The sequence below is a fragment of the Pseudoduganella buxea genome, from assembly GCF_009720835.1.
GTDB lineage: Bacteria > Pseudomonadota > Gammaproteobacteria > Burkholderiales > Burkholderiaceae_D > Rugamonas > Rugamonas buxea.
In genome coordinates this window covers 1-55,267 of sequence record NZ_WNKZ01000033.1, presented here as the reverse complement: position 1 = coordinate 55,267, position 55,267 = coordinate 1, and the positions used below count along the sequence as shown (strand labels likewise).

At 67.0% G+C, this 55,267-nt stretch carries 55 protein-coding genes (1 of these 55 cut by a window edge); 24 read left to right on the top strand and 31 right to left on the bottom strand.

Annotated features, from left to right (window positions below; translation table 11 throughout):
- The 3 genes from GM672_RS13205 to rpsO all read right to left on the bottom strand — a co-directional run.
- Positions 1-212 carry the start of an AAA family ATPase gene (locus GM672_RS13205; RefSeq protein WP_155470993.1) on the bottom strand. Its footprint begins 1,375 nt before the window's first position, so the window shows 212 of its 1,587 coding nt (coding positions 1-212); its start codon is at positions 210-212; the stop codon falls past the left edge of the window.
- Between the two features lie 194 nt (positions 213-406).
- On the bottom strand, positions 407-2,521 hold the full coding sequence (gene pnp / locus GM672_RS13200) for a polyribonucleotide nucleotidyltransferase (protein ID WP_155470992.1): 2,115 nt from the start codon (positions 2,519-2,521) through the stop codon (positions 407-409).
- Between the two features lie 244 nt (positions 2,522-2,765).
- Positions 2,766-3,035, bottom strand: a complete 270-nt coding sequence (gene rpsO / locus GM672_RS13195; protein ID WP_155470991.1) for a 30S ribosomal protein S15 — start codon at positions 3,033-3,035, stop codon at positions 2,766-2,768.
- Positions 3,036-3,224: 189 nt separating this feature from the next.
- On the opposite strand from rpsO, the gene GM672_RS13190 reads away from it, so the two are divergent.
- Positions 3,225-3,704 carry a hypothetical protein gene (locus GM672_RS13190; protein ID WP_155470990.1) on the top strand — a complete coding sequence of 160 codons (480 nt, stop codon included), beginning with the start codon at positions 3,225-3,227 and terminating at the stop codon, positions 3,702-3,704.
- A gap of 65 nt (positions 3,705-3,769) precedes the next feature.
- On the opposite strand, the gene GM672_RS13185 is transcribed toward GM672_RS13190, so the two are convergent.
- From GM672_RS13185 to GM672_RS13175, 3 genes are all read right to left on the bottom strand, one after another.
- Positions 3,770-5,326 (bottom strand): 2-isopropylmalate synthase, encoded by a 1,557-nt coding sequence (locus tag GM672_RS13185; protein WP_155470989.1) that lies wholly within the window; start codon positions 5,324-5,326, stop codon positions 3,770-3,772.
- Between the two features lie 34 nt (positions 5,327-5,360).
- Positions 5,361-6,224, bottom strand: a complete 864-nt coding sequence (gene pssA, locus GM672_RS13180) for a CDP-diacylglycerol--serine O-phosphatidyltransferase (RefSeq protein ID WP_155470988.1) — start codon at positions 6,222-6,224, stop codon at positions 5,361-5,363.
- A gap of 162 nt (positions 6,225-6,386) precedes the next feature.
- Positions 6,387-7,136 carry an SIMPL domain-containing protein gene (locus tag GM672_RS13175; protein WP_155470987.1) on the bottom strand — a complete coding sequence of 250 codons (750 nt, stop codon included), beginning with the start codon at positions 7,134-7,136 and terminating at the stop codon, positions 6,387-6,389.
- Positions 7,137-7,303: 167 nt separating this feature from the next.
- On the opposite strand from GM672_RS13175, the gene GM672_RS13170 reads away from it, so the two are divergent.
- The gene (locus GM672_RS13170) at positions 7,304-8,959 is read left to right on the top strand and encodes an alkaline phosphatase family protein (RefSeq protein ID WP_155470986.1); all 1,656 of its coding nucleotides are present in this window, start codon (positions 7,304-7,306) and stop codon (positions 8,957-8,959) included.
- A 15-nt stretch (positions 8,960-8,974) separates the two neighbouring features.
- Here GM672_RS13170 and GM672_RS13165 read toward each other — a convergent pair whose 3' ends face one another.
- Positions 8,975-11,173 (bottom strand): hybrid sensor histidine kinase/response regulator, encoded by a 2,199-nt coding sequence (locus GM672_RS13165; RefSeq protein WP_155470985.1) that lies wholly within the window; start codon positions 11,171-11,173, stop codon positions 8,975-8,977.
- Between the two features lie 177 nt (positions 11,174-11,350).
- On the opposite strand from GM672_RS13165, the gene GM672_RS13160 reads away from it, so the two are divergent.
- Genes GM672_RS13160 through GM672_RS13150 form a run of 3 tightly spaced genes read left to right on the top strand, consistent with a single transcriptional unit; the run spans position 11,351 to position 13,762 of the window.
- The gene (locus GM672_RS13160; protein WP_155470984.1) at positions 11,351-11,833 is read left to right on the top strand and encodes a nuclear transport factor 2 family protein; all 483 of its coding nucleotides are present in this window, start codon (positions 11,351-11,353) and stop codon (positions 11,831-11,833) included.
- Between the two features lie 31 nt (positions 11,834-11,864).
- Positions 11,865-12,986, top strand: a complete 1,122-nt coding sequence (locus GM672_RS13155) for a sensor histidine kinase (protein WP_229427654.1) — start codon at positions 11,865-11,867, stop codon at positions 12,984-12,986.
- Positions 12,983-13,762, top strand: coding sequence for a LytR/AlgR family response regulator transcription factor (locus tag GM672_RS13150; protein ID WP_155470983.1), 780 nt, complete (start codon positions 12,983-12,985; stop codon positions 13,760-13,762). Before GM672_RS13155 ends, GM672_RS13150 begins: the two co-directional genes overlap by 4 nt.
- 75 nt (positions 13,763-13,837) lie before the next feature.
- Here GM672_RS13150 and ilvC read toward each other — a convergent pair whose 3' ends face one another.
- The 3 genes from ilvC to GM672_RS13135 all read right to left on the bottom strand — a co-directional run bounded on the left by ilvC (position 13,838) and on the right by GM672_RS13135 (position 17,133).
- Positions 13,838-14,854 (bottom strand): ketol-acid reductoisomerase, encoded by a 1,017-nt coding sequence (gene ilvC, locus GM672_RS13145; RefSeq protein ID WP_155470982.1) that lies wholly within the window; start codon positions 14,852-14,854, stop codon positions 13,838-13,840.
- Positions 14,855-14,918: 64 nt separating this feature from the next.
- On the bottom strand, positions 14,919-15,410 hold the full coding sequence (gene ilvN / locus GM672_RS13140) for an acetolactate synthase small subunit (RefSeq protein WP_155470981.1): 492 nt from the start codon (positions 15,408-15,410) through the stop codon (positions 14,919-14,921).
- Position 15,411: 1 nt separating this feature from the next.
- Positions 15,412-17,133 (bottom strand): acetolactate synthase 3 catalytic subunit, encoded by a 1,722-nt coding sequence (locus GM672_RS13135; protein WP_155470980.1) that lies wholly within the window; start codon positions 17,131-17,133, stop codon positions 15,412-15,414.
- 498 nt (positions 17,134-17,631) lie between these two features.
- Between GM672_RS13135 and GM672_RS13130 the strand changes: the two genes are divergently transcribed.
- Genes GM672_RS13130 through GM672_RS13115 form a run of 4 tightly spaced genes read left to right on the top strand, consistent with a single transcriptional unit; the run spans position 17,632 to position 19,928 of the window.
- Positions 17,632-18,201 (top strand): RNA polymerase sigma factor, encoded by a 570-nt coding sequence (locus tag GM672_RS13130; RefSeq protein WP_155470979.1) that lies wholly within the window; start codon positions 17,632-17,634, stop codon positions 18,199-18,201.
- Positions 18,198-18,608, top strand: a complete 411-nt coding sequence (locus tag GM672_RS13125) for a DUF3619 family protein (RefSeq protein ID WP_155470978.1) — start codon at positions 18,198-18,200, stop codon at positions 18,606-18,608. Before GM672_RS13130 ends, GM672_RS13125 begins: the two co-directional genes overlap by 4 nt.
- A gap of 59 nt (positions 18,609-18,667) precedes the next feature.
- Positions 18,668-19,393: a DUF3106 domain-containing protein gene (locus tag GM672_RS13120; RefSeq protein WP_371867064.1), complete on the top strand. Its 726-nt coding sequence runs from the start codon at positions 18,668-18,670 to the stop codon at positions 19,391-19,393.
- Positions 19,380-19,928 carry an RDD family protein gene (locus GM672_RS13115; RefSeq protein ID WP_155470976.1) on the top strand — a complete coding sequence of 183 codons (549 nt, stop codon included), beginning with the start codon at positions 19,380-19,382 and terminating at the stop codon, positions 19,926-19,928. Before GM672_RS13120 ends, GM672_RS13115 begins: the two co-directional genes overlap by 14 nt.
- Before the next feature lie 28 nt (positions 19,929-19,956).
- Here GM672_RS13115 and GM672_RS13110 read toward each other — a convergent pair whose 3' ends face one another.
- Complete coding sequence (locus GM672_RS13110) at positions 19,957-20,400, bottom strand: winged helix-turn-helix transcriptional regulator (RefSeq protein ID WP_155470975.1); 444 nt, start codon at positions 20,398-20,400, stop codon at positions 19,957-19,959.
- A 101-nt stretch (positions 20,401-20,501) separates the two neighbouring features.
- On the opposite strand from GM672_RS13110, the gene GM672_RS13105 reads away from it, so the two are divergent.
- Positions 20,502-21,713, top strand: a complete 1,212-nt coding sequence (locus tag GM672_RS13105) for an MFS transporter (protein ID WP_229417714.1) — start codon at positions 20,502-20,504, stop codon at positions 21,711-21,713.
- A 43-nt stretch (positions 21,714-21,756) separates the two neighbouring features.
- Positions 21,757-22,068, top strand: a complete 312-nt coding sequence (locus GM672_RS13100; protein ID WP_229417713.1) for an HNH endonuclease signature motif containing protein — start codon at positions 21,757-21,759, stop codon at positions 22,066-22,068.
- Positions 22,069-22,074: 6 nt separating this feature from the next.
- Here the strand turns inward: GM672_RS13100 and GM672_RS13095 are convergent, their stop codons facing one another.
- From GM672_RS13095 to GM672_RS13040, 12 genes are all read right to left on the bottom strand, one after another.
- Positions 22,075-22,755: an RNA pseudouridine synthase gene (locus GM672_RS13095; RefSeq protein ID WP_155470974.1), complete on the bottom strand. Its 681-nt coding sequence runs from the start codon at positions 22,753-22,755 to the stop codon at positions 22,075-22,077.
- A gap of 2 nt (positions 22,756-22,757) precedes the next feature.
- Positions 22,758-23,771, bottom strand: a complete 1,014-nt coding sequence (gene ltaE / locus GM672_RS13090) for a low-specificity L-threonine aldolase (RefSeq protein WP_260098571.1) — start codon at positions 23,769-23,771, stop codon at positions 22,758-22,760.
- Positions 23,768-24,670, bottom strand: coding sequence for a class I SAM-dependent methyltransferase (locus GM672_RS13085; protein ID WP_155470973.1), 903 nt, complete (start codon positions 24,668-24,670; stop codon positions 23,768-23,770). Before GM672_RS13085 ends, ltaE begins: the two co-directional genes overlap by 4 nt.
- Entirely contained in the window at positions 24,657-24,851 is a 195-nt protein-coding gene (iscX, locus tag GM672_RS13080) for a Fe-S cluster assembly protein IscX (protein ID WP_155470972.1), read from the bottom strand. The genes GM672_RS13085 and iscX overlap by 14 nt, the downstream gene beginning before the upstream one ends.
- 15 nt (positions 24,852-24,866) lie before the next feature.
- Positions 24,867-25,208: an ISC system 2Fe-2S type ferredoxin gene (fdx, locus tag GM672_RS13075; RefSeq protein ID WP_170300051.1), complete on the bottom strand. Its 342-nt coding sequence runs from the start codon at positions 25,206-25,208 to the stop codon at positions 24,867-24,869.
- Between the two features lie 40 nt (positions 25,209-25,248).
- The gene (hscA, locus tag GM672_RS13070) at positions 25,249-27,129 is read right to left on the bottom strand and encodes a Fe-S protein assembly chaperone HscA (protein WP_155470971.1); all 1,881 of its coding nucleotides are present in this window, start codon (positions 27,127-27,129) and stop codon (positions 25,249-25,251) included.
- A 65-nt stretch (positions 27,130-27,194) separates the two neighbouring features.
- Positions 27,195-27,710: a Fe-S protein assembly co-chaperone HscB gene (hscB, locus tag GM672_RS13065; protein ID WP_170300050.1), complete on the bottom strand. Its 516-nt coding sequence runs from the start codon at positions 27,708-27,710 to the stop codon at positions 27,195-27,197.
- 22 nt (positions 27,711-27,732) lie between these two features.
- Positions 27,733-28,056: an iron-sulfur cluster assembly protein IscA gene (gene iscA / locus GM672_RS13060; protein ID WP_155470969.1), complete on the bottom strand. Its 324-nt coding sequence runs from the start codon at positions 28,054-28,056 to the stop codon at positions 27,733-27,735.
- A 48-nt stretch (positions 28,057-28,104) separates the two neighbouring features.
- Complete coding sequence (gene iscU, locus GM672_RS13055) at positions 28,105-28,488, bottom strand: Fe-S cluster assembly scaffold IscU (RefSeq protein ID WP_155470968.1); 384 nt, start codon at positions 28,486-28,488, stop codon at positions 28,105-28,107.
- A gap of 71 nt (positions 28,489-28,559) precedes the next feature.
- Positions 28,560-29,825 carry an IscS subfamily cysteine desulfurase gene (locus GM672_RS13050; RefSeq protein ID WP_155470967.1) on the bottom strand — a complete coding sequence of 422 codons (1,266 nt, stop codon included), beginning with the start codon at positions 29,823-29,825 and terminating at the stop codon, positions 28,560-28,562.
- A 17-nt stretch (positions 29,826-29,842) separates the two neighbouring features.
- Positions 29,843-30,319 carry a Fe-S cluster assembly transcriptional regulator IscR gene (gene iscR, locus GM672_RS13045; protein WP_155470966.1) on the bottom strand — a complete coding sequence of 159 codons (477 nt, stop codon included), beginning with the start codon at positions 30,317-30,319 and terminating at the stop codon, positions 29,843-29,845.
- A gap of 300 nt (positions 30,320-30,619) precedes the next feature.
- A complete protein-coding gene (locus tag GM672_RS13040) occupies positions 30,620-31,033 on the bottom strand; it encodes a hypothetical protein (protein WP_155470965.1) in 414 nt (137 codons plus the stop codon).
- 353 nt (positions 31,034-31,386) lie between these two features.
- Here GM672_RS13040 and GM672_RS13035 point away from each other — a divergent pair, with 353 nt between their 5' ends.
- Entirely contained in the window at positions 31,387-33,051 is a 1,665-nt protein-coding gene (locus GM672_RS13035; protein WP_229427655.1) for a GGDEF domain-containing protein, read from the top strand.
- 9 nt (positions 33,052-33,060) lie between these two features.
- Here the strand turns inward: GM672_RS13035 and maiA are convergent, their stop codons facing one another.
- Entirely contained in the window at positions 33,061-33,705 is a 645-nt protein-coding gene (gene maiA / locus GM672_RS13030; RefSeq protein ID WP_155470964.1) for a maleylacetoacetate isomerase, read from the bottom strand.
- A gap of 101 nt (positions 33,706-33,806) precedes the next feature.
- A complete protein-coding gene (locus tag GM672_RS13025) occupies positions 33,807-34,829 on the bottom strand; it encodes a fumarylacetoacetate hydrolase family protein (protein ID WP_155470963.1) in 1,023 nt (340 codons plus the stop codon).
- Positions 34,830-34,923: 94 nt separating this feature from the next.
- On the opposite strand from GM672_RS13025, the gene GM672_RS13020 reads away from it, so the two are divergent.
- Together GM672_RS13020 and GM672_RS13015 are read left to right on the top strand one after the other, a co-directional pair.
- Positions 34,924-35,829 carry a LysR family transcriptional regulator gene (locus GM672_RS13020; protein ID WP_155470962.1) on the top strand — a complete coding sequence of 302 codons (906 nt, stop codon included), beginning with the start codon at positions 34,924-34,926 and terminating at the stop codon, positions 35,827-35,829.
- Positions 35,830-36,009: 180 nt separating this feature from the next.
- Complete coding sequence (locus GM672_RS13015) at positions 36,010-37,290, top strand: maltoporin (protein ID WP_229417712.1); 1,281 nt, start codon at positions 36,010-36,012, stop codon at positions 37,288-37,290.
- Positions 37,291-37,314: 24 nt separating this feature from the next.
- Here GM672_RS13015 and GM672_RS13010 read toward each other — a convergent pair whose 3' ends face one another.
- A complete protein-coding gene (locus tag GM672_RS13010; RefSeq protein ID WP_155470961.1) occupies positions 37,315-38,562 on the bottom strand; it encodes an ROK family transcriptional regulator in 1,248 nt (415 codons plus the stop codon).
- Between the two features lie 248 nt (positions 38,563-38,810).
- On the opposite strand from GM672_RS13010, the gene GM672_RS13005 reads away from it, so the two are divergent.
- The 7 genes from GM672_RS13005 to GM672_RS12975 all read left to right on the top strand — a co-directional run bounded on the left by GM672_RS13005 (position 38,811) and on the right by GM672_RS12975 (position 44,746).
- Entirely contained in the window at positions 38,811-39,803 is a 993-nt protein-coding gene (locus GM672_RS13005; RefSeq protein WP_155470960.1) for a sugar ABC transporter substrate-binding protein, read from the top strand.
- 50 nt (positions 39,804-39,853) lie between these two features.
- Positions 39,854-40,873, top strand: a complete 1,020-nt coding sequence (locus GM672_RS13000; protein WP_155470959.1) for an ABC transporter permease — start codon at positions 39,854-39,856, stop codon at positions 40,871-40,873.
- Positions 40,874-40,876: 3 nt separating this feature from the next.
- On the top strand, positions 40,877-41,671 hold the full coding sequence (locus GM672_RS12995; protein WP_155470958.1) for an ATP-binding cassette domain-containing protein: 795 nt from the start codon (positions 40,877-40,879) through the stop codon (positions 41,669-41,671).
- Positions 41,664-42,119: an RbsD/FucU family protein gene (locus GM672_RS12990; RefSeq protein WP_155470957.1), complete on the top strand. Its 456-nt coding sequence runs from the start codon at positions 41,664-41,666 to the stop codon at positions 42,117-42,119. Before GM672_RS12995 ends, GM672_RS12990 begins: the two co-directional genes overlap by 8 nt.
- An 86-nt stretch (positions 42,120-42,205) precedes the next feature.
- Complete coding sequence (locus GM672_RS12985) at positions 42,206-43,261, top strand: PfkB family carbohydrate kinase (protein WP_155470956.1); 1,056 nt, start codon at positions 42,206-42,208, stop codon at positions 43,259-43,261.
- A 132-nt stretch (positions 43,262-43,393) separates the two neighbouring features.
- Complete coding sequence (locus GM672_RS12980; RefSeq protein ID WP_155470955.1) at positions 43,394-43,981, top strand: gamma-glutamylcyclotransferase; 588 nt, start codon at positions 43,394-43,396, stop codon at positions 43,979-43,981.
- Between the two features lie 15 nt (positions 43,982-43,996).
- Positions 43,997-44,746 carry a hypothetical protein gene (locus GM672_RS12975; protein ID WP_155470954.1) on the top strand — a complete coding sequence of 250 codons (750 nt, stop codon included), beginning with the start codon at positions 43,997-43,999 and terminating at the stop codon, positions 44,744-44,746.
- Positions 44,747-44,760: 14 nt separating this feature from the next.
- Here the strand turns inward: GM672_RS12975 and GM672_RS12970 are convergent, their stop codons facing one another.
- Positions 44,761-45,921, bottom strand: coding sequence for a PA0069 family radical SAM protein (locus GM672_RS12970; protein WP_155470995.1), 1,161 nt, complete (start codon positions 45,919-45,921; stop codon positions 44,761-44,763).
- A gap of 270 nt (positions 45,922-46,191) precedes the next feature.
- Here GM672_RS12970 and GM672_RS12965 point away from each other — a divergent pair, with 270 nt between their 5' ends.
- Genes GM672_RS12965 through GM672_RS12955 form a run of 3 tightly spaced genes read left to right on the top strand, consistent with a single transcriptional unit; the run spans position 46,192 to position 51,474 of the window.
- A complete protein-coding gene (locus GM672_RS12965) occupies positions 46,192-46,767 on the top strand; it encodes a DUF2760 domain-containing protein (protein ID WP_155470953.1) in 576 nt (191 codons plus the stop codon).
- A 14-nt stretch (positions 46,768-46,781) separates the two neighbouring features.
- Positions 46,782-48,623, top strand: a complete 1,842-nt coding sequence (locus GM672_RS12960; protein ID WP_155470952.1) for an Hsp70 family protein — start codon at positions 46,782-46,784, stop codon at positions 48,621-48,623.
- A 7-nt stretch (positions 48,624-48,630) separates the two neighbouring features.
- Complete coding sequence (locus GM672_RS12955; RefSeq protein ID WP_155470951.1) at positions 48,631-51,474, top strand: Hsp70 family protein; 2,844 nt, start codon at positions 48,631-48,633, stop codon at positions 51,472-51,474.
- Between the two features lie 73 nt (positions 51,475-51,547).
- Here GM672_RS12955 and GM672_RS12950 read toward each other — a convergent pair whose 3' ends face one another.
- The 4 genes from GM672_RS12950 to GM672_RS28345 all read right to left on the bottom strand — a co-directional run.
- Positions 51,548-52,216 (bottom strand): tRNA-uridine aminocarboxypropyltransferase, encoded by a 669-nt coding sequence (locus GM672_RS12950; protein WP_155470950.1) that lies wholly within the window; start codon positions 52,214-52,216, stop codon positions 51,548-51,550.
- 43 nt (positions 52,217-52,259) lie between these two features.
- Positions 52,260-53,876, bottom strand: a complete 1,617-nt coding sequence (locus tag GM672_RS12945) for a methyl-accepting chemotaxis protein (protein ID WP_211517360.1) — start codon at positions 53,874-53,876, stop codon at positions 52,260-52,262.
- A 74-nt stretch (positions 53,877-53,950) separates the two neighbouring features.
- On the bottom strand, positions 53,951-55,036 hold the full coding sequence (gene tssA, locus GM672_RS12940) for a type VI secretion system protein TssA (protein ID WP_155470949.1): 1,086 nt from the start codon (positions 55,034-55,036) through the stop codon (positions 53,951-53,953).
- A 10-nt stretch (positions 55,037-55,046) separates the two neighbouring features.
- On the bottom strand, positions 55,047-55,267 hold a 221-nt coding region (locus GM672_RS28345; protein WP_170300049.1), incomplete at its 5' end, for a P-loop NTPase family protein.

Here is a 55,267-nt window from a genome sequence, read left to right as displayed (position 1 = left end):
TGGGGGCTGACGATGGCGTTGTTGACGATCCAGAAGTAGGCCTGGCGCAGCTTCTCGTCCAGCGCGGGCGGCGCATCCGGTGCCGCCGCGGCGCCCGCGGCCGGGCCCCGATACAGGTCGGCCACGTCGAACTGGCGCGGCCTGCTTGCCGTCGGCGCAGGACGGGGATTGGTGGGCGCCTGCGACAGGTGCTTGAATAGATTGAAGACCATGCGGGTTGAAGACCATGGCGGGCCGGCGTGGTTGAGGGAAGCAGCAGTATATGCCACCCGGCGCGCACTCTCATCACCCTGTGGGATCCTCCTGGCACGCCGCCATGTGACGGACGTAAAAAAACCGCCAGGCTTGCGCGCTGGCGGTTGGCAGTGCCGGGATCGGGGTCCCGGAACTGAAAGCTCAGGATACCTTAGGCAGCCGGTGCGGCTTCGTCGGCGGCCTTCATCGACAGCTTCAGGCGGCCGCGGTCGTCGGTCTCCAGGACCTTCACGCGCACTTGCTGGCCTTCCTTCAGGTAGTCGGCGACGGCGTTGACACGCTCGTTGGCGATCTGCGAGATGTGCAGCAGGCCGTCCTTGCCTGGCATGACCTGGACGATGGCGCCGAAGTCCAGCAGCTTCAGCACGGTGCCGTCGTAGGTCTTGCCCACTTCGACCGATGCGGTCAGCTCTTCGATGCGGCGCTTGGCTTCCTGGCCGGCTGCGGCATCGACGGAGGCGATGGTGACGACGCCTTCGTCGCTGATGTCGATCTGCGTGCCGGTTTCCTCGGTCAGCGCGCGGATGACGGCGCCGCCCTTGCCGATCACGTCACGGATCTTCTCGGGGTTGATCTTGATGGTGATCAGGCGCGGTGCGAAGTCGGACAGCTCCGTCTTCACGTGCGGCATGGCCTTCTGCATTTCACCCAGGATGTGCTCGCGGCCTTCCTTGGCTTGCGCCAGTGCCACCTGCATGATTTCCTTCGTGATGCCCTGGATCTTGATGTCCATCTGCAGCGCCGTGATGCCGTTGGCGGTGCCGGCGACCTTGAAGTCCATGTCGCCCAGGTGGTCTTCGTCACCCAGGATGTCGGACAGCACGGCGAACTTGCCGCCTTCCTTGATCAGGCCCATGGCGATACCGGCCACGTGCGCCTTCATCGGCACGCCGGCATCCATCAGCGCCAGGCAGCCGCCGCAGACGGAAGCCATCGACGAGGAACCGTTCGACTCGGTGATCTCGGACACCAGGCGCACGGAGTAGCTGAACTCTTCCGGCGACGGCAGGGCGGCGACCAGCGCGCGCTTGGCCAGGCGGCCGTGGCCCACTTCGCGGCGCTTCGGCGTACCGACGCGGCCCGTTTCGCCCGTGGCGAACGGTGGCATGTTGTAGTGCAGCATGAAGTCGTCCGTGTATTCGCCCATCAGCGCGTCGATCTTCTGCGAATCGCGGGCCGTGCCCAGGGTCGCGACGACCAGTGCCTGGGTTTCGCCACGGGTGAACAGGGCCGAACCGTGGGTACGCGGCAGCACGGAGGTGCGGATCGCGATCGGACGCACGGTGCGGGTGTCGCGGCCGTCGATGCGCGGTTCGCCGTTCAGGATCTGCGAGCGCACGACCTTGGCTTCCATGTCGAACAGGATATTGCCGACGTCGACGGAGTCCGGTGCCTCGGTGCCTTCGGCTTGCGCCTGGGCGGCCAGGTCGGCGATGACTTCGCCCTGCATCGAACGCAGTGCCTGCTGGCGGGCCTGCTTGTTCTTGGTCTGGTAGGCTTCGTTGATCTTCGCTTCGGCGAACTGGGCGACCTTGGCGATCAGCGCTTCGTTCTTGGCTGGCGGGGTCCATTCGATTTCAGGCTTGCCGCCTTCTTCGACCAGCGCGTGGATGGCATCGATGACGGCCTTCATCTGCTCGTGGCCGTAGACGACGCCGCCCAGCATGATTTCTTCCGACAGCTGCTTGGCTTCCGATTCCACCATCAGCACGGCCGTTTCGGTACCGGCGACGACCAGGTCCATCAGCGACGTCTTCAGCTGGGTCGTGGTCGGATTCAGGATGTACTGGCCATTGGCGTAACCCACGCGGGCTGCGCCGATCGGGCCGTTGAACGGCACGCCGGCCACGCACAGGGCGGCGGAGGCACCGATCATCGAGGCGATGTCCGGGTCGATCTCAGGGTTGACCGACAGGACGTGAATGATTACCTGAACTTCGTTCATGTAACCTTCCGGGAACAGCGGGCGGATCGGACGGTCGATCAGGCGCGACGTCAGCGTTTCCTTTTCCGATGGACGGCCTTCGCGCTTGAAGAAGCCACCGGGGATCTTGCCGGCGGCATAGGTCTTCTCGATGTAATCGACGGTCAGCGGGAAGAAATCCTGGCCCGGCTTGGCATCCTTGCGGGCCACCACGGTGGCCAGCACGACGGTGTCGTCAACCGACACCAGCACCGCACCGGAGGCCTGGCGAGCGATCTCGCCGGTTTCCAGGGTCACGGTATGCTGGCCGTACTGGAAGGTTTTCGTAACTTTGTTAAACATGGGTAATCCCTTTCTATTTGCCGACAGATTTTCAGGGGCTGTCGTTCACCTCACCACGGGCCGGCCGCAAAACGGCCAGCCTTATTGCTCCATCTCCTTGCCAAGACAGCGAAACATACTTCCTGTTGGCAATTTTTTAACGGTCCAGAATGACAAAATGCCCGCGTCAGCGAACTGGCGCAGGCATTTGGTCGGAACCGTGTGCTGCAAGTATTACTTTACGCTATTACGCGAACAGCGCGAATTACTTACGCAGGCCCAGCTTGGCGATCAGGTCGCGGTAACGGGTTGCGTCCTTGCTCTTCAGGTAGGACAGCAGGCTCTTACGACGGTTGACCATCATGATCAGGCCGCGGCGGGAGTGGTGATCCTTGCTGTGGGCCTTGAAGTGGCCGTTCAGTTCGTTGATGCGTGCGGTCAGCAGGGCCACTTGCACTTCTGGCGAACCGGTATCGTTCTGACCACGTGCGTTGTCAGCGATGATGGCGGATTTGTTGATGTTTTCTACAGTCATGATAAACCTTTCACATGCGATGCGCGGAGTGAGACGAAGCTGGCAAGCGGCACCGGATTCGCGACCCTGTACATCGTGAACTACATTAATAAAAATACCGGCCAAACAGGCCAGACCCGGGAGTATAGCGGAAAACGCCGGGGCCATGCCGCTTCTGGCTACAATAATTCCATTTACAAGGGAGGATTCATGCGACAACTGATCGTTTCGGCAATGCTTTCCACCCTGTTGGCAGGCTGCGCTGCGTTCGGGCCGCCACCCGCGCCGGGCGAACCGATGAGCGCAGTCCAGGCCAGGCTGGGCCGGCCGTCGGCCGTCTTCCAGGCCGGCCCCGACACCGTCCACGAATACGGCGCCGGCTACTTCGGCCAGTACACGTGGATGGCCCGCTACGGCCGGGACGGGCGCCTGCTCAGCTACGAACAGGTGCTGACGGACGCCAAGTTCGCCACCGTCAAGCTGGGCCAGGACAACAAGCAGACCATCCTGCACACCTTCGGCCACCCGGCCGAGACGATGATGCTGCCGCGCCGGGGCCTGGAAGTATGGAGCTACCGCTACCGCCAGTCGGGCGTGTGGGACGCGATGATGCACGTGCATTTCTCCGCCGACGGCATCGTGCGCGAAATGATGAGCGGACCGGACATGCTGCGCGAAAAGCGCGATTGAGCAAAAGTTGCTTCAAAAATGGGGACAGACCCCATTTTTCGGGCAACTTTTCACGGTCACCAGCGCTAGGCCCGCTCCGTCTGCGGATTGACCCGCTCCTTCGAATGCAGCTTGTTCAGCCCGGCCAGGTAGGCCTTGGCCGAGGCGACGACGATGTCCGGGTCGGCGCCGACGCCGTTGACGATGCGCCCCGCCTGCGACAGCCGCATCGTCACTTCGCCCTGGGATTGCGTGCCCGTGCTGATGGCATTGATCGAGAACAGCACCAGCTCGGCGCCGCTGTTGGCCTGGCTTTCGATGGCGTTGACGATGGCGTCCACCGGGCCGTCGCCCGTGCCTTCGCAGGCCACTTCCCTGCCCTCCATCGTGAACACGACGCGCGCGTGCGGCGGCTCGCCTGTCTCGCTGCGCTGGGCCAGCGACACCAGGCGGTAATGCTCGCCCTCCTCGCGTTCCTCGCCGGAGACGAGGGCCATGATGTCCTCGTCGAAGATCTCGGCCTTGCGGTCGGCCAGTTCCTTGAAGCGGGCAAAGGCCGTGTTGACCTCCCCTTCCGATTCCAGCTCGATGCCCAGCTCCTGCAGGCGCGCCTTGAAGGCGTTGCGGCCCGAGAGCTTGCCCAGTACGATCTTGTTGGCGGTCCAGCCGACGTCCTCGGCGCGCATGATCTCGTAGGTCTCGCGCGCCTTCAGGATGCCGTCCTGGTGGATGCCCGATGCATGGGCGAAGGCATTGGCACCCACCACCGCCTTGTTCGGCTGGACGGGAAAGCCCGTGATCTGCGAGACCATTTTCGAGGCCGGCACGATCTGCGTCGTGTCGATGCCGCAGGTCAGGTTGAAGTAGGCCGCGCGCGTGCGCAGCGCCATCACCACTTCCTCCAGCGCCGTATTGCCGGCCCGTTCGCCCAGGCCGTTGATGGTGCACTCGATCTGGCGCGCACCGCCAATCGTCACGCCGGCCAGCGAATTGGCCACGGCCAGCCCAAGGTCGTTATGGCAGTGGACCGACCAGATGGCCTTGTCCGAATTTGGGATGCGCTCGCGCAGGCGGCGGATGGTTTCGCCGAACAGCTCCGGCACGGCATAGCCCACCGTGTCGGGGAAGTTGATGGTATTGGCGCCTTCGGCGATCACGGTTTCCAGCACGCGGCAAAGAAAATCCTCCTCGGAGCGGCTGCCGTCCTCCGGCGAGAATTCGATGTCGTCCGTGTGCTGGCGGGCGAAGCGCACGGCCAGGCGGGCCTGTTCCAGCACCTGCTCCGGCGCCATGCGCAGCTTCATCTGCATGTGCAGGGGCGAGGTCGCGATGAAGGTGTGGATGCGCTTGCGTTCTGCCGGGGCCAGCGCCTCGGCGGCCCGGGCGATATCGCGGTCGTTGGCGCGCGACAGCGAACAGACGGTGGATTCGCGCACGGCGGCGGCAATGGCGCGGATGGCCTCGAAGTCGCCCGGCGAAGCGGCCGCGAAGCCGGCCTCGATGACATCGACGCGCAGCCGTTCGAGCTGGCGGGCGATGCGGATCTTTTCTTCCTTCGTCATCGACGCGCCGGGCGACTGCTCGCCGTCGCGCAGGGTCGTGTCGAAGATGATCAGTCGTTCGCTGGCGCGGGGGATATCCATGAATTTCTCCTTGAATGCCCGCGCGAAGCGGGGCTTAGCGGCGTTCGCTTTCGTCGACCGGTTCGTCGTCCGTCTGCACGATCGACACGGGCTTTCCCTTGGCCAGCCTGACGAAGAACACCAGGTAGCCGGACAGGCCGTACAGCACGAAGATGGGGAACAGCACCTTGGGCGGGTCGATCGAGATCAGCGCGAAGAACAGCGCGATGGCGAACACGGCGATGAAGGGCACGGACTTGCGGAAGTTGACGTCCTTGAAGCTGTAGAACGGCACGTTGGTGACCATCGTCAGGCCGGCGAACAGGGCGATCGTAAACGAGATCCACGACATGTAGGTGCCCTTCATCTCCAGGTCCACCATCATCAGCACGAAGCCGGCCATCAGCGCGGCGGCCGACGGGCTGGGCATGCCCTGGAAGTAGCGCTTGTCGACCACCTCGATATTGGTATTGAAGCGCGCCAGGCGCAGCGCGGCGCCGGCGCAGTAGACGAAGGCGGCAATCCAGCCCAGCTTGCCCAAACCGCGCAGCGACCATTCATAGATGACCAGGGCCGGCGCGGCGCCGAAGGACACCATGTCCGACAGGCTGTCGTACTGGGCGCCGAATTCGCTCTGGGTGTTCGTCAGGCGGGCTACCCGGCCATCCAGGCCATCGAGCAGCATGGCCACGAAGATGGCCCATGCGGCATGCTCGAAACGCTGGTTCATGGCCATCACGATGGCATAGAAACCGCAGAACAGGGCCCCCGTCGTGAAGGCATTGGGCAGCAGGTAGATGCCGCGCGAGCGGGGCCGGTTGGCGTCGCCGGCCTTGCGGGCGAACCTGCTGAACGGCGTCCTGCGCGGCGCCTTCGGGGTTGCGCCATTCTTGGGCCTGCGACGGGGAAATTTAGCCATGTGAATCCGTGGTGGTTGCGGCGTTATTGCTGCGTTATTGTTCTGGACCGGCGGCAGTGCCGCCGCTCCGGTTGTCCCCTATTATAGAGGAGCACGCAGCCGGTCGTCGCATCCGAGCGCCCATCGGGGCGCCCGGCGGTTCACAATGGGTTCGCTACCGGTTTACTTGAAACGCACCTTGCCGACCAGGCGCATTTCCAGCGTCGTTTCGCCCGGCTCGAAGCTCGGTTCGGCCACTTCGGCGCTGTCCTTCATCATGGCGCGCATGGCCATCGGCGCCGGCATCGCTTCACGGTTGCCGCCGGCGTAATTGCCCGAGCCTTCGAAGTCGACCGTATCGAGCACGGCGTCGCTCGCGGGGCGGCCCATCGCGGCGGCCACCGAGGCAATGCGTTCGTTCAACGCCTTGTAGGTGGCGGCGATGCGCTGGTCGTCCAGCTTGCGCGTGGTGGCCGGGGTCAGGCCGAAATTGATGGCATTCAGGGTCAGCACCTTCTGTGCCGCAGCCACCGTCTTGGGCAGCGCAGCCAGGTTGGTGGTCTTCACCTCGACATACTGGCCCACGCGCCATGCGGTCGGCTGGCGTGGCTTGTTCTGCGCCATCGGCTGGACCGGACGGTCTTCCGGATACACGGGATAGGTGTAGTAGCCCATCGTCTTCAGGCTGGCCTGCGGGTCTTCGCGCTTGAGGATATCCAGCCCCTGTTTCATCTTCTGGTTCACGCGCGAGGCGGCGGCGGCCTTGTCCTTGTCCTGCTCCTCGATCGCCAGGGTCGCGGTGGCCTGGTCGTTCGGCGCCTTCACTTCGCCAAAGGCGGGAATGATGACGGTGGTGCCCGAGGTGGACTGGGCGATGGCGGACGCGCTGCCCAGCACGAGGGCGGCGGCCAGCACGGTTTTCAGGACGGTCATCTGGAATACTCCTTCTCTGCTTGTTCGATGACGTGCACTGTAACCGAATTCACACGCCCCAACCGTCACAGATGGTGAGTGTTTGTAACAATCATGTCATCATGCTGACACCTGGGCGCGCCATCATGGGCGCCCTGTTTTGCCCATCAACCCGTTACCAGACACGCATGCGAACCACGACAACCCTGGCAGTCACCTGCACCCTCGCCACCCTCCTGACGGCCGCCACGGCGGCCACCAAGACGCCAAGCGCTCCCGCTGCACCGGCACAACCGAAACTGGTCGTCGTCATGGCCGTGGACGGCCTGCCCCAGGAGCAGCTGCTGCGCTACCGCGACCAGTTCGGCGACGGCGGTTTCCGCCGCCTGCTGAGCCAGGGCGCCATGTTCAGCGATGCCCACCAGGCCCACGGCACCACCGTCACGGCCATCGGCCACAGCGCCATCCTGACGGGCGCCTACCCTTACCAGCACGGCATCGTCGGCAACAACTGGATCGACCGCGCCACGGGCGAATCGGTCTACTGCACCGAGGACCGCCGCCACAAGTACCTGGGCGAGGAGACGAAGCCGGACGACGGCACGTCGCCGGCGCGCCTGCGCGTGGACACGCTGGGGGACCAGCTGCGCTACGCCACCGGCAACCGCGCCAAGGTGCTGGCCGTCTCGGGCAAGGACCGGGGCGCCATACTGCTGGCCGGGAAGACAGGCACGGCGTACATGTACATGGAAGGCAGCGGCAATTTCGCCAGCAGCAGCTACTACATGGCCCAGCACCCGGCCTGGGTCCAGCGCTACCAGGCGGCCAGGCCGCAGGACCGTTACTACGGCAAGACGTGGCGCCCCATGCTGGCCGACAGCGACTACGCGATGGACGCGGGCGAAAAGGCCTTTGCCGTCTCCTACTACAGCGAAAGCGGCCAGCCCGACGCAGCCTACTACCAGCGCCTGAAGGGCGGCCCATTCGTGGACGAATTGACCCTGGAATTCGCCCGCGCCGCCATCGAAGGCGAAAGCCTGGGCGCCAATCCGGCCGGCGTGCCGGACCTGCTGGGCGTGAGCCTGTCGGCCCATGACTACGTGAACCACGCGAACGGGCCGGAAAGCCGCCAGTCGCACGACCACCTGCAACGGCTCGACCGCATGCTGGCCGGCTTCTTCACCTACCTGGACAAGCGCGTCGGCGCGGACAACTACCTGGTCGTACTGACGGCCGACCATGGCTTCGCCAACAGCGCCGAGTTCTCGCAGCAGCAACGCATGGACGCGGGCCGCGTCGACGGCAGAAAGCTGATGGACGGGCTGCGCGCCCATCTGGACGGCGCCTTCGGCGCCGGCAAGGTGACGTTCAAGGCTTCGCTGCCGAATGTCTACCTGGACCAGGCGGCGCTGGACAAGGCCGGCATCAAGCGCTTCGACGTCGAGCAGGCCGCCAGCCGCTGGCTGCTGGCGCAGACGGGCATCGCCGAGGTCTACACGCGCACCCGCTACGAGGAAGCCGGCGCCACCGGCACGCGCCTGGACCTGTTGATGCGCCGCGCCTGGCACCGCGCCGAGTCGGGCGACCTGGTGGTGGTGCCGCGCCCCTACTGGGCCTTCGGCTCCGGCAGCAGCGGCGCCACCCATGGCTCGCCGTATGCCTACGACACCAACGTGCCGCTGCTGATGATGGGCAAGCGCTGGATCGTGCCGGGCCGCTACACGCGCAATGCCGAAGTGGTCGACATCGCGCCGACGCTGGCAACCGTGCTGCAACTGCGTCCGCCGGCCGCCAGCGAAGGCCGTGTGCTGACCGAGGCGCTGGTGGGCGGCGCGGCGCGCTGAAGGTCCGCCTTCTTCCTACACCTCTTCCAGCGCCTTGAACAGCTGGGCGATATCGTAGGGCTTGGCCAGCAGCCGCACGCCGGGCAGGTCGACCCGGCGTTCCGTATGGCCCGTGGCCAGCACCACGCGCACGTCGGGATAGCGCTCGGCCACGATGCGGGCCAGCCCGACGCCGTCCACCAGGCCGGGCATGACGATATCGGACACCACGTGGCGCACGGGGCAGCCGGCGGCCAGCTTGGCCAGCGCCTCGTCGCCGCTGGTGGCCGACGTCACCTCGAAACCGGCCACCGTCAGCGCTTCCACCATCGTCGCCAGCACCAGCGGGTCGTCGTCGACGAACAGCACGGGACCGGTGGCCGCGCCCGTGATGGCGGCCGGCGCGGCGAAGGCACCCTCGCCGCTGCCTTCGGCGCCAAGTGCGCGCGGCAGCCAGATCGTCACCAATGTGCCGGCACCGGGCTCGCTGGCCAGCACCAGGGTGCCGCCCGACTGCCTGGCAAAGGCATAGGCCTGCGGCAGGCCCAGGCCCGTGCCCTTGTCGACCGGCTTGGTGGTGAAGAACGGCTCCAGCGCCCTGGCCAGCGTTTCGGCGCTCATGCCGGTGCCGCTGTCGCGCAGCTCGATCCGCACGTACTCACCCGGCGACAGGCCCTGCGGCGCCCGTTCCACCGTTTCGTTATGCATGCCCAGGTACAGGCTGCCGCCATCGGGCATGGCGTCGCGCGCATTGATGACGATGTTCAGCAGCGCCAGCTCCATCTGCAGCGGGTCGACCATGACGGGCCACAACCCTTCGGCGATATCGAGTTCGAGGCGTACGCTGCCCGGGCAGGCGCTGTGCAGCATCGGCAGCATGTTCTGTACGACCGCATCGGGCTGCGCCAGGGCCAGCCGCGCATCCTGCACCGTGCCGAAGGAGCGCATCTGCCCCGTTAGCTTCGTGGCGCGGGCGATCGCCTTCTGGCACGTGGCGGCCAGCGCCTGCACGCGGGCGCGGTCGGTCGTCAGCGGAATCAACTGCAGCGCGCCGGACAGGGTCTGCAGGATATTGTTGAAATCGTGGGCGATACCGGCTGTCAGGCGGCCCAGCGCTTCGAGCTTCTGGCCCTGCAGCAGCGCACGCTGGGCCCGTTCCGCCGCCGCCACCGCCTCGGCCACGCGGCACTCCAGCAGCGCCGTGTTGTCGCGGATGCGCTTGCTGGCGTCGGCCAGGGCGGCGCTGACGGCATCCGCTTCCATCGTGCCCGACGTGAAGGCGGTGACGGGTTCGTCGCGGCCCAGGCTTTCGGCGGCGCGGCGCAGCTGTTCGATGGGTTGCGCCGTGCGCCGGGCGAAGATGCGCGCCGCCGCCAGCGCCACGCCCAGCGCCACCAGGATCAGGGCGCCCAGGCCCGTGGCGGCCGCGATGGCGGGGCGGCGCATCTCGGCCGAAGGCACGCTCAGCACGACGGTCCAGCCGGACATGGGCGCGCGGCTGTAGAACGCCACCGTCGGCGTGCCGTCCAGCGTGACGCCGTAATGCACGCCGGACGGACCCGCCGCCATCTTCGCGCGCAGGCTGGGGCTGACCTGGCGGCCGATGTACCTGGCACCATCGCGGCTGCGCGCGATCACGGTGCCCCGGCTGTCGAGCAGGGACATCAGCCACGTCGGCGGCACACCCTGCTGCGCCAGCAGCGGTGCCAGGCGCTCCACCGCCATGCCCATCGACAGGTAATAGCGGGGCTGCCCGGCCACGGGTGCGGGAATCTGCAGCGCCACGTCATGGCGCTTGCCGACGGGCGAGAAGAACAGGTCCGAGACGACGGTGGCATCCGGTCCGGCAGCGGCGCGGCGCGCGACAAGGTTCGACTTGCCCACCGGCGGCGTGCTGCCGTAAGGCTGGCGGGTATTGAGCAGCTGCCTGCCGGCCAGGTCCGTGATGACGATCGTCGAATCGGCCGGCGGGGCCAGGCTGCGCGCATGGCCATGGAAGGCCCGGAAGTCGCCCTGCTGCATGGCCGGCGATGTGGCCAGCGCACGCAGCATGGCTTCCTTGGCCAGCAGCTCCCGGTCGGCCAGCAGCGCCAGCGCGTGCACCGCTTCGCTCATGCCAGCCACTTCGGCCGCGCGCTGCTCCTTGTAGACATACCACACGGCGCACGAGGCGATGACGAACGCGGGCAACAGGATCGACAGGATCAGCAACAGCAGGCGGCTTCTTATGCGCATAAATTCACCCGTCGTTCGCACGGGCCGGCGTGTTAATCCGGGTTCGGAATCGATTCGAGGGCGAGAACCGCTTGCAGGGCACCGGTTCATCGCGCGGCGATACCGCTTCGCCGCAACGCCGCCCCGATCGGGCGGTGCTGCCGCTACATTAGCATTTTTGCCACCAAGGAGCACGCCATGACCCGATTCCTCGCACTGTGCCTGCTGCTGGCAGCATGCATGCAACCTGCCGCCGCTGCCGCCGCTGCCACCGCCGCGTCGGACGATCCTCAGGCGGTGGCGCAGATCAACCGCATCGTGCAGGACTTCCAGGCCGCCATCGTGGCGCGCGACGGCAAGGCACTGGAAGCCATGTTCCTTGCCCACGACAACAGCTGGCTGACGGTGGCCAGTGCCGCCATCAAGGTCCCGGCGGGCAAGTCGCGGCTGCGCGCGTCGACCTACAAGGAGTTTGCCGACTTCGTCGCCAACAGCAAGCTGCCCGTGGAAGAGCGCTTCTACAATGTGCGCGTGCACAGCAACGGCAGCGTGGGCATGGTGTACTTCGATTTCGACTTCCTTGTCGACGGCAAGGTCACCAACAAGGGCAGCGAGTCGTGGCACCTGGTGCTGACCGAAGAGGGGTGGAAAATCAGCTCGATGGTATATTCGGCCGGCTGACCCGGCACCGGCAAGCGGTAGAATCGGACTCGTGACAACCGACACCCACCACCATGCACTGACTGCCCGGCTGGCGCAGCTGCCGTTCCGGCTGCCGCTGCTGGCAGCAGCGCCCATCACCCTGTGCATCGCCATCATGGGCCTGCCGGACCTGGGCCACGAGCGCCCCTTGCTGTTTCGCACACTGTTCCTGTGCACCTACCTGGGCTGGGTGGCGCCGACGGCGTGGCTGCAACGGCTGCTGTGGCGGCGCGGCTTGGCCGGATGGGCCGTCGCCGCCGGCATGCTGGGGGCCACTTATGCGATGTCGGTGGTGAACAGCGTGCTGGGCGAGGCTTTGGGCATGTACCTCGGCCTGCACCGGGAGATGCGTTGGCATACGATCCTGAGGGGCCTGGACGGCTGCTGGCTGCCCCTGATCGCCTTCTGCGCGGCGCACGCGGTGGTGGCCTTCCACGTGGCGCTGGTGGGCGAGCGTGCGCGCGCGGCGGATGCGGCCCTGCTGCTGCGCGATGCCGAGCTGAGGGCGCTGCGCTACCAGGTGCAGCCGCACTTCCTGTTCAATACCCTGAACGCCGTCTCGGCGCTGGTGGCCGGCCAGCGCAACCGCGATGCCAACCGCATGATCGCCCAGCTGGCCGAACTGCTGCGCGCCACCTTGAGCACACAGCACGTGCATGAACACGCGCTGGCCGACGAACTGTCGCTGACGGAGACCTACCTGGAAATCGAGAAGGCGCGCCTGGGCGAACGGCTGCGGCTGGCCATCGACGTCGGCCCCGGCATCCTCGACGCGCTGGTGCCTTCGCTGCTGCTGCAGCCGCTGGTGGAGAACGCCGTCCGCCACGGCATCGCGCCGCGCACGGCCGGCGGCATGCTGTCGCTGCAGGCGCACGCCGAGGGCGGGACGCTGCGGCTGCGCATCGTCAACGATTGCGATGAAGGCGACTGCGACGATGGCAAAGCAGCGCCGGCCGATTCGTTCCACCTCGGCCTGGCCAACGTGGCGCAGCGGCTGGACAAGCTGTATGGCGCCGCCCAGCGCTTCACGGCCGGCCCGGACGGCACCAACCGCTTCGTCGTCGCCATCGAGCTGCCCCTGCGCGCGGCCGGCGCGGAATCGGCCACGACGACTTGGGTGCGGGCAGCATGATGCGCGTCATCGTCGTCGACGACGAACCGCTGGCCCGCGCCGGCGTGCTGGCCCGGCTGGCCGGTGTGCCCGGCGTCGACGTCGTGGCCGAATACAACGACGGCGCCGCGGCCCTGGCCGGCATCGCCAGGCACGCACCTGACCTGGTCTTCCTCGACATCGACATGCCCGCCCTGGGCGGCATCGACCTGCTGGCGACGCTGCCGCCGGCACGGCGGCCCGTGACGATCCTGCTGACGGCGCATGAACAATACGCCGTGCAGGCCTTCGCGCTGGACGTCGTCGACTACCTGCTCAAGCCGGTGGACGACGAGCGCTTCGCCGACGCGCTGGCGCGGGCCCGCCAGGCGCATGCCTTTCGCCGTCACGCGGCGGCGTCGGCGGCCGCGCCGGTCCGGGAAGCTCCCTACCTGTCCCGTTTCACGGTGCGCTACGGCAGCCGCCTCGTCTTCGTCGCCGCCGGCGACGTGGCCTGGATCGACGCCAACGGCGACTACGCCACCCTGCACGTTGGCGAACGGGAATACCTCGTGCGCGAACCGCTGCACCGGCTGGCCGCCATGCTCGATCCGGCCCGCTTCGCCCGGGTGCACCGCAGCGCCATCGTCCGCCTCGACCAGGTGGCCGAACTGCGCACCCTGGGCAACCGCGACGCCATGCTGCGCCTGCGCGACGGCACGCCGCTGCGCGCCAGCCGCACCTACATCGACGCCCTGCTCGCCGCACTCGAGCGGCTGCCGGCCACCGCGCACGCCGTCAAATCGGAAGTTGCCTGAAAAATGGGGTCTGTCCCCATTTTTTGAGCAATAAAAAACGGCCCCGAAGGGCCGTTTGGGTGACACGTCGAAGGCTTAGTTCTTCGACTTGTCGACCATCTTGTTGGCGGCGATCCATGGCATCATGGCGCGCAGCTTGGCGCCCACTTCCTCGATCTGGTGCTCGGCCGTCAGGCGGCGGCGCGAGATCAGGGTCGGGGCGCCGGCCTTGTTTTCCAGGATGAAGGACTTGGCGTATTCGCCCGTCTGGATGTCCTTCAGGCACTGGCGCATGGCGTCCTTCGTGGCCGACGTGACGACCTTCGGACCGGTCACGTATTCGCCGTATTCGGCGTTGTTCGAGATCGAGTAGTTCATGTTGGCGATGCCGCCTTCATAGATCAGGTCGACGATCAGCTTCAGTTCGTGCAGGCACTCGAAGTACGCCATCTCCGGCGCGTAGCCCGCTTCCACCAGCGTCTCGAAGCCGGCCTTGATAAGTTCCACGGTACCGCCGCACAGCACGGCCTGTTCGCCGAACAGGTCGGTCTCGGTCTCTTCGCGGAAGTTGGTCTCGATGATGCCGGCCTTGCCGCCACCGTTGGCCGACGCGTACGACAGGGCGATATCGCGGGCGATACCGGATTTGTCCTGGTGCACGGCGATCAGGTGGGGCACGCCGCCACCCTGCTTGTAGGTGTTGCGCACGGTGTGGCCTGGCGCCTTCGGCGCGACCATGATGACGTCCAGGTCTTCACGTGGCACGACCTGGCCATAATGCACGTTGAAGCCGTGGGCGAAGGCCAGCACGGCGCCCTGCTTGGCGTTCGGTGCGACATTTTCATTGTAGACCTGGGCGATATTCTCGTCCGGCAGCAGGATCATGATGACGTCGGCGGCGGCCACGGCGTCGTTGACTTCCGCGACCTTCAGGCCGGCCTGTTCGACCTTCGACCACGACGCGCCACCCTTGCGCAGGCCCACCGTCACGTTGACGCCGGACTCGGACAGGTTCTGTGCGTGCGCGTGACCCTGCGAGCCGTAGCCGATGATGGCGACGTTCTTGCCTTTGATGAGGGAGAGGTCAGCGTCTTTGTCGTAGAAAACTTTCATGGTCATTCCTAAGTATTTGGTGTGAATCGTAGTAATCGCGTAATACGTTTTGCCGGAGCGGCGTTCAGATCTTCAGGATGCGTTCGCCGCGGCCGATGCCGGAGCCGCCCGTGCGGACGGTTTCCAGGATCGAGGCGCGGTCGATCGAATCGATGAACGCATCGAGCTTGGTCTTGGCACCGGTCAGCTCGATCGTGTACGTCTTTTCGGTAACGTCGATGATGCGGCCGCGGAAGATGTCGGCGGTGCGCTTCATTTCCTCGCGCTCCTTGCCGACGGCCCGCACCTTGATCAGCATCAGCTCGCGCTCGATGTGCTGGCCTTCGGTCAGGTCCACCACCTTCACCACTTCGATGAGGCGGTTCAGGTGCTTGGTGATCTGTTCGATGATGTCGTCCGAGCCGCTGGTGACGATGGTCATGCGCGACAGGGTCGAATCCTCGGTCGGGGCGACCGTCAGCGTTTCGATGTTGTAGCCGCGGGCGGAGAACAGGCCCACGACGCGGGACAGCGCACCCGCTTCGTTTTCCAGCAATACAGAGATGATGTGTCGCATATCAGAGGTCCTCCGAGCCGAGCAGCATTTCGGACAGGCCCTTGCCGCTCTGGATCATCGGCCAGACGTTCTCGCTCTGGTCCGTGATGAAGTTCATGAAGACCAGGCGGTCCTTCATGCCGAACGCTTCGCGCAGCGCGCCGTCGACATCGCCCGGCTTTTCGATGCGCATGCCGACGTGGCCATAGGCCTCGGCCAGCTTCTCGAAGTCCGGCAGCGAATCCATATAGGACTCGGAATAGCGCGACCCGTAATCGAGCTGCTGCCACTGGCGCACCATGCCCAGGAAGCGGTTGTTCAGCATGATGATCTTCGGCGTCAGGTGATACTGCTTGCAGGTGGCAAGCTCCTGGATGTTCATCTGGATCGAGCCTTCGCCCGTGATGCAGGCCACCGTCGCATCGGGATTGGCCATCTGCACGCCCATCGCATACGGCAGGCCCACGCCCATCGTGCCCAGGCCACCGGAATTGATCCAGCGGCGCGGCTTGTCGAAGCGGTAGTACTGCGCGGCCCACATCTGGTGCTGGCCCACGTCGGACGTGATGAAGGCATCGCCACGGGTGATCTCGTAGACCTTCTCGACCACGGACTGCGGCTTGATGATGGTGTCGGACGTCGGATACTTCAGGCACTCGCGGCCGCGCCATTCGCTGATCTGGCCCCACCATTTCGACAGGTGGGCCGCGTTCGGGCGGTGCTCGGCCGCGTCCAGCTGGGCCAGGAACTCGACCAGCACGTCCTTGACGTTGCCGACGATGGGAATGTCGACCTTGACCCGTTTCGAGATCGACGACGGATCGATATCGACGTGGATGATCTTGCGGGCGTTCTGCGCGAAGTGCTTCGGATTGCCGATGACGCGGTCGTCGAAGCGGGCACCGATGGCGATCAGCACGTCGCAGTGCTGCATCGCCATGTTGGCTTCGTAGGTGCCGTGCATGCCGGGCATGCCCACATACTGGTCGCTCGAGGCGCGCGAGCCGCCCAGACCCATCAGGGTGTTCGTGACGGGGAAGCCGAGGCGGTCGACCAGCTTGTTCAGCTCAGCCGACGCATTGGCCAGGATGACGCCGCCGCCCGTGTAGATCATCGGCCGTTCGGCCGCCAGCAGCAGCTGGACCGCCTTGCGGATCTGGCCCGAGTGGCCCTTGTCGACGGGACGGTAGGAACGCATCTCGATCTCTTTCGGATACGAGAACACGTGCTTGTGCATCGAGATGTCCTTCGGGATATCGACCAGCACGGGACCGGGACGGCCGGTACGGGCGATGTAGAAGGCTTTCTTGATCGTTTCCGCCAGGTCCTTCACATCCTTCACGAGGAAGTTGTGCTTGACCACGGGGCGGGTGATGCCGACGGTGTCGCACTCCTGGAAGGCGTCCTGGCCAATCGCGTGGCTGGGCACCTGGCCGGAGATGACGACCATCGGCACGGAATCCATGTAGGCGGTCGACAGGCCGGTGACGGCATTGGTGACGCCGGGGCCGGACGTGACGATGGCGACGCCGACTTTCTGCGAGCTGCGCGAATACGCATCGGCGGCGTGGATCGCGGCCTGCTCGTGTCGGACGAGGATATGCTGGAATTTTTCCTGCTTGAAGATCGCGTCGTAGATATAGAGGACGGCTCCGCCCGGGTAGCCAAAGACGTGCTCGACGCCTTCTTCAGCCAGGCAACGCACGAGAATCTCGGCGCCGGTGATTGCTGCTTCGGTGTTCATGAAACATTCCTTTCAAGGTCCAGAGGAGATTGAATGGATGCTCTTGCCTGACGAAGTGAGCCTTTCATTGCAGCGACCCCAAGCGTCCCTTCTTTCTGCGGTCACGCCGGCTTTTCCCCCAACCGTAGTGGGGTGCAAGACGGACGCTGTAACGCAACTCGTTTGGCTTGAGTTTCTGCAACGGCTTGGCTGACCTCTCGCGCTTGTGGCACGGGTTAGAGCAAACTGCTGACAAAGAGAAAGCGGGTCGGTCGACATGGCCTTGTGTGCCGATAGCGAGGGACCGGGGAGCTTCGTGGTGTTCAAAGCGTTCCATACGGTACTGCGTCGCACCATTCTGGTCAAGTACAATCGCGCTTTTGGCAATTTTCCGTGCAGCAGCGGCGCATTTTGGGGCAATACTTGGGTCAACTACGCTAAAACCCTGCGGATACACGGGTTTTTTGCTACGATGCGCAGGTTTAAAGACCTCTACGGCGACGACGCAGCACCTCCTCGATGGCAACAGACAAAGAACTCTCCGACTTTCTCGAAAACGTCGAGCGGCGTGCGTTCAAGCAGGCGGTGTATGCGGTGCGCAGGGATGAAGTGGCGCTGGACATCGTCCAGGACGCCATGATCAAGCTGGCCGAAAAATACGGCGACAAGCCGGCCGCCGAGCTGCCGATGCTGTTCCAGCGCATCCTGCAGAACACGATCCTCGATTTCTTCCGGCGCGAAAAGGTGCGCAATACCTGGGTCAGCCTGTTTTCCGGGCTGGGCAATTCCCAGGAGGAACATGATGATTTTGATATACTGGAATCCTACGAGGCCGAACACGGAACCCAGGCCGCCGAATCGAGCGCCGACCAGGTCGAGCGCATGCAGGTACTTCAGGTGATCGACGACGAAGTACAAAAACTGCCCGCGCGTCAACGGGAAGCCTTCCTCATGCGTTACTGGCAGGATATGGATGTGGCAGAGACGGCGGCAGCGATGGGATGTTCCGAAGGGAGCGTGAAAACACATTGCTCACGAGCGACTCATACTCTCGCAGCATCGCTCAAAGCCAAGGGAATCAAATTATGAACACCGAAGACATCAATTTCGCTTACCGCGTGCGGCACGCCCTGAACGAAAAGCTCGACGATCTGCCGGCCTCGACCACGCAACGGCTGGCGGCTGCCCGCCAGGCCGCGGTGGCGCGCAAGAAGGCGCACGTCGAAGTGCGCGTCACCCGCAGTGCCACGGCCACCGCATCGGCCGGCGCCGGCGGCGGCATGTTCTCGCAACCGATCAACTGGCTCAGCCGCTTCGGCGTCGTGCTGCCGCTGCTGATGGTGATCGGCGGCATGGTCGGGGTTTATCAATATGAACAGCAGCAGTCCATCGCCGAACTGGCCGAACTGGATGCCGCGCTGCTGTCGGACGAGCTGCCCCTGTCGGCCTACCTGGACAACGGCTTCAACGCCTACCTTGAAACGCGCGAGCAATAAGGATGACGCGTAGGATGGCGCGAACGCCTTCACGCGGGTGGTTGATCGGCGGTGCCGCCGTGCTGGCGCTCGCCCTCGCCGCCGGCGCCTATTTCGCGCTGCGTCCCGCACCGCCTGCCCAACCGGTCAATAGTGCCACGACCGCCGCTTCCCTGCCCCTGCTGGCAACGGGTGCGGCCGAGAAGCGCTGGCAGGACCTGACGCCGGCCCAGCAGCGCGCCCTCGCACCGCTGAGGGCGGGCTGGGAAGACCTGGGCCCCGTGCGCAAGCAAAAGTGGCTCGAGATCGCCAACCGTTTCGCGTCGATGAAACCGGCCGAGCAGCAGCGCGTGCATGCGCGCATGCGCGAATGGGTCGACCTGTCGCCGGAAGAACGCAAGGCCGTACGCGAGAACTACGCGCGCGCCCAGAAAATGATGGGGGGTAAGAAAGCGGCCCAGTGGGAACAATACATGCTGCTGCCGGAATCGGAGCGCCGCAAGCTGGCCGATGCCGCCGCCGGCAAGAAGGCGCAAGCCGCCAAGCCGCCGACACCGAAGCAAAGCCTGGCCAAGACACCGCAGCCGATCAAGCCGCACACCCCTGTCGTGCCGCCGAGCGTGCCGCCGGCCGCCGTGGCCGTCACACCGCCCCCCGTCGCGCCGCCGCCGGTCGCCCCGGCACCTGCGCCTGCCCCCGTGCCGGAAATCGTCTATCCGCTCGAAGGCGCCGTCACGCCGGCCGCCATTGTCACGCCGCCGGCACCGCCGCCCGCCCAGCCGGCCACGACGAATGCCAACAAATAACGCCGCCCCCACTGTCGCGGCCGCGCCGACCGTCCGGCGCCGCCTGGTCTCGATGGTATACGAGCTGCTGCTGGGCTTTGCCGTGCTGTTCCTGCCTTTCCTCGTGTTCGAGATGACCTTCAAGGCCAGCCATGCGCCCGTCATCGAACACCTGCGCCAGGCCCTGGCCTTCCTCGTGCTGGGCGCGTACTTCATCCACCAGTGGACCCGCAAGGGCCAGACGCTGGCCATGCAGACGTGGCGCATCCGCGTGACACTGCCGGACGGCGCGCCCGTGCCGCCCCGTGTCGCCACCGTGCGCTATCTGCTGTGCTGGCTGTGGGTGCTGCCCGCCGCCGCCGTCAGCCTGGCGCTGGACCTGCACCGCTGGCAGGCGCTGGGCGCCCTGGCGGCGGGCATCGCGCTGTGGTCGCTGACGGCCTTCCTCGACAGGGATCGGCAGTTCCTGCATGACCGCCTGGCCGGCACCCGGCTGGTGCAGTTGCCCAAGCCGCCGAAGAAGAACGCCGCCCCGGCCGTGAGCCGTTCCGCCTGACTCCGGGCGACTCGTCGCCGAGCTGCGTTCACCTTCCCGGCTTGCGTACGACGGCCGCCCCGCTCTCCACCACCTTGCCATCCTGCGTGCGCGGCAGCATTGCCGCCAGCGGCAGTCCTGTTCCCTTTTCGACCAGTTCCGAACGCGCTTCGCCATCGGCGAACAGATGCCGCTCGCCCCACTGGCGCAGGGCCACGATCAGGGGAAACAAGTCGGCGCCCTTTTCCGTCAGCACATATTCCTGGTAGGCGCTGCCGTCCGCGGCGGGGCGCAGCGCGAGGATGTCCAGCTCGACCAGGGTGCGCAGCCGGTCCGACAGGATATTGCGCGCCACGCCGAGGCGACGCTGGAAGTCGCCGAAGCGGGCCGCGCCGTCGAAGGCGTCGCGTACGATCAGCATGGCCCACCGGTCGCCCACGGCGCCCACCGCTCGGGCGACCGGACATGTTTCGTTTTCCTGCGGCAGTTTCATGCCATCCTCCCTCGAATAAGTAGTTGCATTTTAAAACCGAAAACCTTATGCTGCCAGTGGTTTTAATTTGAAACTACTTTTCTTGCAACCCAGGAGGCAGCATGGCACCACTCGATTCGACCCCGACCCGGACGATGTCGCCAGCCCTGGTCGGGCTGTTCGCCACCGGCAGCGCGGTCAGCGTGGCCAATGTGTATTACGCCCAGCCCCTGCTGGACCTGATGGCGGCCGACTACGGCATCGCCGCGGCGGCTGTCGGTGGCGTCGTCACGGCCACCCAGGCCGGCAGTGCGCTGGCCTTGCTGCTGCTGGTGCCGCTGGGCGACCGCGTCGACCGCCGCCGGCTGATCCTGGTCCAGGTCATCCTGCTCTGCCTTGCGCTGCTGGCGGTGACGGCGACAAGCGGCGCGCTGGCGCTGACCATCGTCATGCTGGCGGTCGGCCTGCTGGGCACGGCAATGACGCAGGGCCTGATCGCCTATGCGGCCAGCGCCGCCGGGCCGGGCGAACGGGGCAGCGTCGTCGGCGCCGCGCAAGGCGGCGTCGTCATCGGCCTGCTGCTGGCGCGCGTGCTGGCCAGCGCCATTGCCGACGTGGCCGGCTGGCGCTGGGTGTATGGCATATCGAGCGTGGCGATGGCGGTGCTGGGGATATTGCTGTGGCGGCGCCTGCCCGTGCAGTCATTGGCGCCGAAGCCAATGTCGTATGGGGCGCTGATCCGGTCGATGCTGACCCTGCTGCGAACGGAACGCGTTCTGCAAGTGCGGGGCACCCTGGCGCTGCTGATGTTCGCCGCCTTCGGCATCTTCTGGAGCACGCTGGTCTTGCCGCTGGCGGCGACACCGTTCGGCATGTCGCACACGGCCATCGGCGCCTTTGGCCTGGTAGGTGTGGCGGGCGCCCTGGCGGCGGGCCGGGCCGGCCGGCTGGCGGACCGGGGCCTGGGCCAGCGCACCACGGGCGCCGCGCTCCTGCTGCTCGTGCTGTGCTGGCTGCCGCTGGGTGTCGGCATGCGGCCAGGACTTGCGGGAATGGCGGTACTGGCCTTGGGCATCCTTGCCCTCGACATCGCCGTGCAGGCGCTGCAGGTGACGAACCAGGGCATGATCTTCGCCGCCCGGCCCGGCGCTGCCAGCCGGATGGTGGGCTGCTACATGATGTTCTATGCGGCGGGCAGCGGGCTGGGGGCACTGGCCGGCACGGCGGCATACGCGGCCGGCGGCTGGCACGCGGCCTGCCTGCTGGGCGCCGCCATCAGCCTGGCCGCGCTGCTATTCTGGCACTTGACCCGGGGCTGGATGCAGCGGGCCTGATTCGTCCTTGCAAGGGGCGCGACCTGCCTCCACATCGGCAGGTATGAAGATCGTCGACGACAATTCGGCCGAACCTCGTTGCCCCCTGTGCGGCCGCCCGCTGGGAACGGAAAACATCGACCGCCACCACCTGGTGCCGAAAACCTTCAAGGGCCGCGCCCAGTTCCCCATCCATAAGATCTGCCACCGCAAGATCCACTCGGTGTTCACGGAGCGCGAGCTGTTCAAGACCTATCACTCGTGGGAAGCGCTGCAGGCGCACGAGGAGATTCGCGTGTTTATCGACTGGGTGGCGAGAAAGCCGCCGGAGTTCTATACCAGTACCGCGACGACGAACGCCAAGAAGCGGCGCTGACGCGCTTCAGAACCGCTCGAAGCCCTGCAGGTAACGCCACTCGCCGACGGCCAGCCCGCCCATCGACATGCGGCCGATGCGCAGGCGCTTCTGCGCCACGGCCTTCAGGCCGACGGCCTTGCACATCTTTTCGATCTGGCTGGGTTTCGGGCCCTTCATGGCGAAGCGCAGCCGGCGTTCGTTCTGCCAGCTCACTTTCGTGGCGCCCTGGTTCAACTGGGCCAGGCCGTCCTCGACGATGCTGCCCTCGACGTCGACGATGATTTCCTGCTCCATCCGGTTGCCCTCCTCCACCAGCTTACGCGCGATGCGGTAGTCCTGCGTGAAGACGAACAGGCCGCTGGCCTCGTTGTCCAGCGGCAGGGCCGGCGTCAGGTTGTGCAAGTGGCGTTTCAGGAAGCGCTCCTTCTGCGCCAGCGCGTTGCGCGCTTCCGGCGTCAGGCAGGACAGCGGATCGACGCCGGCCGGCTTGTTCAGCAGGATCGTCACGGGTTCGATCTCCAGCAGGGTCGCGTCGGGCGCCAGCTCGATCTTCTGGTAGGGCGTCACGCGGGCACCCGCTTCTTCCACCAGGACGCCATCGACCAGGACGAAGCCGCCCTCGATATACAGCTCCGCCTCGCGGCGGGAACAGGGCAGCATGTCCGCCACCCGTTTCGAGAGGCGGAGCGTGTTTTCGTCGTTCATGGTCAGTGCTTGAAGTAGGTGGTAAAGACGTCGGCCACGGTGCGCAGCTGCGCGCGCGTGACGCCCAGGTGGGTGACGAGGCGCAGGCGCGGCGCCATCGACACGCGGATACCGGCGGCGGACAGCGCTTCGGCCAGGCCGGCGCAATGCGCGGGCGGGACGTCGACATAGAAAATATTCGTCTGCGGCGTGCTGACGGCGATGCCGCCGATGCCTTGTAACGCATCGGCCAGGAAGGCCGCGTTGGCGTGGTCCTCGGCCAGCCGCGCCACGTTGTGCCGGAGTGCATGCAGGCCGGCGGCGGCGATGGTGCCGGCCTGGCGCATGCCGCCGCCCAGCATCTTGCGCCAGCGCTTGCCCTCTTCGACGAAGGCGCGCGAGCCACAGAGGATGGAGCCGACGGGCGCGCCCAGGCCCTTGGACAGGCACACGGAAACGCTGTCGAAACCGGCCACCGCCGCGCGCAGGTCGATGCCCTGGGCCACGGCCGCGTTGCAGATGCGGGCGCCGTCCAGGTGCGTGGCCAGGCCCCGCTCGTGCGCCAGCGCCGTGGCCTGCGCCACGTACGCGGCCGGCAGCACCTTGCCGCCGATGGTGTTTTCCAGCGCCAGCAAGGTCGTGCGGGCGAAGTGGATGTCGCGCGGCTTGATCTGGGTGGCGATATCGGCAAGCAGCAGGCTGCCGTCCGGCTGATTGGCGATGGGCTGCGGCTGGATGCTGCCCAATACGGCGGCGCCGCCCCCTTCGTAGCGGAATGTGTGCGCCTCCTGGCCCACCAGGTATTCGTCGCCCCGGCCGCAATGCACCAGCAGCGCGATCAGGTTGGTCTGCGTGCCGGACGGCGCGAACAGCGCCGCCTCGAAGCCGAACAGCTCGGCCGCATGCTGCTGCAAGGCGTTGACGGTGGGGTCGTCGCCATACACGTCGTCGCCCACCGGCGCGGCCGCCATGGCTTCGCGCATCGCCGCGCAAGGCTGCGTCACCGTATCGCTGCGCAGGTCGATCCAGTCGCTCACTGGGCCGCCTTCTCGAGTTCCTGCGTATAGAAGCGCTGGCCCAGCTCTTCCAGGCCCACCGTCTGCAGCACTTCCTGCAGGCGCTCCGTGGGCCGGCGCCGCGGCAGGTTCTTGTACGTGGCGATAATCAGCTCGTTCTTCATCGAGTGCTCCCAGCCCACCAGCTCCGTCACATTGACCTGGTAGCCGTGCGCTTCCAGCTGCAGGCAGCGCAGCACGTTGGTGATCTGGCTGCCGAATTCGCGCGTGTGGATGGGGTGGCGCCAGATTTCCGTCAGCGCGCTCTTGCCCAGATCCTTGCCCTTGTTCTTGCGCAGCACGGAGGCCACTTCGGCCTGGCAGCACGGTACCAGCACCATGTGCTTCGCACGCTTCTTCAGCGCGAAGTCGATGGCGTCGTCGGTGGCCGTATTGCAGGCGTGCAGCGCGGTGACGATGTCGATCTGTTCGGGCAGCTCGGTCGACGTGGTCGACTCGGCCACGGACAGCGGCAGGAAGGACATGCCGGGGAAGTCGAACTTCGCCGCCAGTTCGCGCGAACGCTGCACCAGCTCGTCGCGCGTCTCGATGCCGTAGATGTGCGAGGCGCCGTCCGGACCCTTGCTCAGTTCCTTGAAAAACAGGTCGTAGATGATAAAGCCGAGATACGACTTGCCGGCACCATGGTCGACCAGCGACACGCTGCCTTTGTCAATCAGCACGTCCTTCAGCAGCGGCTCGATGAACTGGTACAGGTGGTACACCTGCTTGAGCTTCCTGCGGCTGTCCTGGTTCAGCTTGCCGTCGCGCGTCAGGATATGCAGTTCCTGCAGCAGCGCGACGGACTGGCCCGGGCGGATTTCCGGGATGTCCGTGATGGTCGCCGGCACCGGCGCGGCCGGGGCCTTATTGCGCTTCATCGATCCACGCCTGCTGGATCGCTTCCAGGATTTTTTCGCCACCGCGCTTGTGGTCGTCGTCGAAGCCCTCGAGCGTGACGACCCAGTTGTGCAGGTCCGTGAAGCGGATCGCCGTGGGGTCCAGGTTCGGGTACTTGTCGACCAGCGCTTCGGCAATCGCGGTGATGTCGGTCCATTTCATGACAGAACTCCAGGCTCAGTGGCCGCCTTCGCTGGCGTGATTGATGGTGTATTTCGGGATCTCGACAACCAGGTCCTCGTCCGCCACGATGGCCTGGCACGACAGGCGCGACTGCGCTTCCAGGCCCCAGGCCTTGTCCAGCAGGTCCTCTTCCGTGTCGGTCGCTTCGTTCAGCGAATCAAAGCCTTCGCGCACGATGACGTGGCAGGTGGTGCAGGCGCAGGACTTCTCGCAGGCGTGCTCGATATGGATGTCGTTTTCCAGCAGGACGTCGCAGACGGACTTGCCCGGCTGCGTGTCGATGACGGCGCCTTCGGGGCACAGCTTGGCGTGGGGCAGAATGACGATTTGTGGCACTTGTTACCTCGGTATTTTTTTGATGGTACTGCTTGGTTTGTTATGCCACCTGGTCCAGCGACTTGCCGGCCAGTGCGCTGCGCACGCTGCGGTCCATCCGGCGCGACGCGAATTCCTCGGTGCCGTGGGCCAGCGCTTCCACTGCCGCCTTGACGGCCAGGTGGTCGACCGTGCCGGCCTGCGACTGGGCCAGGGTGTCGCGGGTGGCTTGCATCAGGGCGTCGACGGCGACTCTTTCCTCGCCGGACAGCAGCGCGGCGTCTTCATCGAGCGCCGACTGCGTGGCCAGCAGAATGCGCTCCGCTTCGACCTGCTCTTCGCGCAGCGCGCGCGCCTTCATGTCCGTCTCGGCCGACGTGTACGATTCCTGCAGCATGCGCGCGACGTCGTCGTCGCCCAGGCCATACGAAGGTTTCACGGTGATGGAGGCCTCGACGTTCGAGCGCAGCTCGCGCGCCGACACGGACAGCAGGCCGTCCGCGTCGACCTGGTAGGTGATGCGGATACGGGCCGCGCCGGCCGCCATCGGCGGAATGCCGCGCAGCTCGAAGCGGGCCAGCGAGCGGCAGTCGCTCACCAGTTCGCGCTCGCCCTGCAGCACGTGCACGGCCAGGGCGGTCTGGCCATCCTTGAAGGTGGTGAATTCCTGGGCGCGGGCGCAGGGAATGGTCGAGTTGCGGGGAATGATCTTCTCGACCAGGCCGCCCATCGTCTCGATACCCAGCGACAGCGGAATCACGTCCAGCAGCAGCCAGTCGTCGCCGGCGGCGCGGTTCCCCGCCAGCAGGTTGGCCTGGATGGCCGCGCCCAGCGCCACCACCTTGTCCGGATCGATATTGGCGTGCGGGATGGTGTGGAAGTAGTCGCCCACGGCGCGCTGCACGTGCGGCATCCTTGTTGCGCCACCGACCATGACGACGCCGTCGATATCGTCGGCGTCGATATTGGCGTCGCGCAGGGCCTTCTTCACCGCGTTCATCGTCTTGGCGACCAGGTGCTTCGTGATCTCGACGAACTTCTCGGCCGTGATCTTCAGGTGCACTTCCTCGCCCGAGGACAGGATCGCGTCCACCGTCACTTCGGACTTGGTCGACAGCAGTTCCTTCGCTTCGCGCGCCTTGACCATCAGCACGGCCGTGTCGACGTCGTTCAGCGGTGCCAGCTTTTCCTGCTCGTGGATCCAGCAGAACAGGCGGTGGTCGAAGTCGTCGCCGCCCAGCGCGGAGTCGCCGCCCGTCGACAGCACTTCGAACACGCCCTTGGAGAGCTTCAGCACGGAGATGTCGAAGGTGCCGCCGCCCAGGTCGTACACGGCGAACAGGCCTTCGGACGCGTTGTCCAGGCCATAGGCGATGGCGGCGGCGGTCGGTTCGGACAGCAGGCGCAGCACGTTCAGGCCGGCCAGCTGGGCCGCGTCCTTCGTGGCCTGGCGCTGGGCGTCGTCGAAGTACGCCGGCACCGTGATGACGGCGCCCACCAGTTCGTCACCCAGCGCATCCTCGGCGCGCTGGCGCAACGTCGCCAGGATCTGCGCGGACGTCTCGACGGGGCTCTTGATGCCGGCCACGGTTTTCAGCTGCACCATGCCGGGCGCATCGACGAAGTCGTACGGCAGGTTCTCGGCGTAGGCGATGTCCTTCAGGCCGCGGCCCATGAAGCGCTTGACGGAGACGATGGTGTTCTTCGGGTCGGTGGTCTGCGCGGCCTGGGCCTTGTAGCCGATATGGGCGTGGCCGTTCGGCAGGTAGCGCACCACGGAAGGCAGCAGCGCATGGCCCTCCTCGTCGTTCAGCACTTCGGGAATGCTGCTGCGCACGGTGGCGACGAGCGAGTTCGTGGTGCCCAGGTCGATGCCCACCGCCAGCCGGTGCTGGTGCGGGGCCGTCGACATGCCGGGTTCGGAAATTTGCAGGAGAGCCATGTAAAACCTGTTGTTGTTGTGTGCGGGCGCCTGGGCGCACTGGAATGGACGGGCGCGCGGGCGGCCTAGGCTTCGATGGAGTCGAAGGCGAAGCTCACTTCCTCGCCGAATTTTTCCAGGAACATCAGGGCGCGCACGCCTTGCGCGGCAGCGGCGTAGTCGGCCGCGTCGAGCAGCTTTTCGATGTCCTGCAGCTGGGCCTTGCGGGCCGCGCGCAGTTGCGCATCGAGCCCGTCGAGCGCCTCGGCATCCTTGCCGGCGCGCGCCTCGGCCAGCTCCTCGCGCCACTCCATCTGCTGCATCAGGAAGGCCATCGGCATGGCCGTATTCGATTCCGTCTGCAGGTCCACGCCGTGCAGCTCGCACAGGTAGCGCGCCCGCTTCTGCGGGTTCTTCAAGGTCTGGTAGGCCTCGTTGGCGCGGGTGGCCCACTGCATCGCCACGCGCTTTTCCGCGTCCGTGGCGTTGACGAAGCGATCGGGATGCACGCGCGACTGGACGTCGCGGTAGGCGGCATCCAGTGTCGCGGTATCGACGGCGAAACGGGGCGCCAGGTTGAAGAGCTCGAAGTGGTTTTGCACGGGCGGTCGGATCAGGGTCGAATCAAATGCGGAAGCTTTCGCCGCAGCCGCAGGCGTCTTTTTCGTTCGGGTTGTTGAACTTGAAGCCTTCGTTCAGGCCCTCGCGGGCGAAGTCGAGCTCCGTGCCGTCGATATATGGCATGCTTTTCGGATCGACGAAGACCTTCACGCCGTGCGACTCGAAGACCTGGTCTTCGGGCGACACTTCGTCCACATATTCGAGCTTGTAGGCGAGACCCGAGCAGCCCGTCGTGCGCACGCCGAAGCGCAGGCCGACGCCCTTGCCGCGCCGTTCGATGTAGCGGTTGATGTGCTTCGCTGCTTTTTCCGTCAACGTGATTGCCATTCTTCTTCCTCCAGATGCTTGCGGGACCACTTGGGTCCCGGTACCGCCTTAAGCCGTGTGCTTGGTCTTGTAGTCCAGCACCGCCGCCTTGATGGCGTCTTCCGCCAGGATCGAGCAGTGGATCTTCACCGGCGGCAGCGCCAGTTCCTCGGCGATCTGCGTGTTCTTGATCGACAGGGCCTGGTCCAGCGTCTTGCCCTTGACCCATTCCGTCACCAGCGAGCTCGAGGCGATGGCCGAACCGCAGCCATAGGTCTTGAACTTCGCGTCTTCGATGACGCCGTCGGCGCCGACCTTGATCTGCAGCTTCATCACGTCGCCGCAGGCCGGCGCGCCCACCATGCCGGTGCCCACGCTGTCGTCGCCCTTTTCAAAGGCGCCCACATTGCGGGGATTTTCGTAGTGGTCGAGTACTTTTTCCGAATAAGCCATTTGAATCTCCTGTGTGCCGGCGCATGCCGGCTGAATAATCTTTACCTGCCAACCTTAAAGGACCATGTGTCCTAGTGCGCGGCCCACTGGATGGAATTGATATCAATTCCCTCCTTGAACATATCCCACAGCGGCGACAGTTCGCGCAGCTTGCCGACCTTCGACTTCATCAGGTCGATGGCGAAGTCGATGTCCTGTTCCGTCGTGAAGCGGCCGATGGTGAAGCGGATCGAGCTGTGTGCCAGCTCGTCGGAACGGCCCAGCGCGCGCAGCACGTACGATGGTTCCAGGCTGGCCGAGGTGCAGGCCGAGCCGGACGACACGGCCAGGTCCTTGACGGCCATGATCAGCGATTCGCCTTCGACGTAGTTGAACGACACGTTCAGGTTATGGGGCACGCGGTGCGCCATGTCGCCGTTGATATACGTTTCCTCGATTTCCTGCAGGCCGTTGGCAAGGCGGTCGCGCAGCGCCTTGATGCGCGCGGTTTCCTCATCCATCTCGACCTTGGCCAGGCGGAACGCTTCGCCCATGCCGACGATCTGGTGCACCGGCAGCGTGCCCGAACGCAGGCCCCGCTCGTGACCGCCACCGTGCATCTGCGCTTCGATGCGCACGCGCGGCTTGCGGCATACGTACAGCGCGCCGATGCCTTTCGGGCCATACGTCTTGTGGGCCGTGAAGGTCATCAGGTCGACCTTCAGTGCCTGCAGGTCGATCGCCACCTTGCCCGTGGCCTGGGCGGCGTCGCAGTGGAAGATGATGCCCTTGCCGCGGCAGAAGGCGGCGATGTCCGCGATCGGCTGGATCACGCCGATCTCGTTATTGACCATCATGACGGAGACGAGGATGGTATCCGGGCGCACGGCCGCGGCCAGTTGCTCGACGGAGATCAGGCCGTTGTCCTGCGGGTCCAGGTAGGTCGCCTCGAAGCCCTGGCGTTCCAGTTCGCGCACCGTGTCCAGCACTGCCTTGTGCTCGGTTTTCACCGTGACGATGTGCTTGCCCTTCGTCTTGTAGAAATTCGCCGCGCCCTTGATCGCCAGGTTGTTGCTTTCGGTGGCGCCGGAAGTCCAGATGACTTCACGCGGGTCGGCATTGACGAGTGCCGCCACGTGGCCGCGCGCCTCTTCCACGGCCGCTTCCGCCGTCCAGCCATACATGTGGCTGCGCGATGCGGGATTGCCGAACTGCTCGCGCAGGTAGGGAATCATCTTGTCGGCCACGCGCGGGTCGATCGGCGTCGTGGCCGAGTAGTCCATATAGATCGGGAAGTGCGGCGCGGTGCGGAACTCGACCGGTGCGACCTTGGCGACGTTTTTTTCTGGGGCGTTCATCTCTTACTCCAAAGGGTTTAACCAAGAGCGGCGTGATTGCGGTGCATGACCACGACGTTCTGTTCGGCGTTTTTCTGTTTCTGCTGGTCGACCAGGTCCTGCAGCGAGACCGAGTCCAGGTAATCGACCATCTTTTCGTTCAGCGTGGCCCACAGCTCATGGGTCATGCAGCGCGCGCCGGTGGCGTGATCGGCGCCATGGCAGTTCTCCTTGCCGCCGCACTGCGTGGCATCGAGCGGCTCATCGACGGCGATGATGATGTCGGCCACCGTCACCTTGTCGGCGCGGCGGGCCAGGCTGTAGCCGCCGCCCGGGCCGCGGATGGACTCGACGATCTCATGGCGGCGCAGCTTGCCGAACAACTGTTCCAGGTAGGACAGCGAAATGGCCTGGCGCTGGCTGATGCCAGAGAGCGTGACGGGGCCCTTGCCCTGGCGCATGGCCAAGTCAATCATCGCTGTCACGGCAAAACGGCCTTTGGTAGTCAGACGCATCACAACCCCGGTTGAGTTTCGATGAGCTCGAAAAAATTTATTGCAATCACTTGTTGCAATCAGTTCTCGCTTCGTTCCACTGACAAAGGCCGGTCTGTGCGAGATCAAGGCCTGATTAGTTGAACGATTTAGTCAAGTATAACAGAGTCCTTGGCGGCTTGCCTGGAAGGGGCCGATTTCGACGCAGTGCAGCATGGGGATGGAAACAGGAAGGCGCGGGGCCGGCACAACGAGGCGCGAGGGGATGTATTGAAAAGTGCAACCCAGGATTGTAGCGCAATTACGCCCTGCCGGCAGCCCTCAGCGTGGGCCCAGCAGGTCGTGCGCGTCCAGAACGGCGTAGGCGATTTCGGGATGCCGGTCCAGGCAGCGGCGGATGGCGGCCGGCACGGCCTGGCGCGTCTTGCGGCACAGTCCCGGCACGGGGGACAACTCGATGGCGAAGCCGCGTGCCGTGCGCACCTCGTTCGCCCTCGGCCCGATGTGCAGCCGCACGCCCAGCTGCTCGTACAGGCGCTGGCCGATGCGCTGCAGCTCGGCATACGTGCTGATGGCATCGATGCGTTCGATCAGGCGTTTTTCCTGTTCCCGGGTCAACAGCAGGACACGGCGATCCGCATCCGGGTCATCGAACAGCCGCGCGCGCTCGCAAATGCACGCGCCGGGCGGGCATTCGGTGCGAAGCGGCGGTGACGGTGGCGGGGACGTCGGCATGGCCCGGTCTCGTGAAAAGTGTCGGCAACGACGGCGGCATGCGCCCTGGCGCGTGCCACGGGCAGTATGGCGGCGCCGGCGCGGCGCTGTCAAATGTACTCGACAATACATGTGCAGGCCGCTTCCATGCCATTTTTCGTGACCAGGCAAGCTGTTGCAGCCTTGCCACTTGGGTTGCTCGTTGGGAAATTCCACGACGAACTCCGTGTTACACTTTCCTGTTGGCAAACCGCTGATTTCCCTTCGCTATGCACCTTCCTCCCGCGCGTCGGCCCTGGCCGGCACGCCCGCCTTCGACTTTCCCTGTGCCGCGCGGCACCGGAACCCTGCCGTCGTGGGCGGGATGGGCGTGCGTGCTGCTGCTGGCGTGGCTGGCGGCCGTGGCACCTGCGTCCGCGTCCGGGGCACCGCCGGGACGCCAGGTACTGGTGCTGTACTCGCTGGGGGCCGATTCGGCGTCGATCTGGCAGCAGTTGCTGCACAAGGGGCTGGAGGAAGAGCTGGCGCGCAACGCCTGGACGACGGCGCCCGGCATCTTCGAGGAACGTTTCGACGGCGCCCGCCTGGGCGAGGATGCCGCCGCCGCTGCCATGGCGCCCTACCTGCGCGCCAAGTATGCCGACGTGAAGCTGGACGCCATCATCGCCGAGAACCAGCTGGCGAACCGCTTCCTGGCTGCGCATCCGGACCTGTTCCCTGGCGTGCCGCGCCATTACGTCAACCACGGCCGGCGCGACTGGCAGCCGGACGACGGCTCCAGCCTGGAAGTGCTGCCGGACTTCGTGCGCTCGCTGGGCGTCATCACGCAGATGGCGCCGGCCGTCAAGCGCATCGTCGTCATCGGCGACCAGACCCGCCGCGTGCAGCAGTGGCTGGTCAGCCTGCGCGCGGCGGCCAGCCTGTACCGCCACCGGATCGTCTTCGAGTACCACGACCGCGCCACCTTCGCCGAACTGGAAAGACTGGTCGGCTCGCTCGACCGCACCAGTGCCGTGTTCCTGCTGCCAACAGGGCTCGACAGCACAGGCGCCCTGATTACGCCGCCCACCCTGGCGCGCCGCCTGGCGGCCGCCAGCAATGCGCCCATTTTCACCAGCCTGCAGTCGCTGGTGCTGCCTGGCATCGTCGGCGGCTATGTCGTCAGCGGCGAGAGCATCGGCCGCATCATCGCCCGCATCATGCTGGGCCAGCCCGTCGACACGGCGAAAGTCCAGGGCTACTATTTCGACTACCCCACGGTACGCCGCTTCGGCCTGGGCGCCGTGCCGTCCGGCGCCATCCTGCTGAACCGGCCCGGCAATATCTGGGACCTGTATGGCTGGCAGATCATCGCCGGGCTGACCTTGATCGTCGTCGAAGGGGTGCTGATCACGGCCCTGTTCGTGGCGCTGCGCGACCGCCGCCGCACGCTGGCCGTGTTGAACGACGAGCGCAACAGCCTGGAGGACCGGGTGCTGCAGCGCACCCTGGAACTGCTGATGGCCAACACGAAGCTGGAACAGCTGGCCACGACGGACCCGCTGACGGGCATCGCCAACCGGCGCAAGATGACGGACACCATCGGCGCCGAACTGGAGCGGGCCGCGCGCTTCGGCCACCCGCTGTCCGTGCTGATGGTCGACATCGACTACTTCAAGCGCATCAACGACACCTTCGGTCATGAAGTGGGCGACCGCGCCATCGTCGCCATGGCCAGGCTGCTGACGGCGTCGCTGCGCACGATCGACACGGCGGCCCGCTTCGGTGGCGAGGAATTCGTCGTGCTGATGCCGGAAACGGACGAGGACGTCGCCACCATCGCTGCGGAGCGGCTGCGCGAAGCGGCGAGCGCGATCCGCCTGGCCGGCGAGGACGGTGTGCAGGTGGCGCTGACGGTAACGATCGGCGTGGCCTCGGCCCGTCCGGACGACACGCCGTCGGCCCTGATGGTGCGTGCCGACAAGGCCCTCTATCGGGGCAAGAAGGACGGCCGCAACCGGGTGGTGCGGGACGGCTGCGTCGCCGCCCGGGCCGGCTAGCCCCCCGGCTTACTCGGCATCCGGCTGGGCCGACGGATGCGCGGCCTGGAACGCGGGGATGCCGGCGCAGGCGGCGTGGATGCGCTCGATGGTGGGATACGGCGCCAGGTCGACGGCGAAGCGCTGGGCGTTGAACACTTGCGGCACCAGGCAGCAGTCGGCCAAGGTGGGCGTGTCGCCATGGCAGAAGCGGCCCGTTTCGCCGTCACGCGCCAGATGCGTTTCCAGCACCGCCAGGCCGTCGCGCAGCCAGTGGCGGTACCAGTCCATCTTCGATTCTTCGGACAGGCCCATCGGGCCCGTCAGGTGCTGCAGCACGCGCAGGTTCGTCAGCGGATGGGTGTCGGCCGCGATCGTGAGCGCCAGCGCCCGCACCCGCGCCCGGCCCGCCGCATCCTGCGGCAACAGCGGCATGAACGGATGGGTCTCGTCCAGATACTCGATGATCGCCAGCGACTGCGTCAACGTCACCCCATCGACCTGCAGCGCCGGCACCAGCGCGGCCGGATTGATGTCGCGGTATGGCTGCTGCCGCTGCTCACCGCCGCCCCGCAGCAAATGCACGGGCACGGCCTCGTAGGCCAGGCCCTTCAGGTTCAACGCGATACGCACCCGGTAGGCGGCCGAGCTGCGAAAGTACGTGTACAGTTTCATGGCTATTCTTCACGCAAACATTGCCAGGAAAATGGGGACAGACCCCATTTTTCGAGCAACATTGTTGACTAGTTGTTGACTAGGAGCTAGGAGCCCGGCCCTCAGGCCCGGCCGGGGTAGCGGCGCACGACCTGGTCGATGGTGCCGAAGATGCTGGCGCCCTCCGCGTCCTGCATCTCGATGCGCACCGTGTCGCCGAAGCGCAGGAACGGCGTCTGCGGCGCGCCGCCCTCGATGGTTTCGTACATGCGCACTTCGGCCAGGCAGCAGTAGCCGACGCCGCCGTTTTCCACGGACGAGCCGTGCAGGCTGCCCTGCTTGTTCGACACGGTGCCCGAGCCGATGATGGTGCCGGCGCCCAGTTCGCGCGTCTTGGCCGCATGCGCCACCAGCTGGGCGAAGCTGAACGTCATGTCCTCGCCCGCGTTCGGCCGCCCGAAGGGCTTGCCGTTCAGGTCGACGCGCAGCGGCAGGCGCACCTTGTTGTCCTGCCAGGCGTCGCCCAGCTCGTCGGGCGTGACGGCCACGGGGGAAAACGCGCTGGCCGGCTTCGACTGGAAGAAGCCGAAGCCTTTGGCCAGTTCGTTCGGAATCAGGTTGCGCAGCGACACATCGTTGACAAGCATGACAAGGCGGATGGCCCCGGCGGCCTCTTCCGGCGTCGCGCCCATCGGCACGTCGCCCGTGACGACGGCCACTTCCGCCTCCAGGTCGATGCCCCACTCTTCCGACAGCGCGTCGATGGGGTCGCGCGGGCCGACGAAACGGTCCGAGCCGCCCTGGTACATCAGGGGATCGTTGTAGAACGAGGCCGGCACTTCCGCATTGCGCGCCTTGCGCACCAGCTCGACGTGGTTGATATAGGCCGAACCGTCGGCCCACTGGTAGGCCCGGGGCAGCGGCGAATGGCAGGCGGCCTGGTCGAACGGCTGCGCCTCAGGCGCTTCGCCCGCTTCGAGGGCCGCGGCGATGCGGGCCAGTTGCGGCGCCACCGTTTCCCAGTCGTCCAGCGCGGCCTGCAGGGTGGTGGCGATGGCCGGCACGGGCACGCAATGGCGCAGGTCGCGGCTGACGACGACCAGCTGGCCGTCGCGTTTGTCATTCTTCAAGGTGGCAAATTTCATGTGCGGCGCTTTCCAGGATATCGGTTGGCTTATTAGACGCCCGATTGAGCTATCATACAAACGATATTTTCAAGCACATTTATCACCTTTCTTAATGAATCCCACGATCCGCCAGATGCGCGCCCTCGTCGCGGTCGCCCGTACGGGCAGCTTCACGCAGGCCGCCGCCCTGCTGCACCTGACCCAGTCCGCCCTGTCCGGCCAGATCAAGGAGCTGGAGCAGATACTGGGCGTGAAGGTGGTCGAGCGCAACACGCGCCGGGTCGAGCTGGCGGACGTGGGCCGGGAACTGGTGCCCCTGTTCGACAAGATGCTGCAGGACCTGGACGGCGCCATGCTCGATATCGCCAGCCGCAAGGCCTTGCGCAAGGGCGTCGTGCGGGTGGCGGCGCCGCAGATGATGGCCTGCACCTTGCTGCCGCAAGTGATGGCGGCGTACCGGGCCGAACATCCCGGCGTGCAGGTGCTGCTGGTCGATTGCGCCGTCGACAACGTGGCCCAGCGTGTCGCCAGCGGCGAGGTCGACATCGGCGTCGGCCCGGAGCGCGACGCGCCGGCCGATATCGATGCCCAGCTGCTGTTCGACCTGCCCTTCGTCGCCGTATTCCCGCCCGACCATCCCTTGGCGGCGCGGCAGGCCGTCACGTGGGCTGACATGGACGACTATCCCTTTATCGCGCTGCAGGGCCAGTTCACGGAACGGCTGCTGCGCGACATGCGTACCCGCAGCCAGCCCGGCCCCATTACGCCATACAGCGAAGTGACGTTCATGACGACGGCACTGGCCATGGTGGCGGCGGGCCTGGGCGTCACGGCCTGCCTGCCCTACGCAGCGCCCATGGTGCGCCTGCACGGCCTCGAAATGCGGCCGCTGACCGCGCCCGAACTGACCCGCAAGTTCTTCATCCACACCCGGACCACACGTTCGCTGTCGCCCGCCGCCGAGCGCTTCATCGCCTTCCTGCGCACTTTCGTGGAACGCCTGCCCGCCGTGCTGTAAGCGCGGCGGCGTCGCTGCGGTACCCCGCCCCCATCCTCCCCATCGCCTGACGACGCGACATGCTCGCGGAACGCGTTGCTGGGCCGCGACATTAAATAAAGCTTATTGCTTTATTTAATTATGGAAAGCACAATCGGCATCGCTGCACCGACATCGATAACAATATTGAGGAGACACAGCATGACCGCTATCACCCGCATGGCCCTTTCCCTGGCACTCGGCGTCCTGTCCGGCGCCGCGCACGCCGACGCTTACCCCAACGACACCGAAGGCTTCCACGGCTATCTGCGCGCCAGCACCGGCAGCAGTTCCAGACATGGCCCGCAAAGCTGCTATGCGCTGGGCGGGCCGACGTCGTCCTATCGGCTCGGCAACGAGTGCGATTCGTACACGGAGTTCGGCTATACGAAGGAACTGGCCACGGCGCCGAACGGCGTCAGCTTCGTCGGCACGATCTGGGTCAGCGGCTATGCGCCGGGCTCGGATTTTCGCGATGCCGGGCTGAAGCTGTTGAAGGGCTATGTCGAAGCGAGGGGCCTGCCCTTCCTGAACGGCGGCATGGCGTGGATCGGCAAGCGGTATTACTACCGTCCCGACATCCACATGCTCGATATGCAGTACATCAATATGAACGGCACCGGCGGCGGCCTGGACAAGATCGGCCTGGGCCCGGGCAAGCTGAGCTATGCCGTGTTCAAGGACAACGATACCAACACCACCGGTGCCGGCGGCGCCATCGTCAACACGCCCGCCGCGCTACGCCAGAACCTGCTGTACCAGGACTTGCCCGTCAATGCCGGCGGCACGCTCGACGCGGCGCTGACGATCGTCACGGCCAGCGGGCGCAACCGTGCAAAGCAGGGCCAAGGAGATGCCGGCCACGACGGCTGGGCCATCGGCCTGTTCCACCGGCAGCAGGCGCTTGGCGGCAGCAACCTGGCCGGCTTCCAGTACGGCAGCGGTCCGGGCACGGGTATCGGCCTGTGCTGCTCGCGCATGGGGCCATCGGGCAGCACGGCGCTGGGCGCGGACGTGAAGCGCATCCGCGTGCTCGACAATCTGGTGATCCAGCCAAGCCGCCGCTTCAGCCTGGAGCTGGCGGCGCTGTACCAGAAGGACAAGGCGGATGACCCGGTGCTGCGCAATACCTGGACCACGCTGGGCGTGCGGCCCGTCTACGCTGCCTTGCCCAACCTGAAGCTGCAAGCCGAACTGGGTTATACCGCGCTGCGGCAGGACAGCACCGGCCAGACCGCGCGCCTGACCAAGCTGACCCTGGCGCCCGCGATCGCGCTGGGCGAAAGCTACTGGTCGCGGCCGGAACTGCGCCTGTTCGTCACCTACGGCAAGTGGAACGGCGCGGCCACGCCGCTGGTGAACGCCAGCAACAATGGCGGCCCCGTATATGGGGATGCGACCAGCGGCACGTCGGCCGGCCTGCAGGTCGAGGCCTGGTGGTAGGCAGGACGCTGCACCCGCGCCGGATCAGGCTTCCAGCTTGAGGAACAGCTCGCGGTCCGGCGCGAAATTGGCATACAGGGGCAGCAGCGCGCCGCCCAGGGCGCGCGCGTCGGAACCGATGGTGCCGGCCTGCACCTGCGGCCGCTGCACGCCCTCCCAGTCGTACAGTTCGATGGCGCCGGCAATGGCCGCCATCAACTGGTCCAGCAGCGTGCGGCTGCACGAGCCGTCCACGATGACCCCTTCCGGATCGAGCACGCAACTGGCACTGGCGATGGCCATCGCGATCGCCCGCGCCGCCTGGCCGACCCACTGCGTGCTGTGCTCGGCCCAAGGTGCCTGGCAGGCGCGCTCGTCGTAGGCCGCGGCCGGGTCCAGCCCGGCCGCCTCGTACCGGCGTTCCAGGCCCAGCAGTGAAGCGGTCGACAGCAGTTGCGCCGGTGCGCCGGCACCGGCCGCCGCCACGCCCACCGGCAGCGAGCCGACCGCGCCCGCGTTGCCGTGCAGCCCCGCATACAGGTTGCTGTCGATGACCAGCCCGCCGCCGATGAAGGTATCGACGAACAGGTACAGGAAACTCTTGACGCTGCGACCCCGGCCCGCCACCAGTTCGGCCACGCAGGCCGCCGCCGTGTCCTTCGCGAACATGACCGGCAAGCCTGTGTCCGCCTCGATGCGGCGCGCCACGTCCAGTTGCTGCCAGCGCCCGCCCTGGTCCTGCGCCACGCCCATCAGCTCCTGCCAGCTGCCCAGGGACAGGGGCGCCGCCACGCCGATGCCCAGGATGCGGCTGCGCAGCGCCGGCGCCAGCGACGCCCGCATCGCACCGACCTGCTCGGCAATGGCCTGGAATACCAGGTCCGGCTCGGGAAACGCGTACGTCCGCGAATAACGCATGCGGACCGCGTTGGTGAAGTCGAGCAGCAGCACGTCCAGGCTGCGCCGGCCGATCTTGACCCCGATCGAAAAGGCGCCATCGGGGCGCAAGGCAATCGGCACCGACGGCTGGCCGATCTTGCCGCGCAGGGGTTCGAGTTTCATCACCAGGCCGTCGTCGGCCAGCCGCGCGATGATCAGCGCCACTGTCTGCGTGCTCAGCGTGGTCAGCCGCGCGAGGTCGGCCTTCGGCAGGCTGCCATGCAGCCGGATCGCCTGCAGCACGACGCGCTCGTTGAACTGGCGCATGCCGGTCTGGTTCGATCCCCGCGGACGCAGGTTGGCAGCCTCCGGTTCTTCCGGCGCCGATGCGGCGGGTCGGTGAATATCCTGCATGTACGGCTCCTGCGCGGACGCATTAGGGGTTGGTCTGGCGAAGACGCGAGTCTGCACCATGATGCCCGCGTTGGCAATATTGCCCGGTAACCACGACGGTTCGCTGGCCGTGGCCTTGCCGCGACCAATTAAATCAAATAGCTTGATTTAATCATACGACAAGAATATATTTCAGTCAGCGCTGCCTGCGCTCCCCTGCCCGGCTCGATCCCGGCAGGTAGACCAACAAGAACTTTACGGAGACCTGCATGACTGCAAAGCATTGCTTCGCCCTTGCGTTGATCGCATCCACCACCGGCCTTGCCGCCGCCGCCGAGCCCGTTATCGGCCTGATCACGAAGACTGAAATCAATCCCTTTTTCGTCAAGATGAAGGAAGGCGCGCAACAGGCCGCCAAGCTGCGCGGCGCGAAGTTGCTGACGGCGGCGGGCAAGTCCGACGGCGACAATGCCGGCCAGGTCACGGCGATCGAAAACATGGTGTCGGCCGGCGCCAGGGCCATCCTGATCACGCCCAGCGATTCCAAGGCCATCGTGCCGGCCATCCGCAGGGCACGCGAACAGGGCGTGCTGGTCATCGCCCTGGACAGCCCGGCCGAACCGGCCAGTGCCACCGATGCGCTGTTTGCCACCGACAACTTCAAGGCCGGCCTGCTGATCGGGCAGTATGCCAAGGCGGCGCTGGCCGGCAAGCCGGCAAGAATCGCCACGCTCGACCTGTTCCCCGGCCACCCGGTCGGCATTGCCCGCCACAACGGCTTCCTGGCCGGCTACGGCATCGCCGGCGTCAGCCCGAAAACCGTGGGCCTGGCAAAACATGGGGACGTGGTCTGCATGGCCGACAGTTTCGGCGACCAGGGCAAGGGGCAGACGGCGATGGAAAACTGCCTGCAGAAGAACCCGGACATCAACCTGGTCTACGCTATCAACGAGCCCGCTGCCGCCGGTGCCTACAAGGCGCTGAAGGCGGCCGGCAAGGACAAGGACGTGCTGGTGGTATCCGTCGACGGCGGCTGCGCCGGCGTGCGCGACGTCCGGTCCGGTGCCATCGGCGCCACGTCGCAACAGTACCCCCTGAAGATGGCCGCGCTGGCGGTCGATGCCGGCGTCGCCTACGCGAAGACGGGCAAGAAGGCCAGCGGCTATGTCGACACCGGCGTCACGCTCGTCACCGACAAGCCCATGGCAGGCGTGGACAGCCGTGACACCGCCTTCGGCCTGAGCGCCTGCTGGGGCAAGTAAGCATCGTCCGGGGCGCCGCCGCCCCGCCCCCATTTTGCGAAAGGAAACCCATGAATGCCCAACTGAAGCCCGTGCCCGTCGCGCCCGTATCCGCCTTGCCCACCCACCAGGGCCTGGCCCGCCTGAAAGACGTGCTGCCCCCGGTGACCGTGCTCGGCCCCCTGCTTGCGTTGCTGGCCGCCGTCCTTTTCTTCGCCACGCAGTCCGAGCGCTTTCTCACCGGACAGAATTTCTCATTGATCCTGCAGCAGGTGATGGTGGTCGGCGTGATCGCCATTGGCCAGACCCTGATCATCCTGACGGCCGGTATCGACCTGTCGTGCGGCATGGCGATGGCGCTGGGCTCGGTCGTGCTGTCCAAGTTCGCCGTCGACCTGGGCCTGCCGCCCTTTGCCGCCGTGCTGTGCGGCATGGCCGCCTGCGTGCTGATCGGCTTCGTCAACGGCGCGCTGGTCACGTCGATCAAGCTGCCGCCCTTTATCGTCACGCTCGGCACGATGAATATCGCCTTCGCCATCACGCAGATCTATTCGCAGGCACAGACCGTGACGGGCTTGCCGGAAGCGATGACGTTCTTCGGCAACACCTTCCGTCTCGGTGAAACCAGTGTCACGTACGGCACCGTGCTGATGCTGGCCCTTTACCTGCTGACCTGGCTATTCCTCCGCGAAACGGCGCCGGGGCGCCACCTGTACGCGGTGGGCAACAACCCGGAAGCGGCGCGCCTGACGGGCATTCCGACGTCGCGGGTGCTGCTGGGCGTCTACATGATCGCCGGCTTGTTCTACGGCATCGCCGCCCTGTTGTCGGTGGCCCGCATGGGCGTCGGCGATCCGCAGGGGGGCCAGACGGACAATCTCGACAGCATCACGGCCGTCGTGCTGGGCGGCACCAGCCTGTTCGGCGGGCGCGGCTCCATCGTCGGCACGCTGGTCGGCGTACTCATCGTCGGCGTGTTCCGCAATGGACTGACCTTGATGGGCGTGGCTTCCGTCTACCAGATCCTGGTCACCGGCATCCTCGTCATCCTGGCTGTCGCCACCGACCAACTGACGCACAAGAAGGGTTGAATCATGACTGCAACGACTACCGCCACCGTGCTGCAGGCGCGCGGCCTGGTGAAACGCTACGGCGGCGTGACCGCGCTCGACGGCACCGACTTCGACCTGCGTGCCGGCGAAATCCTGGCCGTCATCGGCGATAACGGCGCCGGCAAATCGTCGCTGATCAAGGCCCTGTCCGGCGCCGTCGTGCCGGACGAAGGACAGTTGCGCCTGGACGGCGAACTGGTGCATTTCAAGTCGCCCATCGACGCGCGCCGCCATGGCATCGAGACGGTCTACCAGGACCTGGCCGTGGCGCCGGCCATGACGATCGCGGAAAACCTGTTCCTCGGCCGCGAGCTGCTGCGCCCGGGCGTGCTGGGCAAATGGCTGCGCCTGATCGACAAGAAGCGCATGCTGGCCGAGGCGGCCGGCCATATGCAGGACCTGAGAATCGGCATCCGCTCGATGCAGCAGGCCGTCGGCACCTTGTCGGGCGGGCAGCGCCAGGGCGTGGCGGTGGCGCGCAGCACGGCGTTCGCGAAACACGTCGTCATCCTCGACGAGCCGACTGCCGCGCTGGGCGTCAAGGAGGGCAATATGGTGCTGGAGCTGATACGGCGCGTACGCGACCGCGGCCTGCCAGTTATCCTGATCAGCCACAACATGCCGCACGTCTTCGAAATCGCCGACCGCATCCATATCCAGCGCCTGGGCAGGCGCGTTGCCGTCGTCGACCCCAGGCATATCGGCATGTCCGATACCGTTGCCGTGATGACGGGCGCGAAGGACCCGCGCGAGCTGCCGGAACTGGCCCATGCTTAAAGGCATCGATCCCCTGCTGAGCCCGGAATTGCTGAAAGTGCTGGCCGAAATGGGCCACGGCGACGCCGTCGCCATCGTCGATGCCAATTTCACCGCCGCCACGCTGGGGCGCGGCAAGCCCGTGATCCGCCTGCCCGGCATCGGCCTGCAGCGCGCCTGCGCCGCCGTGCTGTCGGTATTTCCGCTCGACCTGCCCGGCCAGCCGGTCACGTTCATGGCCGTCTCGGAAAGGCCGGACGGTTACCGGTCGGGCCTGCAACGCGAACTGCTGGCACTGTGCGCCGAGGCCGGCTCGGCGCCGGCGGCACAGTGCGAAGCGCTGGAACGCTTTGCCTTCTACGAACGGGTCAAGTCGGCCCATGCCATCGTGCAGACGGGGGAATTGCAGCCCTACGCCAACTTCCTGTTCCGCAAGGGGGTGCTCGCCGGGCCGCACGAGGTCCGGTGACGCCACGGCCGCCTGCGGCACGTTTCGACGTCCTTCAATTTTTTACTACAGGCCGCGCGCCGCGCGGTCCAACTCGGGAGAATCACATGGTAGTGACATTCGGCGAAGCCCTGGTCGACATGATCGAAATGCCGGACGGCCGCTTTGCCGCCGCGCTCGGCGGGGCCGTCTGCAATTTCGCGGTCGCCGCGGCGCGCCAGCAGATGGACGTGACCTACCTCAACCCCCTGTCGCAGGACAGCTTTGGCCAGGGCTTTGCGCGCCTGCTGGCGCAGGCCGGCATCCATCTGGCCAGCCCCACGCGCAGCGCCAGGCCGACCTCGCTGGCCATCGTCACGCTCGACGCCGACGGCTCGCCCAGCTACGCCTTCCACCGCGAGTGCGTGGCCGACCGCGACATCGCACCGGCGCAAGCGTGCGCGATGCTGCCGCCGAGCATGTCGCTGTTCCATACGGGCGGCCTGGCGCTGGTGCCCGACGATATCGATGCGACGCTGGCCGTCATCGCGGCCGCGGCCGCCGCCGGTGCCCTGGTGTCGATTGACGCCAACCTGCGTCCGCGCGTCTGCGGCGACCTGCCGTCCTATGCCGCCGGCGTGCGCCGCGCCCTCGCGCTGGCCCACCTGATCAAGGTCAGCGAGGAGGACCTGTTGCACCTCGGGTATGGCGGCATGGCGCCGCTGGGGGCCGCACGGATGCTGCTGGACACGCTGGACGTATCCCTGATCGCCCTGACACTTGGCGCGCAGGGCGCCGTGCTGCTGTCGCGGCGAGCCTGCATCACGCTCGGGGCCCCGGAAGGCATCGACGTCGTCGACACCGTCGGCTGCGGCGACAGCTTCCTCGCCGGGCTGGTGGCCAGCCTGGCCGCGGATGGCGCGCTGTCGGCCGCCGCGCTGGACGACGCCGACGACGCCGTCCTGGAGCGTGCGCTGTGCCATGGCGTGGCCGCCGCCAGCCTGAACGCGATGCGCCAGGGCTGCCAGCCACCGGGCGCAGCCGACGTGGCGCAGTTCCTGGCGTCGGGCGCGATGCCGCAGCCCCGCACGGAAAAAACGGGCACATCCGACGGGCGCTCGCCACGGCACCCGGCCCCGCCCGCTGCGGACGCGCAGGTGGCCCAGGTAGCCCAGCGAGCGTAATAGTCACGCAGCCCCCTGTGTCGCCCCGGGGGCGTACAGGGGCACCGCACGTGCCGTCGCGGCGCGTGCGGGCGCCGTGCCGGAAGTGGCGGACGGGCGCTACAATCGTCGCTTTCCGCTCCCCCTGCTCCCATGTCGCACAACACCATCGAAATCAACCGCGCGATGGACCGCTTCGACGGTCACCACAGCGTCTGGCTGTTCGGTTACGGCTCGCTGATCTACAAGGCCGACTTCCCCTACCTGGAACGCCGCCCCGCCAGCATCGCCGGCTGGACGCGCCGCTTCTGGCAAGGCTCGCACGACCACCGGGGCACGCCGGAGGCGCCGGGCCGCGTCGCCACCATCGTGCCGGCAGCGGGCGCCATCTGCCACGGCATGGCCTACCTCGTCACGCCGGAGGAATTCACCCACCTGGACCACCGCGAAAAGAACGGCTACCTGCGCCTGGCCATCGACATCCGCTTCGACGGCGGCGGCACCGAGGAAGGCCTGGTCTACATCGCCCGCCACGACAACGCCGCCTACCTGGGCGAAGCCCCGGAACTGGAGATCGCCCGCCACATCGCCCGCGCCCAAGGCCCCAGCGGCCCGAATGCCGAGTACCTGCTGCGCCTGGCCCAGGCGCTGCGGGACATGGGGCATGTGGATGAGCATGTGTTTGCCATCGAGGATTATCTGGCGGGGCTGGACGACGGGGGCTTGCCCCGGCCGGCATGACGGCGAGCGCCGAACATGAAGGAAAATCCCGGGGAAACGGGGCGGGAAGCCGGCAAACCCATTGGTGCCGGGCGATGGCGCGACAATGGCGATGGCCCCCGACAGAACATCGGACAGAACAGCGGCCAGAACAGCGGCGATAACATCGGACAGAACAGCGGCCAGGACACCGGGCAGGGCACCGGCCACGGACTCGTTCCCGGCCCCGCCCGCGCGCAGCGTCGCACGACGCCTCGGCAACGTCCTGCGTCCCTGCCAGCCATGCTGTTCGACGGGGCCATGCTGCTGCTGGCGCTGGCGTACGGCGTGCTGCAGGCAGCGCAATCGATCTCGCAGTACGACCTGGAGCGCCAAGTCTCCGCCGCCCGGATCGTGCGTGTCAGCGAGCTGGCAAAGACCTCGACGGGGACGGCATGCGCGCTGACCCCGTACGTGACCGAGACCCGCATGGCCGGACTGAACACGGAGCGCATCAACCGCCACCTGCGCGACGTCCACTATTTCGGGGACGACCCGTACTGGGCGCTCGTCATCGCGACACCTGCCGCCGTGCACCTGTCGACGATCGCCCGGAGCAAGTTCGATATTCTCGGCATGCATCATCTGGTTCCGCCGCAGGGCCAGCCAGCCACCGTCGAGCGCATCAAGGCGCAATTCCCTGCGGGCTTCGTACCGGCCGAATGCGCGCCCCTGCACCGGGCCGTCCTCGTCAGGATCTCGCTGCCGCGCGGGGACTATATGCTGATGGGTACGCTGCCCGACTGAGCCGGGCTTCTTTCCTAGAACAAATCCAACTGCCCCGCCTTCACGGCCGCCGCCGCCCGCGCCCCGGCGGCCGGCACCACCAGCGGGCGCCGGAACAGCGTGCGGTCGAGCTGCTTGAAGCGCATGCCCTTGCCACCCAGGCCGAAGCGGGCGATGCCCTTTTCCATGCGCTGGCTGATCAGGTCGGCCCAGATGCCGCTGCCGTGCATGCGCGTGGCAAACGAGGCGTCGTAATCCTTGCCGCCGTGCATTTCCCGCACGCGGTTCATCACGCGCTGGGCGCGGTCGGGGAAATGGGCTTCCAGCCACTGCTGGAACAGGGGATTGACTTCCCAGGGCAGCCGCAGCACGACATGGCTGGCGGCGATGGCGCCGGCATCGCGCGCCGCTTCCATGATCTTCTCGATTTCCGGTTCCGTCACGAACGGGATGATGGGCGCGATCGACACGCCGACGGGAATGCCCGCCTCCGTCAACGTGCGGATGGTGCGCAGCCGGCGCTCGGGCGCTGCGGCGCGGGGCTCCAGGGTGCGGGCAATCTTCGGGTCCAGGGTCGTCAGGGTGATCGATGCCGCCGCCAGGCCCTTTTTCGCCATCGCCGCCAGGATGTCGATATCGCGCTCGATCAGCGAGGACTTCGTGATCAGCCCGACGGGGTGGTTGCACTCGTGCAGCACCTCCAGCACCCTGCGCGTCAGGCCGTATTCACGCTCGCAGGGCTGGTAGGCATCTGTGTTGACGCCCAGCGCGATGGGTTCGACCGTATAGCCGGGCTTGGACAGCTCGCTGCGCAACAGTTCCGGCGCATTGACCTTGGCATACAGCCGGCTTTCGAAGTCCAGCCCCGGGGACAGGCCCAGGTAGCTGTGCGACGGGCGGGCGAAACAGTAGATGCAGCCGTGCTCGCAGCCCCGGTAGGGGTTCAGCGACACGCCGAAGGGAATGTCCGGCGACTGGTTGCGGCTGAGGATGGACTTGGCCATTTCCTCGGTCACCAGGGTGCGGCGCAGCATGGCGCCCTCCGCGTCGCCATCTTCGCGCTCCCAGCCGTCGTCGAAGATCTCGCGCTGGTCGAGTTCATACCGTCCCTGAAGGTTGGAGACGGCGCCCCGGCCTTTTTGCGCCGTCACCCCATGGCGCGCGCCCAGGCCCCGCAGCGATTGCGGCGGCAGCATCGGAATGGCCCGGCGCCGGGTGTCGTTGTCGACGGCATTGTCATCAAGCATGAGACCTCCACCAGGAACTGTATGTATATACAGTATTCTAGACCGATTCGCCAGCGCCTGCAACGCGCACGCTTGCCACTGTGCCGTCGTGTGTCCGCGATGTGACAAGCTGGTCACGGTCTTGTCATGCCGCCAACGCCGGTTCAACTGGTATGATTCGGCATTCCGCAGGTCGGCGCAGGCACCGTCGCGCGCGATCCAACCCATTTCAAGAGCAAAATGAGCACATCAAACAACTTGCCGTCGTTCTGGAGCCGGATTCCCCTCGCCTTCAGCTCCTTCTTCAAGATCCTGGGCGACGCCGAATTCGCCGCGCGCATCCAGCGCGGCCCCGCCCCTGAACCGGCCGCCGCGCCCGTCGCGCCAGCGCCCGCACCGGTCGTGACGCCGCCACCGCCGCCACCGCTGCGCGAAGCCACGCCGGACGCCGCCCTGCAACTGCTGGCACTGCTGCAACGCGAAGCGCGCCTGATCGACTTCACGCAGGAAAACCTGGCCGGTTATGCCGATGCCGATATCGGCGCGGCTGCCCGCGTCGTACACGAAGGCTGCAGCAAGGTGCTGCGCGAGCACTTCACCATCGAAGCGGTGCGCAGCGAAGCCGAAGGCAGCCGCATCACCTTGGACGAAGGCTTCGACGCGGCCAGCGTGCGCCTGACCGGCAATGTCGTCGGCAAGCCGCCGTTCAAGGGCGCGCTGAGCCACCGCGGCTGGCGCGCCACCAGCGTGCGCCTGCCGAAACTGGCCGAAGCGCATGACGCGAAAATCCTGGCGCCGGCCGAGGTGGAACTGTGAGCGAAGGTGAAAACATGAGCCGCTATGCCATCGGCATCGATCTGGGCACGACGCACAGCGCCCTCTCTTATGTCGACCTGTCCGCCAGCGATGGCGAAAAGACGGCGCAAGGCGTGCTGGCCGTGCCCCAGCTGACGGCGCCCGGCACGGTGGAAGAGCTGCCGCTGCTGCCGTCCTTCCTGTACCTGCCGCACCCGGACGAAATGGCGACGAGCGAACTGGCGCTGCCGTGGAACGCCGATGGTGCCGGCCCCGTGGCGGGCGAGATGGCCCGTGCCCGCGGCGCGACGACGCCGATCCGCCTCGTGTCGAGCGCGAAGAGCTGGCTGTGCCACCCCGGCGTGGACCGCCGCGCCGCCATCCTGCCGAACGACGCGCCGGAAGAAGTGACGCGCGTGTCGCCGTTGGAAGCATCCACGCGCTACCTGGCCCACCTGCGCCAGGCCTGGGATGCGGCCCATCCGGAAGCCCCCTTCGCCGAGCAGGCCGTGACGGTGACGATTCCCGCCTCGTTCGACCCGGGCGCGCGCGAGCTGACGGCCGAAGCGGCCCGCAACGCCGGCTACGACAGCGTGACCCTGCTGGAAGAACCGCAGGCCGCGCTGTACAGCTGGATCCAGGGCAGCGAAGGCCGCTGGCGCAAGGACGTCAAGCCGGGCGACATCATCCTGGTGGTGGACGTGGGCGGCGGCACCAGCGATTTTTCCCTGATCGCCATCACGGAGCGCGACGGCAAGCTCGAACCGCACCGCGTGGCCGTGGGCGACCATATCCTGCTGGGCGGCGACAATATGGACCTGGCGCTGGCCCACCTGGTGGCGCGCAAGCTGGGCGCCAACGGCACCCAGCTCGATGCCTGGCAACTGCGCGCGCTGACGTATGGCTGCCGCGCCGCCAAGGAAGCGCTGCTGGCCGACGCCAGTGCGCAGACGTGGCCCATCGTCGTGCCCAGCCGCGGCTCGAAGCTGATCGGCGGGTCGATCCGCACGGAACTGACGCGCGACGAAGTCACCGCCTTCATCACGGACGGCTTCTTCCCCAAAGTGGACGCGGCCGCGCGCCCGGCCGTGCGCACCCGCGCCGGCCTGACGCAACTGGGCCTGCCGTATGCGCAGGACGCGGCCATCACGCGCCATCTGGCTGCCTTCCTGGGCCGCCAGGTCGGTGCCACGGCCGACGTGCCGGGCTTCGCGGACCGCCAGAATGCGGAACACACCTTCCTGCATCCGAGCGCCGTGCTGTTCAACGGCGGCGTGTTCAAGTCGGCCCTGCTGGCCCAGCGCGTGATGGACACCATCAACGACTGGCTGTACCTGGAAGGCGCGGAAGGCGCGCGCATGCTGGGCGGCGCGGACCTGGACCTGGCCGTGGCGCGCGGCGCCGCGTATTACAGCTACGTGCGGCGCGGCGAAGGCGTGCGCATTCGCGGCGGCACGGCGCGCTCCTACTATGTCGCGGTCGAATCGGCGATGCCGGCCATTCCCGGCATGGAGCCGCCGATCCAGGCCCTGTGCGTGGCGCCGTTCGGCATGGAAGAAGGCAGCGAGCTGGAACTGCCCGGCCAGGAGTTCGGCCTGGTGGTGGGCGAGCCGGTGCACTTCCGCTTCTTCGGTTCGTCGACGCGCCGGCAGGACGCCATCGGCGCCGTGCTCGATTTCTGGGGCCCGGAGGAACTGATCGAACTGAACGAGATCCAGGCCACCTTGTCGCCGGAAGGCCGCCAGCCGGGCGACGTGGTGCAGGTGCGCCTGCATGCACGTGCCACGGAAGCCGGTACCCTGGAGCTGCTGGCAGTAGCGAACGACGGCCAGCGCTGGAAGGTGGAGTTCGACGTCCGCGCGGGCGACGGCCAGTAATCGCGCGATGAGCCAGTACCTGGTCAGTATCGACCTGGGCACCACCAACACGGTGCTCGCGTATGCCGCGCCTGCCGCGCCCGGCGCGCGCGACGTCCAGCTGTTCGACATCGAGCAGCTGACGGCGCCGGGCGAAGTGGGCAGCGCCACGCTGCTGCCGTCGGCCCGTTACCACCCCGCCGACGGCGAACTGGCCGAAGGCGAGCTGCAACTGCCGTGGCGCCAGGATGACGTGGCAGCCGTGGCGCAAGTCGTCGTCGGCCGCCTGGCCCGGCGCCTCGGGGCGGCCGTGCCGGGCCGGCTGGTGGCCAGTGCCAAGAGCTGGCTGTCCCACCCCGGCGTCGATCGCATGGCGCCGATCCTGCCATGGGGCGCCGACGAGGGCGTGCCGAAGGTCTCGCCCGTGGGCGCCAGCGCCAGCTACCTGGCGCACCTGCGCGGCGCCTGGAACCACCGCTTCCCCGACCATCCGCTCGAAAAGCAGCAGATCGTGCTGACGATCCCCGCCTCCTTCGACGACGGCGCCCGCGCGCTGACCCTGGAAGCGGCGCGGCTGGCCGGCCTGCCCAAACTACGACTGCTGGAAGAACCGCAGGCGGCCCTGTACGACTGGCTGTACCGCCACCGCGACTCGCTGGCCGCCGACCTGGCCGAGACCCGGCTCGTGCTGGTGGCCGACGTGGGCGGCGGCACCACCGACTTCTCGCTGGTGCAGGTGGAAGTAGTGGACGGCGAACCGGTGCTCACGCGTATCGGCGTGGGCAATCACCTGATCCTCGGTGGCGACAATATGGACCTGGCCCTGGCCCACCTGGCCGAATCGCGGCTGGCGCAGCCGGACGCACCGGCGGCACGCCTGTCGCCCGGACGGCTGGCGCAATTGACGGAACGCTGCCGCGCCGCCAAGGAGCAGCTGCTGGAAGCGGACGGCCCGGCCCAGGCCACCGTCACCCTGCTGGGCAGCGGCTCGAAGCTGATCGGCGGCAGCCGCTCCGTCACCCTGCTGAAGGACGACGTGGAACGCATCGTCGTCGACGGCTTCTTCCCCCTCAACGAAACGCAGGACGAAGCGCGGCGGGGCCGTGGTGCCATCGTCGAATTCGGCCTGCCATATGCCGCCGACGCGGCCGTGACGCGCCACCTGGTGTCCTTCCTGCGCCAGCATGCCGCCGCCGCCCGCGCGGCGCTGGGCCAGCCGGACGACGGCAGCCTGGCCGTGCCGGACACCCTGCTGCTCAATGGCGGCGTGTTCCGCGCTGGCGCGCTGGCCCGGCGGCTGGAACAGACGCTGACCGCCTGGCGCGCGGCGCGGCATCTGCCGCCCGTGCGCGTGCTGCACAATGAAAATCCCGATGTGGCCGTGGCCCGTGGCGGCGTGGCCTATTCGCTGGCGCGGCAAGGCTTCGCGCCCGCCATCGAAGGCGGTTCGCCCCGCGCCTACTACCTGCTGCTCGATGGCGACAAGTCGCCCGGCGTGGCCCGCCGCGCCGTCTGCATCCTGCCGCGCGGGGCCCAGCCGGGGCGCGAAATCGGCCTGGCCGACCGCACCTTCGGCCTGCGCCTGGGCCGGCCCGTGCGCTTCCACCTGGTGTCCACCGTCAGCGACCTGGGCGAGCGCGCCGGCGACGTCGTCGAACTCGACCCGGCCGACTTCGTCGCGCTGCCGCCCGTCGCCACCGTGTTGCGCCTGGCCGGCAGCGACGCACGCAAGGAAGTGCCGGTGCAGCTGGCCGTGGCCTTGTCCGAAGTGGGCACCCTGGACGTGCACTGCGTGGAAGCGTCGCGCCCTGACGGCGAGCGCTGGCTGCTGGAATTCCAGTTACGCGGCATCGACGACGACACGGGAGCCGTACCGGACGAGCCGCCGCCGCCCCGCTTCGCCGACGCGGTGGAACGGATCGACCGCATCTTCGGCGGCCGCACCTTGCAGGTCGACGCCAAGGAAGTGCGCCAGCTGCGCGCCGGCCTGGAAAACCTGCTGGGCAGCCGCGAACGGTGGCCCACGCCGCTGCTGCGCCACCTGTTCGACGCGCTGATGGAACGGGCCAAGGGCCGCCGCCGCTCGCCCGAGCACGAGCGCGTGTGGCTGAACCTGGCCGGCTACTGCCTGCGTCCCGGCTTCGGCGACACGCTGGACGGCTGGCGCATCGAACAGCTGTGGGCCCTGTTCGAAACGGGCGTGCAGTACCAGAAGGACAGCCAGGTGCGGGCCGAGTGGTGGACCCTGTGGCGCCGCGTCGCCGGCGGCCTGGACGCGACCGCGCAACTGCGCCTGCTGGACGACTTCGCGTTCAACCTGCAGGCCAGCGCGGCGGAGCGGGGCCGGCGCCCCGTCACCCTGGTCGACGGCAGCGAGGAAGACATGCTGCGCCTGGGCGCCGCGCTGGAACGCATCCCGTCGGCCTACAAGGCGGAAATCGGCAACTGGATGCTGGGCGAGATCACGAAGCTGCCCGCGTCGGGCCCGAAGTTCGACACCCGCGCCGCCGCCAGCTTCAGCCGCTACCTGTGGGCCCTGGGCCGGGTCGGCGCACGCCAGCCCTTCCACGGCAGCGCCCACGAAGTGGCGCCGGTGGCGGCGGTGGAAACCTGGCTGGCCGCCATCCTGCAGCTGGACTGGAAACGCATCGAGCCGGCCGGCTTCGCCGCCGCCCACCTGGCCCGCAAGACGGGTGACCGCTCGCGCGACATCGGCGACCCGCTGCGGGACGACATCGTGCGCCGCCTGACAGGCACCGGCGCGCCCGCCACGTGGATCGCCATGGTCCGGGACGTCGTCGAACTGGACCAGGCCAGCGAACAGCGCATGTTCGGCGAGGCGCTGCCGCCGGGGTTGAAGCTGATCGGCTGAGGCGGTACGCGGCCTTTACATTCGGTGTCAGGAAAATGATTCATCAGCGATGTTGCCTATGCACGTCGGTGCTTTAGTTGTCTGACACCGAATTCGAAGCACCGGTGGCGTCAAGGGAAGGTGCCGGCCGTCCGGCCAGCGCCAGCTGCTGCGCGACGAAGCCGTCGAAGGCCGTCAGCAGCGGCGCGTAGCGTTCGCCCTCGCCTTCCAGCTGCACCAGCGCGTGCACCGTCGCCTCGAAGGTGGACAGCTGCCCCGGTGCGTGGGCCTTGCGGATCAGGTAGTGGGATGCAGGCGTATCGTGCAGCGCCAGCCGGGGCAGCGCCTGCAGCGGCGGGTTCAGGTACAGCATCTTGCGGCTCTTGCGCCAGGTGGCGTCCAGCACCACCAGCAGCAGTTCGTCCGGGCTGGCAGCCCAGGCGGCATCGAAGGGCGGCGGCGGCGCGATGCCGAGCGAGCGGTCGCCCGGCGTCTCGGGGTACAGCAGCACGGCGCGGCGCGGGCCTGCCAGCAATGCCGTCAGCGCCGCGGGATCGAAGGCCTCGCCGACGGCCAGCATGCTGCCCGGCAGCGACAGGTGCAGCAGCCGCGCGCTGTTCTTGGCGTTGTTCACTTCCATCGGATGCTGCAGGAACAGCACGGATGCGCGGCTGGCGACGGGATGGACCCACTGGCAGATGCACGTGGCAGCGGGCCGCAGGCAGGCCGCACAGGCGAGGCGCTTGGGGCGATTGACATTCATGGGCGGCATTGTAGCGCCACCGCGCCGCCGCCCAGCCGTCACGTCAGGCCGTCAGCCGCGCCACGGCTGTCGTGCCCCGTTCCTCGCGCCGGCGGTGCGGCTGGCCGCCATCAAGCGCGACCCTGAACACGGCCACGGCATCGGCCAGGCGCGAGGACTGTTCCTGCATCGCCTCGGCGGCCGCCGCCGCTTCCTCTACCAGCGCCGCGTTCTGCTGCGTCACCTGGTCCATCTGCGTGATGGCCTGGTTGACCTGCTCGATGCCCGTCTGCTGCTGGGCGCTGGCGTCGGCGATGCGGTTCATGATGTCCGTCACCTGCTGGATCGCCGCCACCACTTCCTGCATCGTGTCGCCGGCGCGGCCGACCAGGGCACTGCCCGTCTGCACCTGCTGGGCCGAGTCGGAGATGAGGGCGGCGATTTCCTTCGCCGCCGTGTGCGAGCGCTGGGCCAGCGCCCGCACTTCCGAGGCGACGACGGCAAAGCCCCGCCCCTGCTCGCCCGCGCGCGCCGCCTCGACGGCCGCGTTCAAAGCCAGGATATTGGTCTGGAAGGCGATGCTGTCGATGACGCCGATGATGTCGACGATGCGGCCGGACGAGGCGCTGATGGCATCCATCGTGCGCACCACGTCGCCCACCACGGCGCCGCCCTGCACCGCCGTGTCGGCGGCCATGCGGGCCAGCTCGCGCGCCTTGTGCGCGTTCTCGGCGTTGAAGCGCACGGTGGAGGTCAGTTCGTCCATCGACGACGCGGTCTGCTGCAGCGAACTGGCCTGCTGCTCCGTGCGCGAGGACAGGTCCATGTTCCCCGCCGCGATCTCGGTCGATGCCGTCGTGATGGTCTCCGTGCCGTTGCGCACCTGGCCGACGATATTGACCAGGCTCGCGTTCATCTTCTTCAGCGCCGCCATCAGCTGGCCCATCTCGTCGCGCCCGGCCGTGTCGATGGTGCTGGTCAGGTCGCCCGACGACACGCGCTCGGCGATGTCGACGGCCTGGCGCAGCGGTGCCGTGATGGTGCGCGTGATGCGCCAGGCCAGCAGCACGCCGGCGCCGATCGCCAGCACGCCGAAGCTTAGCAGCAGGTTGCGCCCGCTCGCATAGGCCTGCTGGATCTGCGCCGCCGTGTCGTCCAGCGCCTTCTGTTCCGTCTCCAGCAGGGACCCCAGCGCGGCCAGGTAGGCCATGCGGCTCGTTTCCAGGTCGGTGGTGTAGAGCCGGCGCGCGCCGGCCGGATCGGTGGTCTTGGTCGTCAATACCGTCTTGCGGATGGTCAGGTAGTTCTTGCGGGCGGCCAGCACGGCGGCATGGCCGCTGCGGCTTGCGGGGGATGTCAGTTCCTTCCCGAGGAAATCCTGGATTTCCGTGGCGCGCCCGGAGGACTGCGCCATCGTCGCCTCGATGGCCTTCTGCTCGGCCGGATCGGCGGCCAGGAAGGCGGCGCTGGCGCGCGCGGCGTTGACTTCGATGATCTTGGTCCACTCGGCCATCAGGCGCTCGTTGCGGGCTTGTTCGCCCACCAGCTTCGCCGTCATCTGGCTGGCCTGCTGCATGCGCAGCAGCCCGGCCAGGGTCATCATCGCCAACAGTGCCAGCACCACCCCGAAGCCCATGCCAAGCCGTGCTCCGATCCGAAGATTGCGCAGATTGCCCATCATTTCTCCCTCAGCATGCCGCCGGTACGGCCAGTCTGAACGTATTGCAGAGGGATTGCAAGCGTGCGCCGGTGCCGTCACCCCCCGTCTGGCACCTGGCCGCGCAGTTGGCCGCGCAGTTGCTCGATCCCCAGCAGTTCGTCCAGCAGGGCCATCTGGGCGCGGTCCGTGACGACGCTGTGCAGCCACTCGTGCAGCGGCATCGCGCCCCAGGCGGCGGCCTTGTCGGCCAGGTAGCCCACGGGGCTGTGCGGCTCGGCGCGGTGGAAGTACTCGGCCACGCGGCGCAGCTGCTCCAGGGCCTGCTGGCGCGAGGAGATGCCGCCGTCGTGCTTCGCGCCGGCCCGCTCCGTGCCGGTGCGCGCCGGCCCGGCGATGCCCTCGGCGATGGCCGGGTGGTCGGGCACGGCGTCCGGCGCGAGCAGGCCGATGAAGTCGATCGCATGCTGCAGCGCTTCGCGTGCCGGGCCGAAGACCGGGCCGTCGGCGCCCAGGCGTGCATCGACGGCGCGCTCCAGCGCCTGCAGCGAGGCCAGGCAGTACTGGGCATCGGCCAGCAGCGTCGCGTTGAAGCGGGGCGAGTTGCGGCGGCGCCGGGCATCGAGTTCGTCGATGCCGGGACCGGCGGCACGGGCCGGCTGGCCCCAGGGGTCGTCGTCGTCGACCTCCGGCCCGGGCTGCGCGGCGCGCCGGCGGGCCGCTTCGAAATCGGCCAGTGCCACGCCGCCGTCCTCCGTCACGGGGATCTCCTTGACCAGCTGCGGCGAGCGTGACAGCAGCCAGCACAGGTTCCCGATGCGCAGTTCGTTGTCGCCGTCTTCCGGCGCCGGATGCAGGCTGTCCCAGAAGCGTTCACACAGGCCGGCAAGCAAGGTGTAGCCGTCGCCCAGGCCGCGGAAATGGCGCGTCTTGGCGTGGGCCTCGGCCAGCCACACGGCCAGGCGCAGGTCCTTGCTGCGCGACCGGATCAGCCGCTCGCAGTGGCTGGCCACGAACGGCCAGTCTGCTTCCTTCAAAGCCTCCTTCCATTCGCCCTGCTCCAGCGCGGGATCGTCCTCGCGCCGCGCGCTGGCGATGGCATCGACTTCGCTGGAAAAGCTCAGGTCCTCGCCGCCGGCCCGCGTGGCGCTGATGGGCACGAGCAGTTGATCGATGTCGAGCATGGTGTCTCCTTCAATGGCTGTTTCGAATGGCGCCGGCGGCCTGGAACGGCACCAGCCGCAGGCAGTCGAGCAGGGCCGGCTGGATGCGGCCCAGCACGCGCGACGTGGCGACGACGACGGCGTCGCCCGTGCCATGGCCGTCCAGCGCCCGCCGCAGCGCCGCCGCGACGTCGGGATGCGCCTGTTCCAGCGCATCGAGCACGATGACGCCGCGCGGCGCCTGGCGCAGGG

What these genes read in the sequence shown, in the direction of transcription:
- pnp (WP_155470992.1), bottom strand. Translation starts at nt 2,521, where the DNA reads ATGTTTAACAAAGTTACGAAAACCTTCCAGTACGGCCAGCATACCGTG.
- rpsO (WP_155470991.1), bottom strand. Translation starts at nt 3,035, where the DNA reads ATGACTGTAGAAAACATCAACAAATCCGCCATCATCGCTGACAACGCA.
- GM672_RS13190 (WP_155470990.1), top strand. Translation starts at nt 3,225, where the DNA reads ATGCGACAACTGATCGTTTCGGCAATGCTTTCCACCCTGTTGGCAGGC.
- GM672_RS13185 (WP_155470989.1), bottom strand. Translation starts at nt 5,326, where the DNA reads ATGGATATCCCCCGCGCCAGCGAACGACTGATCATCTTCGACACGACC.
- pssA (WP_155470988.1), bottom strand. Translation starts at nt 6,224, where the DNA reads ATGGCTAAATTTCCCCGTCGCAGGCCCAAGAATGGCGCAACCCCGAAG.
- GM672_RS13175 (WP_155470987.1), bottom strand. Translation starts at nt 7,136, where the DNA reads ATGACCGTCCTGAAAACCGTGCTGGCCGCCGCCCTCGTGCTGGGCAGC.
- GM672_RS13170 (WP_155470986.1), top strand. Translation starts at nt 7,304, where the DNA reads ATGCGAACCACGACAACCCTGGCAGTCACCTGCACCCTCGCCACCCTC.
- GM672_RS13165 (WP_155470985.1), bottom strand. Translation starts at nt 11,173, where the DNA reads ATGCGCATAAGAAGCCGCCTGCTGTTGCTGATCCTGTCGATCCTGTTG.
- GM672_RS13160 (WP_155470984.1), top strand. Translation starts at nt 11,351, where the DNA reads ATGACCCGATTCCTCGCACTGTGCCTGCTGCTGGCAGCATGCATGCAA.
- GM672_RS13150 (WP_155470983.1), top strand. Translation starts at nt 12,983, where the DNA reads ATGATGCGCGTCATCGTCGTCGACGACGAACCGCTGGCCCGCGCCGGC.
- ilvC (WP_155470982.1), bottom strand. Translation starts at nt 14,854, where the DNA reads ATGAAAGTTTTCTACGACAAAGACGCTGACCTCTCCCTCATCAAAGGC.
- ilvN (WP_155470981.1), bottom strand. Translation starts at nt 15,410, where the DNA reads ATGCGACACATCATCTCTGTATTGCTGGAAAACGAAGCGGGTGCGCTG.
- GM672_RS13135 (WP_155470980.1), bottom strand. Translation starts at nt 17,133, where the DNA reads ATGAACACCGAAGCAGCAATCACCGGCGCCGAGATTCTCGTGCGTTGC.
- GM672_RS13130 (WP_155470979.1), top strand. Translation starts at nt 17,632, where the DNA reads ATGGCAACAGACAAAGAACTCTCCGACTTTCTCGAAAACGTCGAGCGG.
- GM672_RS13125 (WP_155470978.1), top strand. Translation starts at nt 18,198, where the DNA reads ATGAACACCGAAGACATCAATTTCGCTTACCGCGTGCGGCACGCCCTG.
- GM672_RS13115 (WP_155470976.1), top strand. Translation starts at nt 19,380, where the DNA reads ATGCCAACAAATAACGCCGCCCCCACTGTCGCGGCCGCGCCGACCGTC.
- GM672_RS13110 (WP_155470975.1), bottom strand. Translation starts at nt 20,400, where the DNA reads ATGAAACTGCCGCAGGAAAACGAAACATGTCCGGTCGCCCGAGCGGTG.
- GM672_RS13105 (WP_229417714.1), top strand. Translation starts at nt 20,502, where the DNA reads ATGGCACCACTCGATTCGACCCCGACCCGGACGATGTCGCCAGCCCTG.
- GM672_RS13100 (WP_229417713.1), top strand. Translation starts at nt 21,757, where the DNA reads ATGAAGATCGTCGACGACAATTCGGCCGAACCTCGTTGCCCCCTGTGC.
- GM672_RS13095 (WP_155470974.1), bottom strand. Translation starts at nt 22,755, where the DNA reads ATGAACGACGAAAACACGCTCCGCCTCTCGAAACGGGTGGCGGACATG.
- GM672_RS13085 (WP_155470973.1), bottom strand. Translation starts at nt 24,670, where the DNA reads ATGAAGCGCAATAAGGCCCCGGCCGCGCCGGTGCCGGCGACCATCACG.
- iscX (WP_155470972.1), bottom strand. Translation starts at nt 24,851, where the DNA reads ATGAAATGGACCGACATCACCGCGATTGCCGAAGCGCTGGTCGACAAG.
- hscA (WP_155470971.1), bottom strand. Translation starts at nt 27,129, where the DNA reads ATGGCTCTCCTGCAAATTTCCGAACCCGGCATGTCGACGGCCCCGCAC.
- iscA (WP_155470969.1), bottom strand. Translation starts at nt 28,056, where the DNA reads ATGGCAATCACGTTGACGGAAAAAGCAGCGAAGCACATCAACCGCTAC.
- iscU (WP_155470968.1), bottom strand. Translation starts at nt 28,488, where the DNA reads ATGGCTTATTCGGAAAAAGTACTCGACCACTACGAAAATCCCCGCAAT.
- GM672_RS13050 (WP_155470967.1), bottom strand. Translation starts at nt 29,825, where the DNA reads ATGAACGCCCCAGAAAAAAACGTCGCCAAGGTCGCACCGGTCGAGTTC.
- iscR (WP_155470966.1), bottom strand. Translation starts at nt 30,319, where the DNA reads ATGCGTCTGACTACCAAAGGCCGTTTTGCCGTGACAGCGATGATTGAC.
- GM672_RS13040 (WP_155470965.1), bottom strand. Translation starts at nt 31,033, where the DNA reads ATGCCGACGTCCCCGCCACCGTCACCGCCGCTTCGCACCGAATGCCCG.
- maiA (WP_155470964.1), bottom strand. Translation starts at nt 33,705, where the DNA reads ATGAAACTGTACACGTACTTTCGCAGCTCGGCCGCCTACCGGGTGCGT.
- GM672_RS13025 (WP_155470963.1), bottom strand. Translation starts at nt 34,829, where the DNA reads ATGAAATTTGCCACCTTGAAGAATGACAAACGCGACGGCCAGCTGGTC.
- GM672_RS13020 (WP_155470962.1), top strand. Translation starts at nt 34,924, where the DNA reads ATGAATCCCACGATCCGCCAGATGCGCGCCCTCGTCGCGGTCGCCCGT.
- GM672_RS13015 (WP_229417712.1), top strand. Translation starts at nt 36,010, where the DNA reads ATGACCGCTATCACCCGCATGGCCCTTTCCCTGGCACTCGGCGTCCTG.
- GM672_RS13010 (WP_155470961.1), bottom strand. Translation starts at nt 38,562, where the DNA reads ATGCAGGATATTCACCGACCCGCCGCATCGGCGCCGGAAGAACCGGAG.
- GM672_RS13005 (WP_155470960.1), top strand. Translation starts at nt 38,811, where the DNA reads ATGACTGCAAAGCATTGCTTCGCCCTTGCGTTGATCGCATCCACCACC.
- GM672_RS13000 (WP_155470959.1), top strand. Translation starts at nt 39,854, where the DNA reads ATGAATGCCCAACTGAAGCCCGTGCCCGTCGCGCCCGTATCCGCCTTG.
- GM672_RS12995 (WP_155470958.1), top strand. Translation starts at nt 40,877, where the DNA reads ATGACTGCAACGACTACCGCCACCGTGCTGCAGGCGCGCGGCCTGGTG.
- GM672_RS12990 (WP_155470957.1), top strand. Translation starts at nt 41,664, where the DNA reads ATGCTTAAAGGCATCGATCCCCTGCTGAGCCCGGAATTGCTGAAAGTG.
- GM672_RS12985 (WP_155470956.1), top strand. Translation starts at nt 42,206, where the DNA reads ATGGTAGTGACATTCGGCGAAGCCCTGGTCGACATGATCGAAATGCCG.
- GM672_RS12980 (WP_155470955.1), top strand. Translation starts at nt 43,394, where the DNA reads ATGTCGCACAACACCATCGAAATCAACCGCGCGATGGACCGCTTCGAC.
- GM672_RS12975 (WP_155470954.1), top strand. Translation starts at nt 43,997, where the DNA reads ATGAAGGAAAATCCCGGGGAAACGGGGCGGGAAGCCGGCAAACCCATT.
- GM672_RS12970 (WP_155470995.1), bottom strand. Translation starts at nt 45,921, where the DNA reads ATGCTGCCGCCGCAATCGCTGCGGGGCCTGGGCGCGCGCCATGGGGTG.
- GM672_RS12965 (WP_155470953.1), top strand. Translation starts at nt 46,192, where the DNA reads ATGAGCACATCAAACAACTTGCCGTCGTTCTGGAGCCGGATTCCCCTC.
- GM672_RS12960 (WP_155470952.1), top strand. Translation starts at nt 46,782, where the DNA reads ATGAGCCGCTATGCCATCGGCATCGATCTGGGCACGACGCACAGCGCC.
- GM672_RS12955 (WP_155470951.1), top strand. Translation starts at nt 48,631, where the DNA reads ATGAGCCAGTACCTGGTCAGTATCGACCTGGGCACCACCAACACGGTG.
- GM672_RS12950 (WP_155470950.1), bottom strand. Translation starts at nt 52,216, where the DNA reads ATGAATGTCAATCGCCCCAAGCGCCTCGCCTGTGCGGCCTGCCTGCGG.
- GM672_RS12945 (WP_211517360.1), bottom strand. Translation starts at nt 53,876, where the DNA reads ATGATGGGCAATCTGCGCAATCTTCGGATCGGAGCACGGCTTGGCATG.
- tssA (WP_155470949.1), bottom strand. Translation starts at nt 55,036, where the DNA reads ATGCTCGACATCGATCAACTGCTCGTGCCCATCAGCGCCACGCGGGCC.